Genomic DNA, 56,080 nt, shown 5'->3' with positions numbered 1-56,080 from the left:
GAGGTTGGCGGCCTGGAACTTCGCATAGGCGACGAGCCCGAGCATCCGATCGACCGCTGCCACGAGCAGGCCCATGATGACACCGAGGACGAGCGCCATGGCCAAGGAGATCGCCTGTGCGAACACGAGCACCGACAGGATCCCCGCCACGGCCGTGGACATGGCGATGGCCAACGGCGAGGTGTAGATCGCCGGCCACGGCAGCGCGGTCATACACTGCGCCACGATGAGCGAGGCGAGGCCGATGACGATGGCCTCCTTGTCACCGGGGACCGTGATCGCCGCAACCCAGGTGCTCGCGGACAGGACGATGACGAGACCGGAGACCTGCGCGGACACGTTCGCCACCGCATAGGAGGCACCGATTCCGCGGGTGAGGTTCTGCACGAAGGTCCACAGCAGACCGAGTCCCGCGAGCACGGGCAGCCAGTCGAGGTAGGGAGCCGTTGAGTCCTGCCAGGCGGCGTAGAGTCCACCCACGCCGAAGAGGGCGAGCATGATCGACGTCGCCCGCGGCTGCGGGGAGTCCGTCAGACGCGGCCAGCCATAGGCGACGCCGAAGACGATGAGCCCGGTCGCCAGCAGGAACAGCGTATAGCCCCAGTACACGGAGGCACTGAGGGCCAACACCAGCACCAGGGCGACGGCTACTCGAATCCATCTGATCACAGCACTATCGTGCCTTATCCGGCGACACCCGCGGTAACCACCGGCGGCAGCGCGTCGGAGCGGCCCCGGCCGGGGCCTCGCTATACTCTTCCTCAGACGACGGGCGCCGAGGAGGTGGATGCAGCACATGCGGATTCTGCACATCTGTCCCACGGCCAGGCTCGACGCCCCGCTCGCTCCCGAATCCCTGCAGTACCTCGGTCACCAGATCGACCGCTGCGCCGCCGAGGACCTGTCCAGCCGCCGGGCCGAATCCGCCGCGGTCGACGTCGTCATCGCCGACGCCTGCCTCGATCTGTCCCTGGCCCCGCGCATCTCCGACTTGCTCGCCGAGGCGCGGATCACCGCCCCCGTCATCGTCGTCCTTGGGGAGGGCGGACTGGCGACCGCCTCGGCGAGATGGAACGTGTCCGACCTCATCCTCACCACTGCCGGCCCCGCCGAGGTGGAAGCGCGGCTGCGCGTGGCCCGTGACCGTCACGCCGCATCCTCGTCAGCTCATTCCGGCAGCGGATTCCCCGGCGGATTGCATGCCGGGTCCGGCCGGCTCGGCGCGAAGGGCGACGCCGGGGGCCGGGGACCGGTTCGCACCGGACGCGGCCCCGTCGGCACCGCCCGAGGAGGCGGGCCCGGTTCGTCCGGCCGCCTCGGTGACACGGGCGAGGAAATGTGGAATGCCGATGGCGAACCGATGGTCGTCGTCACCGGGGACCTGCGCATCGACGAGACCGCGTTCACCGCCGAGCTCGGCGGACGCAGCCTCGACCTCACCTACCGCGAGTTCGCCCTGCTGAAGTTCTTCGCCATGCACCCCGAACGCGTCTTCACCCGCGACGACATCCTGCTCGCCGTGTGGGGCGACGACTACTTCGGCGGCACCCGCACCGTTGACGTGCATGTTCGCCGCCTCCGTGCGAAACTCGGCAAAGACCTTGAGAACGCCATCCACACCGTGCGCAACGTCGGCTACCGGTTCAGCGCCGACAGCGTCACAGACACAGATTCAGAGGACGTGACGGCATGAGAATCCAGGCCAGCGGAGCAATCACCTCCACCCCGATCGACACCCTCACCGAGGATGAGCTGAAGTTCCTCGATGACGTGGCGGCCACCGATGGCGCCCCCGAGATCTCTGGGGGACTCATGGCCGTCGCCACCGGTGAGGACACCGCCCACGAGGCGCAGACCGCCTCGAGCGTCTGGCGCGTATTTGCCGACGACGCAGACGGTTCCGGCCCCACCGATGCCGACCCCGCCGGCAATGACGCGACCGGCGAGCTCATCGGGTTCGGAATCCGCGCCCTGCAGGGGGATCGTCACGCGGCCGAATTCCTCATCGCCCCCGACCATCGTCGTCAGGGCCTCGGCGAACAGCTGCTGAGAACGATCCTCGACGAAGAGCCCGAAGCCTGGTGCTGGTCGCACGGCGACCACCCGGCCGCGGCCCACCTCGCCCAGAAGCACGGCCTCGGCCGCGATCGAGTGCTCTATCAGATGCGCACCGACACCGGTCTGCGCCTCGACGGCCTCCCCGAGACGCAGAGCCCCGACGGGGTCGAGATCCGCTCCTTCGCTCCCGGCGACGAGGACGGCTGGCTGACCGTGAACAACGCCGCCTTCGACTGGCATCCCGAACAGGGCGGCCAGACCCGCGCCGATATCGATGCCGTCGTCACCGCTGCGGACTTCGACCCGACCACCTTCATCATCGCCGCCCGCGATGGCGAGGTCATCGGATTCCACCAGACGAAGATCACGGACACGGATGATGAGGGCCGCCTCGGCGAGGTCTATGTCGTCGGAGTCGATCCGCGCATCCACGCCAAGGGCGTGGGCAAGGCGCTGACGGTCGAGGGAATGCGGCGGATGGTGACCGCCGGCGCCGAGACGATCGAACTCTACGTCGAATCGGACAACGCCCCGGCGCTAGGCTTGTACGAGCGACTGGGTTTCCATGTCGCGGTCGCGCACGTGGCCTATGCACCGGCCTCCGCAAAGGTCACCGGCACTGATTCTGCGAGCACGGCGTCGACGGACGAGAAGGAGTAGAGCGTTGTACGACATCGCGGCTTCGGGTAAGGAGCTGGGACTGCCCGACCCGGCTGATCGCTTCCTCGATCGTGAGCTCAGCTGGCTGGCCTTCAACGAACGCGTCCTCGATCTCGCCTCGGATCCGGAGATCCCGCTGCTCGAACGCGTCCGATTCCTCTCGATCTTCGCGACCAACCTCGACGAGTTCTTCATGGTCCGCGTCGCCGGTCTCAAACGCCGCATCAACACCGGTCTCGCCGTGCCCAGCGTCACCGGCCGCATGCCCGCGCAGGTCATGCACGATATCGGGGTGCGCGCATTCGAGCTGATGAGCCGGCATGCCGCCCTGCTCAAGGACGATATCGGTCCCCGCCTCGACGCGGAATCGATCACGAAGGTCCAGGTCGAGGACCTCACCGAGGATGAGCGGCACCGTGTCGACGAATTCTTCTTCGGCCACGTCTACCCCGTCCTCACCCCGCTGGCCGTCGATCCGGCCCACCCGTTCCCGTATATCTCGGGTCTCTCGCTCAACCTCGGCGTGCTCCTGCGGTCGCCGGAGACGGGCAAGGAGTTCTTCGCCCGCGTCAAGGTTCCCCCGCGCCTGCCGCGGTTCTTCAATGTCGCCGAGGCGACCGACCGCCCCGCCGGGCGCGACGTCCCGGCCCGCTTCGTCGCCCTCGAGGACATCATCGCCGAACACCTCGGGACCCTGTTCGACGGTATGGAGATCGTCCACCATTCGACCTTCCGCGTGACCCGCAATGAGGACCTCGAGGTCGAAGAGGACGATGCGGAGAACCTCCTCAAGGCTCTGGAGAAGGAGCTGCTGCGCAGGCGTTTCGGTCCGGCCGTGCGGATGGAGATCACAGAGAACATCCACCCCCGCGTCCTCGAGATGCTCAAGGACGAACTGGGCATCCACGACTCGGAGATCTACCACCTGCCGAGCCCGCTGGACCTGTCCGGCATGTCCGATATCGCCGATGTGCCACGCGATGACCTGCACTATCCGAAGATGGTTCCACAGATGAACAAGGACCTGTCGCTGCGGGAATCCAGCGACCAGGTCGACGTCTTCGACGCGGTGGCCAGCCGGGACATCCTCCTGCACCACCCCTACGATTCGTTCTCCACGAGCGTGCAGGCTTTCCTCGAACAGGCGGCGTCGGACAAGAACGTGCTCGCGATCAAGCAGACGCTCTACCGCACCTCCGGGGATTCGCCGATCATCGACGCCCTCGTCGATGCCGCACAGGCCGGCATCCAGGTGCTCGCCGTCGTCGAGATCAAGGCCCGGTTCGACGAGGAGGCCAACATCACCTGGGCCCGCAAGCTCGAGCGCGCCGGCGTCCATGTCGTCTACGGAATCGTCGGGCTCAAGACCCATGCGAAGCTCTCCCTCGTCGTCCGTCAGGAGGCTGACGGGCTGGCCCGGTACTGTCACGTCGGCACCGGCAACTACCACCCGAAGACCGCCCGCGGCTATGAGGACTTCGGGCTGCTGACACGTGATCGGGCCGTCGCCGATGATCTGACGAAGCTGTTCAACCAGCTCTCCGGCTATGCGCCGAAGTCCGAATATTCACGGTTCCTCGTCGCCCCCAGCAATGTGCGCACCGGACTCATCGACCTCATCGACTCCGAGATCGCGATCGCACAGTCCGGCGGAGCGGGGCAGGTGCGGATCAAGGTCAACTCGATCGTCGACGAAGCCATCATCGACGCCCTCTACCGGGCATCCCAGGCCGGGGTCGCCGTCGAAGTCTTCGTCCGCGGAATCTGCGCTCTGCGCCCGGGCATCGAAGGTCTGAGCGAGAACATCACCGTGCGTTCCGTGCTCGGACGCTTCCTCGAACACTCCCGCGCCTTCGTCTTCGGCAACAACGGCGACCCGATCGTCTACATCGGTTCGGCAGATATGATGCACCGCAACCTCGACCGTCGAGTCGAAGCGCTCGTGCAGATCGTCGATGACGGTCACCGGGCGGAGATCATCGAACTCTTCGATCTCGTCTTCGCCCCGACCACCTCGGCATTCGATCTGTCCGGTGACGGCAGATGGACCCGACGGACTCACGACGACGAGGGCAGCATCCTCGCCGACTATCAGACGGAGCTCATCCGTCGGCACCGGAAGCGTCGGCGAATCGGGGATGAGGCGTGAGCCGGTCCGAGGTCGCCTCGGCACAGGCGTCATCGCGCGTCACCGCCGATGTCCTTGCCGCCGGGGCGGTCTGCTGGAGATACGGTTCGAAAGGCCTCGAGGTGGTGCTCATCCACCGCCCGAAGTACAACGACTGGTCGTGGCCCAAGGGCAAGGTCGATCCGGGTGAGACCCTGCCGGAGGCTGCGATCCGCGAGGTCAAGGAGGAGACGGGGTTCGACATCCACCTCGGCATCCCCTTGCCGTCGGCCGAGTACACGGTCGGCAAGAACACGCTGAAGAAGGTCTTCTACTGGTCGGCCGAGGTCAAGGACGAAGCGGACTTCGCCCCGGTGAACAAGCGAGAGGTCGACACCGCCGGCTGGTTCCCTGTCGACAAGGCCCGGTCGAAGCTGACGTCGTTCTCGGACCGGGAACAGCTCGACGCGCTGGAGAAGTTCGCTGAGACGGACGCGCTGCGGGCGTGGCCGCTCATCCTCGTCCGCCACGGGAAGGCGTTCCCGCGGGCGAAGTGGTACGAAACCGAGCATGTACGGCCTCTGCTCAAGCTCGGCACCCGACAGGCCATGGCATTGACCGGTCTGCTGGGAGCCTGGGGCGTCCGCAAGCTCGTCTCGAGTCCGTGGAAGCGGTGCATGGCGACGCTGACTCCGCTGTCGGCGGCGACGGGCAAGTCGATCAAGAAGGTGTCGACGCTCAGCGAGAAGGCCACCGCTGCGAACCCGGAGAAGACCGCCCGCTATATCGAGAAGCTGCTGGCGAAGGGCAAACCCGTCATCTACTGCACGCACCGGCCGGTGCTGCCGACGATCTTCTCCGTCTACGCGGCCCATGCCCCGAAGCGTGTGGAAGCGAAGCTGCCGAAGGACGATCCGTACCTCAAGCCCGGTGAGGTCCTCATCGCCTATGTGCGACCCGGACCGGTGCCGCGCATCGTCGAGATCGAACGCGTCCGCCCCATCGACAGCTGACCGAGGCGCACGACCCACGAGCGAGCCGATTCTCAAGGTCGAGCATGCGCACTGGGTGGGCCGCCTCGACGGTCGAGCACACGCGTTGGCCGGGCCGCCCCGGCGAGGGAATGCCGGTCCCGAGAATGATCCTTTCATGAAACCGACGAAGTCTGTGATCGAGCACTCACAGCGGTTCCAACCCTTCTCCCCTCATTCACCTTCCATTCACGTTTCAACTCCTTGCACTTCACGCGTGATCCTTAGCGTGGATGACGAGCAATCGAGAACTCTCGAGCTGTGTCCACAAACATGAAAGGCATCTTCGTGAAGATGAAGCATCTCGCCCCCTCCGCTGCGATCCTCGCGGTCGGCGCCATCACCCTCTCGGCTTGCGGTGGCGGACAGTCCGCCACCGGCGAAGAGGCATCCGGCGGCAGCAGTGACCTGCAGGGCACCCTGACCGGCATCGGCGCCTCCTCGCAGAAGGCCGCGATGGATGCCTGGACAGCGGACTTCACCTCGCAGAACTCCGGCGTGACCGTCAACTACTCCCCCGACGGATCGGGTGCCGGCCGTGAACAGTTCCTCGCCGGCAACGCGCAGTTCGCCGGATCCGACGCCCACCTCGACGATGACGAGGTCAAGGCCGGAAAGGAAGCCTGCGGCGCCGACGGAGCCTACGAGTTCCCCGTCTACATCTCCCCCATCGCCGTGACCTTCAACGTCAAGGGCGTCGACGAGCTCAACCTCTCCCCCGAAACGATCGCGAAGATCTTCAAGGGCGACATCACCAACTGGAACGACAAGGCCATCAAGGCCGACAACCCGGATGCCGAGCTGCCGGACCTCAAGATCACCGCCGTTCACCGCGCCGATGACTCGGGCACCACCGAGAACTTCGCCGAGTACCTCAAGGCCACCGCCGAGAAGGACTGGGACGCCGAGGTCGACGGCAACTTCCCGAAGGAGTACGGCGGCGAGGCCGCTCAGGGTACCGACGGTGTCATCCAGACCGTCTCCGACACCGACGGAGCCATCGGCTACGCGGATGCCTCGGCCGTCGGTGAGCTCTCCACCGCCAAGGTCAAGGTCGGCGACGAGTTCGTCGAGCTCTCCCCGGAAGCCGCGACCAAGGTCGTCGACGCATCCGAGAAGGTCGAAGGCCGCAGCGAAGGCGACCTCGCCTTCGACCTGGCCCGCGACACCACCGAGTCCGGCGCCTACCCGATCGTGCTCGTCTCCTACCACCTCGTCTGCTCGTCCTATAAGGACCAGGAGACCGTGGACATGGTCAAGGCCTGGGAGAAGTTCGTGGTCTCGGAAGAGGGACAGAAGTCCGCTGCCGATTCCGCCGGGTCCGCACCGCTGTCGGACGACCTGCGCAAGCAGATCGAAGAAGTCATCGACTCGATCAAGGTCGAAGGCTGATTTCAGTCTCTGACCTGGAGATATAGCCAGTCGGGAGCGGCGCAGAAGCCCTGCGCCGCTTTTCCGCGCCTGTGGAACCACCCCGGTTTCACCACAAGTCACATGAGGAGTACTTGTGCCGATCAGCACACAGACCACTGAGTCAGGCCCCACAGGGCCCGGCTCCACGCCCGAGTCCGGGCAGAAGCCGCCGCAGAGTCCGGCAGCTCGGCAGCAGAAGGCCGTCGTCCGACCCGGCGACCGCATCTTCTCGGCCGCCACGCTCATCGCCGGCATCCTGATCCTGGTGATCCTCGCCGGAGTCGCCCTGTTCCTTCTCGCACAGTCGAAGGACACCATCACCGCGCAGATCAGCGACCCCTCCCAGATCACCGGCGGCAAGGGCTTCTTCTCCTACGTCTGGCCGCTGGTCATCGGCACGCTCATCTCCGCGGCCATCGCACTGATCGTCGCGACTCCCTTCTCGCTGGGCATCGCGCTGTTCACCACCCACATGGCCCCGCGCAAGCTCGCTCCGGTGCTCGGCTACGTCATCGACCTGCTCGCCGCCATCCCCTCGGTCGTCTACGGCCTGTGGGGCATCGCTCTGGCCGGCAACCTCACCGGCTTCTACCTGTGGCTGTCGAAGTGGTTCGGCTGGATTCCGATCTTCGCTCCGGCCGCCGACGGCTCCGTGTCGCAGACGGGCCGCACACTGCTCACCGCCTCGCTCGTGCTCTCGATCATGATCCTGCCGATCATCACCTCGCTGACCCGCGAGATCTTCCTCCAGACCCCGCGCCTGCAGGAAGAGGCGGCGCTGGCGCTCGGCGCCACCCGCTGGGAGATGATCCGCATGGCCGTGCTGCCGTTCGGCAAGTCGGGAATCGTCTCGGCCACGATGCTCGGCCTCGGCCGCGCCCTCGGTGAGACCATGGCCGTGGCCATGATCCTCTCGCCCGGCGTCCTCACCGCCTCGCTCGTCGTCAGCGGCAACCAGACCATCGCCTCCGAGATCGCGCAGAACTTCCCCGAGGCCGCGGGACTGCGCCTGTCCGAGCTCATCACCGTCGGCCTCGTGCTCTTCGTCATCACCCTGCTGGTGAACATGGGAGCCCGCGCCATCGTCGCCCGCACCTCGGTGAAGGGAAGTTGAGACCAATGACCACCATGAACACCACCACCGAGGCGGCCGTGTCGAAACCGGCGAAGCTCACCTCCAAACAGCTCCCGAAGGCCACCCCGTGGATCGTCGCCGTCGCCTCGATCCTCGTGGCGATCGTCATCAGCTTCATCGCCTTCGGCGGCTTCAACATCCCCGTCGTGGCCGTCCTCGCCGGCCTCATCAACGCGATCGCCGTGTTCGCGGTCTCCGCGTCCTACGAAGGCCGCCGCAAGGCCGTCGACCGGATCGCGACCACCATCGTCACCTCGACGTTCGTCCTCGCATGCGTTCCCCTCATCTCGCTGCTGTGGCTGACCGTGTCCAAGGGCGGGGCCGCCATCAGCGGTGACCTGCTCACCCGCACCATGCTCGGCATGAAGGGCGTCCTCGATCAGCAGTACGTCGCCGGTGAGGCCACTCTGGCCGGCGGCTTCTACCACGCCATCGTCGGCACCGTGCTCATCACACTCGCCGCCTGCGTGATCTCGATTCCGATCGGCGTCCTCACCGCCATCTACCTCGTCGAATACTCGAACAAGAACCGCCTGGGCAAGGCGATCACCTTCCTCGTCGACGTGATGACCGGTATTCCCTCGATCGTCGCCGGTCTCTTCGCCTTCGCACTGTTCTCCACGATTGCCAACGTGCTCCTGCCCGGCGCGGCCGGAATCGCGAAGACCGGCTTCACCGCGGCCGTGGCGCTGTCGGTGCTGATGATCCCGATCGTCGTGCGCAATACGGAGGAGATCCTCCGCTTGGTGCCGATGGACCTGCGCGAGGCTTCCTACGCACTCGGCGTGCCGAAGTGGAAGACGATCGTGAAGATCGTTCTGCCCACCTCGGTGTCGGGAATCCTCTCCGGTGTCACCATCGCCATCGCCCGCGTCATCGGTGAGACGGCACCCATCATGGTCACCGCCGGGTTCGCCAAGACGCTCAACTGGAACCTCTTCTCCGGTTGGATGTCGACGCTGCCGACGTTCATCTACGACTCGCAGCTGCGCCCGGTCTCGCCGGGAGCCGCCGCCCTGGCCAGCTCGGAACGCGCCTGGGCCGCAGCCCTTGTGCTCGTCGCCCTCGTCATGGTGCTCAACCTGCTCGCCCGCATCATCGCGAAGGTGCTCGCACCGAAGGCCGGACGCTGACCGGCGACTGCCCACAGACCTCCAGACTCACCCATTTCCACGGATAGGAAACACAATGTCCAAGCAGATCGACATCAAGGATCTCGACATCTTCTACGGCGACTTCCGCGCCGTCGACGGAGTGCAGATGCAGATCAAGCCGCGCTCCGTCACCGCCTTCATCGGGCCCTCCGGCTGCGGCAAGTCCACGGTGCTGCGCACGCTGAACCGCATGCACGAAGTCATCCCCGGCGCCAGCGTCTCCGGTGAGGTCCTCATGGACGGCAATGACATCTACGGCGCCGGCGTCGACCCGGTCAACGTCCGCCGCGAGGTGGGCATGGTCTTCCAGCGGGCGAACCCGTTCCCGACGATGAGCATCAAGGAGAACGTGCTCGCCGGTGTGCGCCTGAACAACAAGCGCCTGTCGAAGACCGAGGCCGACGATCTCACCGAACGTGCCCTGCGCGGCGCGAACCTCTGGAACGAGGTCAAGGACCGCCTCAACCTGCCCGGTTCGGGTCTCTCCGGCGGTCAGCAGCAGCGTCTGTGCATCGCCCGCGCAATCGCCGTCGAACCCGAGGTCCTGCTCATGGACGAGCCGTGCTCGGCTCTCGACCCGATTTCGACCCTGGCGATCGAGGACCTCATCAACGACCTCAAGGACAAGTACACGGTCGTCATCGTCACGCACAACATGCAGCAGGCCGCTCGTGTGTCCGACAAGACCGCGTTCTTCAACATCGCCGGCACCGGCAAGCCCGGAAAGCTCATCGAGTTCAACGAGACCTCGACGATCTTCTCGAACCCGGACAAGGAAGAGACCGAGAACTACATCTCCGGTCGCTTCGGATGATTTGAAGGCTCGCCCAAACGGCGGGCGCCCCTCGGGGCGGGTGCCGTCTCGGCGGCGCATGCCTCTATAATCGGCGGCGCATGCCTCTATAAGTGGTCGTTCTGGTCACGCTCTGCTCAGCGGAACGTGACCAGAACGACCACTTTGCGTTGGCAGGTCCGCCGGACGCGACTTCGGGCGGTAGGGCACTCGCGCAGAGTCGCCTCGGGGATCGCGCAGGGCGCTGGCAGGTCGGTCGTCACGTCACCCTGAACGCGCGCAGTGAGTTGCCTCCGCAGACGACCTCATGGTCTTCCCGACAACACATCGGCGATATATCGTTACATATCGTCAGGGCAGTGAACTTCGTGCAATCAGCGGGGTACTGCGGTGTCATCAGACCAGGGAGGTCATCATGAACGAGCCATTCACCCACGGAAGCTCCCATCACCGAGGCGGCGACCGGGGCAGCGCTAGCATCTGGGAGGCGTTCGAGCAGCTGCGCTCATCCTTCGCCCCCAAACAGCCTGCCCGCATGAACCGCGGTGACGTCCGTGCCGGAATCCTCTCGCTGCTGGCAGAGGCCCCGATGCACGGATACCAGATCATCCAGGAGATCGAGGAACGCAGCGGCGGCAGCTGGAAGCCCAGCCCCGGGTCGGTCTATCCGACGCTGCAGCTGCTCACGGACGAGGGTCTCATCAATGCGGAGCCGTCGAGCGGACGCAAGACCTATTCCCTCACCGAGGCGGGACGCGAGCACGTCGAGGCCGACTCCGATTCCGCCGCCCCGTGGGAATCGGTCGGCAGGAGAGAGACTCCGCGCGCGGCCACACTGGCCAAGGCCGGGGTCGAGTTGGCACAGGCCGCCGCTCAGGTCGGACGTTCGGGCAGCAAGGAGCAGGTCGCAGAGGCGGTCACCGAGCTGGAAGAGACCAAACGCAGGCTGTATTCGATCCTCGCTCGGGACTGAGCGATGTCGACGGGAGCCGAACAGAGAAACGTGAGTCCGGATGAGCTCGGCCGAGAAGCCGGTGAGCACAGCGGAGCAGACACTGTCGGCCCTGGCCAGGGTCTTCCCGACCGGAAGCGAGCGCTGCGGTCCCGGTCGTCCCGGATCCTGCGCTTTGCCGCGGCCCAGATGGCCATGGCCTGGTGGTTCGAGCTCGTCCTGCCTCGCATCGGTCTGGGTCGCCTGGCCGCCCGACGACGAGTGGAGCGCTGGCAGTCGACCGCCAGGAAGTTCAGGGCGCTGGCGATCGATCTCGGCGGGCTGATGATCAAGGTGGGCCAGTTCCTCTCCTCCCGCATGGATGTCCTCCCGCCCGAGGTCGCCGCAGAGCTGGCAGACCTGCAGGACGAAGTATCGCCGGTTCCCTTCGACGGGATCAGGCCCCTCGCCGAGGCGCAGCTGGGTATGCGACTCACCACCGCCTTCGCCACTTTCGACCCCCGACCGCTGGCCGCGGCATCACTGGGCCAGGCTCATTCGGCCACCCTGACTCCGGATGTGGCCGCCGAGCTCGGATTCACCGAGGTGGTCGTCAAGGTCCAGCGCCCCGGCATCGCCGACGTCGTCGAGGTGGATCTGCGAACACTGCGCCGGATCGCAGGGTGGCTCTCCCGCGTCGGGTTCATCGCCAGCCGGGTCGATATGCCGGGGCTGGTCGAGGAGTTCGCCCATGTCAGCCTCGAGGAGATCGACTACCTCCACGAGGCGGCGAATGCGGAACAGTTCACCACCGAAGCCGCACGCTTCGCGGACGATGCCGAGCGCTCGGCATCGGGTTCGCCCGGTCCGACGCAGGCCCCGCGAATCGTCTGGGGGCAGACCACGACCCAGGTTCTCACCATGGAGGATGTCTCGGCGATCAAGATCAACGATGTCGCGGCGCTGCGCCGGGCAGGGATCGATCCACGCGAGGTGGCTTCGGCGTTCGCGCACACGATGTTCGATCAGCTCTTCCGCGGCGGCTTCTTCCACGCCGATCCCCATCCCGGCAACATCTTCGTCACTCCCGACCGAACTGGAGCGGTCGAACGCTCGGGTGTCTCTCCGGCGTCCGAGCACATGGGTGGCTCACCGCCGACAGGGGAAACGCACACCTCGACCGGGCATCCCGCCTCGGCGGGGGTCGGCTGGCACCTGACCTTCGTCGACTTCGGAATGATGGGCCACGTTCCTGAGGATCTGCGCTCGGGGCTGCGTGAACTCATCATCGCCGTGGCCACCAGGGATTCCCACCGCCTGGTCACGAGCGTCGAACTCATCGGGGTGCTGCTCGACGGCGCGGACACCGCGGAGCTCGAACGCGCACTGACCGAGCTCTTCTCCCGGTTCGGCGGGATGGGATTCACTCAGCTGCGCGAGGTCGACGAGAAGGAGCTGCGGGCCTTCTCCAGGGACTTCGAATCGGTGGTCCGCGACCTTCCGGTCCAATTGCCGGAGAACCTCTTCCTCATCATCCGTGCGCTCGCCATGGTCTCTGGTCTGTGCAGCTCACTCGATCCCCGGTTCAACATCTGGGAGGTCGTCGAACCCTATGCACGCGGCCTCATCAGCGACTCACCGGGAGGAGTCGCCGGCTCGGCGACGAAGGAGGCGCTCAACCTCGTGCGTCTGACCCTGAGCCTGCCCGGACGCCTCGACGCACTGGTCACGAAGGTCGAAGACGGCGAGCTCACGGTGTCGACGCCGAAGCTCGATCGTCGGGTGGAAGGGCTCGAACAGCTGGCGCGCGGCGTGATCTCGGCCGTTCTATTCACCGGCTTCGTCATCGGCGGGTCGATCCTGCTGCCGGTGATGACGGTTGGCGGCGTTCTGCTGCTCATCGCCTCGGCACCCGCGCTTCTCCACGCCCTGGTCACTCTGCTGCGACACCGACGGGCAGACCGGCGGAACCGTCGTAGGTGAGGAGTCGGCGGAACCGTCGCAGACGAGGGAGCGGCGACAAGCTGTTCGAGGACGACGCGGCGTTGCCTCCTAGCCGGCCGCTGGTTCGTCGCGGGGAGCACGGAAGGCCGAGGCGAAATCGACCAGCAGGGATTCGTCGCCGTCGACCGTGATCGCCCCTTCCTCTCGTGCGGCTTCGGCTGCGCCATCGGCAAGCAGGTCGCGCAGCCCGGGACCTTCGATCCTCAGGTCAGCTTCTGCCTGGGCCCCTTCCGCAGCCTCCACACCGCGCTCGCTCACGGTCGCATGAGCCGTCGCGGGGCCGGCAGTGATTTCGACTGTGAAGGGTCGGACTCGGGCGTCGGTGCGCGCGGTCAGCAAAGCCGCGGCCAGAGAGGAGTCCGTCGGAACCTCGCCCTCGCGGGGCTCAGCCATCCGCCGTGCACCCCAGCGGCCGAGCTCAATGAGCACCGGACTAAGATCCGAACCGTAGTCGCTGAGGCGGTAGACGACGTTGCGTCCGTCGATGCCGCGCTCGATGATCTCGGCGGCCTCAAGTTCGCGCAACCGCGTGGTCAGCAGGTTCGAGGGGATGCCGGGATTTCCCTGTCGAAGCTCGTTGAAGCGCTTCGGACCGACGAGGAGGTCGCGGAGGATGATGAGCGACCACCGTTCCCCCAGCACCTCGGCTGCCCGAGCCAGACCGCAGAATTGTCCGTACGACTTCATGGTTGACAGCATAGCAATATCAGTTCACTATTGAAACCATAGTTCACTTTCTGAACTTTCTGGGCTGCGGAACCACAGCCCTCAGGAAACGCAACGGCCCGCACGACAACTCGATGAGGAGATCACCATGTCCCGCACTGTCATCGCCGCACTGTTCCAGTCACTCGACGGGATCGCATCCGATCCGTTCAACTTCCAATTCGATTCCTTCGACCAGGAGATGGGCGAGTGGATGACCACGGCCATCGGCGGCGTCGACGACTGCCTCCTCGGCCGTGTCACCTATCAGGAGTGGGAGGGCTACTGGCCGAACCACACAAAAGGCGAGGACGCACCGTTCGCCGACTTCATCAACTCGACTCCCAAGCACATCGCCTCGACAACGCTGTCGCAGGCCGATCTCAGCTGGGAGAACTCGACTCTCATCCAGGGCGAGCTCGTCGACTTCGTCCGCGAGCTCAAAGCCGGCGACGGCGGCAAGATCGCTGTCGAGGGATCGATGTCGATCGTCCGTCAGCTCGTCGAAGCGAACCTCGTCGACGAGCTGACGGTGGCCATCCACCCGGTCGTCGCCGGCAGCGGACGGTCCCTCTTCGAGGGTGGAACGACGACTCGCTTGGAGCTCAAGGACGTGCAGCGGACCAGCAAGGGCAACCTGCTGGCCACCTACGGGCCGTTCCCCGGCTGATCCAGCGGGTGGATCCACCTCGAGATCGTCCGCTTATTCGAGGTGGATCCGCCCGCAGGAGACATCGAAGATTCGAAAAGACAGCTCAGACATCGCCGGACGCACCCGCCTCGGCAGCCAGCCGACGTTCCCGGTAGGCGAAGGTCGCCCAGCCGAGCGCCACGGCCCAGAGCGGGAAGAGCAGCGTCGGCCCGATCGTCACCCACCAACTGTCGGCGAAGATTTCGGGGGTCCCCGAGAAGATTGTGCGCACCAGGCCGACTCCGCCGGTGAAGATCGCCAGCGACACGATCGTCGCGGGAATCGTCGCCAGAGTGATCGGCACTCGCTTTCCGCCCAGAGGACCAAGCCATGTTGGCAGCCGCTCTCCCCATCTCTGGATGAGACCGAGGGTGAGCAGGATTCCACCGATGGCGGCCAAGGCGAGCGCGAGTCCCGAATGCCAGAGTCCGACACGCTGGCCTTCGTCGTAGAGACCTTCACTCAGGCCGAAGGGAATCCCCACGGCCCAGAGGACCCGCGTCAGGGCATAGAAGCCCGGCACGATGACCGCCACGACGACGGCGATCTTCGCGCTTGCGGTGACCGACGTCGATCTCCCCACGCGTCCGGTACCGTCAACGTCTGCACGCCTGTGACCGGCGGCGGAATCCTCAACATGAACGGTCTCGGTCGAATGACGATGACTGTCCTCGTGAATCCGACGACTGGTCTTCTCCGCACCGGCCCACACGATGATCCACAACAGCGGACCAAGCAGCATGACTCCCTGCCAGATCACCGGAGCCGGGATTGGTGGGAACTGCAGGCTGAGCGCATAGCCGAGGTAGGCCAGCAGCAAGGTGTCGGTGAGCATGACCGTGACCACGGCGGCGAAGGCCAGAACGACAACCCCGAGAACGCGTGCCCCGCCTCTGTCGAAAAGCCGCTGCCGCAGGCGGGTCGCGGTGAGCAGGGCCGCCGAGCCGACAAAGCTGAGCAGGGAGACGGAGCCGATGATGAGACCCGCGAACGGTCCCGGGAGTGCGGCGATCATCGACGTGAACGTCCACTCCTCGGATCCGGCCAGGGGTGAGGCGACGATCCCCAACCCCCAGAGGACCGACATGACGAGAAGGAAGATCGACCACGCCGAGGCGGCGGCCAGTCCTGCGCGAACGGTGAGATCGGATTGTGGTGACGGATGGTTGACTATGTGAGTGAGCTGTTTCTGTGTCATGACTCCAGGCTCGTCCCCGAAGGCCCGCCGGGGGCTCCCCCACAAGGGTGAATCCGGTTCCCGAGAGGGTGAATGCACACTGGGCGGGTGAACGGCCCTCCCGCCTGCTCACTTTGGGGTCAGGTCTCGACGAACCCCGATTCGAAAGCCTTGATCACCGCTTGTGTCCTGTCACGGGCACCGAGCTTCGACAGCAGCGAACTGACATAGGTCTTCACCGTCTCCGCCCCGAGGAACATCTCCCCGGCGATCTCGGCGTTGCTCATTCCTCTCGACATGAGGGTGAGGACTTCCTGTTCCCGCCTGCTCAGCCCAGCAGAACTCACCACATCGACAGCTCGGTGAGACCGTGCTGCCATATCCCGGATCTTCTGCGGATAGAGCAGCGCATCTCCCCCGGCCACGGTATGCACCGCCCGGACGAGTTCGGACGGCTGAGCGCGTTTGAGGACGAAGCCGTCAGCGCCCACGCGCAGAGCTTCGAAGACGTAGTCATCGCTGTCGAAGGTCGTGAGGATGAGCACCCGAGGCGGCTCCTGCCTGCTCATAAGCAGCCGCGTTGCCTCCAATCCGTCGAGGTGGGGCATGTGCACATCCATCACCACGACATCAGGATCCAGCCGAGTCACCAGATCGAGTGCTTCCGTCCCGTCATCGCCCTCCCCGACGACCTCGAGTCCCGGGTCGGAGTCGATGATCGCGGCCAGACCCGCACGCACGAGAGGCTCGTCATCGATGAGGATCACCGAAATGGTCATGGCATCTGTCCCTCCGAATACGGCAGTCTCACCTGCAGAATCCATTGTCCGTTCTCGATTCCCCAGTCGGCGCTCCCACCGAACAGAGCAGCCCTCTCACCGATGCCGACGAGTCCGCGTGACTGCCTCGCCGAGGCGGCCGCCCCCTTCGCACCGGCAATCCCCTTCGCATCGCCCGCCGCTTTCGCGTCAGCCGCCGCCTTCCCCTCGGCCCGTCCCTTCTCCGATGAGCCGAGCACCGGGCCGGTGGCCGCGCCGGCATTGCGCGTGACCACTTGTACGCAGTCGGCGCCGATGTCGACGGCCACATCGAGGCCGGGCGTCGTTGCGTGCCGCAGCGAGTTCGTCACCGCCTCGCGCACGATCCGGTGGAGTTCGTGGACCACGGTCGGCGGCAGTCCGGTGGCATCCCCGCTGACCGTCAGTCGGGTGGGGTGCCCGATCGCACGGGCTTCCTCGGCCAATCGGGTGATATCGAGCATTGTTCGCCGAGGCGGCCCCGCACTTCCGCTGTCACCGTCCCCCGCGAGCTCTCCGCCCTCCACTGCTTCGCTCTCGGCGCCATCGAGGGCATCGGCACCATCGATGGCATCAGCAACGCCAAGGGCGTCGGCGTCGCCTGCGGTGCTTTCATCGCTGACTGCGCCGTCGGCCTCCGCACGCAGCAGGGCGAGGACATGGTCCAACTCGGCCACCGCCTCACGGCTGGTGCGAGCGATCTCGTCGACGGCCGCCTCGGCGAGTATCTGATCCTGGTGCAGGGCACGTTTGGCCACAGCTGCCTGCATCATCGTCACGGTCAGGGCATGACCGATCGAGTCGTGGACTTCGCGGGCGAGGACGGTGCGACGGAACCGACGGACTCGCTCGGCCCCGGCGAGCTCAGCCCGGTCAGCGGCCGAGGGGCCGAGCAGGATCTGTGCGTAGTGAGGCAGGAAGTAGCCTTCGGCGATGATCGTGGCCGTGAGGAGAAGCAGGATCACGGGTGCGAGGATCTGCACGAGCCCGGCGGACAGGACGACGACGGACTCGGCACCGGTGCCGGCCGACGGATCGGCATTTCCGGCCGGCGATCCAGCAGTCGCCCCGGCTGGGGAGCCCGCAATGCCGAGGAGTCCGTTCGACAGTTCCGAGGCCTGCTGTGGGTCCGCAACCATCAGGAGCACGGAAGGAAGGACCACGACGACCGTGATCAGGAGCAGGGCACCGGCGAAGGCGTGGCCGAAGTAGAACAGGGCACCGCGGAGGCGATCGGACCAGGTCGGCCGCCTCGGCGGGATGGGGATGGACAGTTCGAGGAGCTGCTCGGCCAGGGTCCGTTCGAGTGCGCGGATGACGGCAAGGAACGCGGGTATGCACAACAGCACGAAGACGACGGCGCTGAAGGCGAGCATGCTGAACGCCAGAGACCGGTCGCTGACCTCGTTCCACGCGGAGACGGCCCAGATGATGACCGCAATATAGGGCACGGCGATGACCCCGCCGATCAGAAGGACCAGCAGTCTGCGCCACAGCTTCGCCGCCCAAGCTCCCATTGCCACCAGACTACAGCGGCGGGCCGACATGAGACGGCGGCCGGAAAGTTTCGCCCGTCGGCCATCCGAATCGGCATCTGCTCCGAATCACCGATACCAGCTATCTTTGGGAAAGGATCGTCATGAATATCTCGATGTCGTCACAGTCGCCCGCCGCTGCACGCGGCGCGCGTTCGCAGGTGCAGATGGTCTCCGGGCTCTTCGGCGCAGTGTTCCTGCTCGTGGGGATCCTCGGCTTCGTCCCGGGCATCACCGCGAATCTCGGCTCGATCAGCTTCGCCGGACACCACACCGACGCTGCACTGCTCGGCCTCTTCCAGGTCACGGTGCTCCACAACATCGTCCACCTGCTCTTCGGAGTCGTCGGGATGCTCGGACTCCGCTCACGTGCGCTGGCGAAGAACTACCTCGTCGTCGGCGGAATCATCTATGCGGTGCTGTGGATCTACGGAATGGTGATTCCGATGGAGTCGATGGGCAACTTCGTCGGGCTCAACACCGCCGACAACTGGCTGCACTTTGTCCTCGCCGCGGCCATGATCACCACCGGCTTCGTATTCGGGCGGAAGCCTCGGGGCTGATTGGTCGGCACCGATGTCAGCGATTTCGTCAGAGCCGAGCCCGGGCGCCTCGCGCTCCCGGGCTCGGCTCCGGCGTCAGCGAACAGCAGGAACCGGGTGGCCTGTCAGAGCCCGACGGAGGCCTTGACGATCCACCCGAGCACCACGGCCAACAGCGCGGCGGCCGGGATCGTCAGGAGCCAGACGGCGAACATCGGCACGAAGTACCGGGCTCTGGCGTGGCCCTTGCGCCCGGCGTATTGGGTGCCGAGGATCGATGAGCCGAGGACGAAGGTCAGCGACACCGGAACCCGCATGATCAGAGCTGCGGTGTACATGAGGATCGTGGCCGCGCCATCGGCGATGGAGGATTTGAGGGGATCGAGGCGGACCATGCGCACGGAAAGTGTCTGGACCACTCGCCACCCGCTCAATCCGGTGCCCAGAGCCAGAGCCGCGGCGATGAGGAGGCGCACCGGCCAAGAGATGTCGACCACGGAGAGGACATCGTGCTGCTGCGTGTCGACGGCGAGAATGGCGACCATGACGAGGGCCGCGATCTTCTGCGCGTCCTGGACCCCGTGGACAAGCGACAGGGCCGCCGTGAGCACGGAGTCGACCATGCGCGCACCCCGGAAAAGCGGCTTGGGCGGAGTGGAGGCGAGCGACTTCGACAGGATGAGCGTGAGCACCCACGCGAGAATGAACCCGAGGATCGGTGAGAGCACCAGCGGCCACACCACTGAGTCCATCGCTTCACCGGTGTTGACGGAGAAGCCGAACACGATTCCCGCGCCGAGCAGACCGCCGATGAGACAGTGGGTCGACGACACAGGCAGCGCGAGATAGTAGGTGAACAGGCTCCACGTCGTCGCTGCGACGAAGGCGATCAGCAAGGTGGTCAGGATGAGGTCTGTCGAACCGGAGAAGAGCACGATCTGGTTGGCCACGACGATGGCGATTCCCTCACCGAGGAGCGCACCGATGAAGTTGAAGATGACGGCCAGGCTGAGCGCCCAGCCGGGTCGCATCGCTCGCCCGACGACCGCGTTGCCGACGGTCAGTGCGGCATCGTGGAATCCGTTCGAGCCGGCGAAGATCACCGCGGCGATGACGACTGCCGCCAAGAGCAGCTCCACGGACTACGACTCCTTGATCGCGATGGCTGCGACGACCTTGCCGAGTTCGGTGAACCCGTGGGCGGCCCGGACGAAGGCCTGCCCGAGTTGGGACACGGCCGCCATATACGTCAGTCCCCGTTTGGAGTTCGGCACCGCGTCCGACATCCGCCACTGCAGGCTCTCGACTTGGTAGGTCAGTCGGTTGATCGCGTCGACGTAGTCCCACTGGTCGAGCTTGCCCGGCAGTCGGGTGATCATCCGCGAGGTGTGGTCCGTCTGATTCGACAGCACGGCCAGGGTCTCGGGGACGCCGGAGGGCAGCGGGTCGAAGGCTCCGGAGGCGAGTACGTAGCCGACTCCGTGCAGCCGGTGGCAGATATCGCGCATGTGGTGGCTGAGCAGGTAGAGGTCGTTGCGGTCGAACGGGGTGATGTAGTTCTCGCGCAGTGCGCGGAGCATCGCGCCCATGTCCTCATCGGCCCTGTCCCCGATCTCGCGGAGGCGGTCGGCGACGTCGCGGCGTTCGCTGATTTCGATTCCGGAGAGTTCGGCGAGCACCAGGTTGCACTGCCGCATCTGTGAGACGAGATCGGACAGCCGCTCATAGAACACCTTGTCCTGCGGTACCCGCTTGAGCCGCATGCGCTCCTCCTGCCCGGGGCCCGGACAAGCCGGACGAATATGCATGATGCCTCAATGATATGTGCCGGACGCTGAACCGAGAGCGCCTCTCGGCGGAAGGCCGCTCGAAGCGGCTGAATTTGGAGCCCGGGGCTTCAGCGATCCAGCGTCCGGTGGCCCGAAGGCCACCCCCTACGATACTCGTTCATGCTCATGAATCCACCGCCGAGGCGGCTCTTCGTCCGTTGAGAATCTCACAGTCGATGTCGTGGTCGGGCGGGAATATCCGGTCCCTACGGGGACCACGCTCATTCGGTCGGGCGGGGCCGCCTCGGCGAGGGGATTGCCGGCGAGCTGAGGATCAGTCGAGGCCGCCTCGGCGATGGGCGACCGCGGCGTCGGACAGGTCTTGGGAGAGCTGGCGCAGGCGGACGGCGGTGTCGTGGTCGTCGGCGCCTGCCGCGCAGATGCCGACGAAGGCGGAGGCGCGCAGCAGCGCAATGACGACGTCACCGCGGAAGGCGCCGACGAGGATCTCGTCGATGGCGTGGGCCACTTCGTCGGGTCCGGCGGGCAGTTCGACGCCGGCGAGGATCTCGTCGTAGCCGATGCCCTCGGTGACGCGGCGTTGGCCGTCGGAGAACATCTCGGCGAGTTCGCGAGGTGCGGACTTGATCCATTGGCGCAGGGCGTAGAGGCGCCACAATGCGCCGGGTGCGGAGACGGCGGGAGCGGCTGACCACATCTCGGCGATGATCTCGAAGCCGATGTCATCGGCGAGTTCGACGAAGCGCCTGGTGGCAGCCTCGTCGCGGTTTCCCTCTGCATCGCCGAGCAGCAGTGCCGCGGTGGCGTGCGAGGTCTCCGAACGGGCGACGGGATCGTCGACGGCACCGACGGAGTCGAGGTCGGCCAGGGGAACGGGACGGTGGAATGCGCGCTGTGACATGGTCAGGGCAGTTTAGTCCCTGTCAGGGTGCGCGGACTAGGACGTGGAGCACATTCGGGCTTTCGCCGCACGGTCAGGTTCTGCTCCCGGGACTCACAACGGACGCTATTAAACTTGGGTCTGATTCGTGACTGCGACCGGCAGTCGCGAGTGACCGAAACGAGGAGGAACTCTCGTGGCAAAATCATCAGTGGCGAAGAAGGGTCTCGACAAGGCTGCGAAGTTGGCAGTCAATGACGATGGGACCCTCAATCCCCGCGCCCAGTCGATGTTGTCGCGTCTGCTGTCCGTGCAGCGGCCCGTCGCCCTGGCTTATGTGCGCAGTCTGCGCCGCCGGCATCCGGACGCGACCCCCGAAGAGCTCATCAAGATCATTCGCCGGCACTATCTGACCCTGACGACCTCGGGCGGAGCCGCGGTCGGTGCGACCGCCGCCGTTCCGGGGTTGGGCACGACGGCCGCGCTGGGTGTCGCCAGCGTCGAGACCGCTGGCTTCCTGGAAGGCACTGCACTGTTTGCGCAGGCCATCGCAGAGATCCACGGACTGCCGGTGGCCGATGCCAAGCGGGCGAACGCCCTGGTGCTCGGCCTCATGCTGGGCAAGGACGGGAAGAACCTCATCCAGAAGTTCGGCAAGCAGAACGGCGGCGTGGAGTCGATGTTCGGCAGCTGGGGCGCCACCGTGACCAAGCAGCTGCCGGCCCCGCTGGTCGATCTGCTCGTGCGCAAGCTGCGCAAGACATTCATCCGCAAGTTCGCCGCCCGTGCCGGCGGATCACTTGTCGGTCGGCTGCTGCCCTTCGGCGTCGGCGCTGTCATCGGTGCCGTGGTGAATGCGCAGATGGCGCGGAAGGTCGCCGGGGAATCGAAGGAGGCCTTCGGTGCTGCGCCGACGGTCTTCCCCATCGAGACCGACCCCGAGTACGTTGCGCCGAAGAAGGATCATAAGCTCCTGTCGAACCTCAAGCACGTGTCGGCTCTGCTCGGGAAGGTCAAGAAGAACAGGTCCGTCGAATCCTCCGTCATCGAACCCACGGATCCCGAGGAGCTCGAGGCTCCGGACGGTCTGCCTCGCACCTACACCGCTGAGGATCAGCGCGGCCTGGAGAAGTGAGGCACGCGCCTTCGTCGGGAGGGAGTCGACGGACTCCCTCCCGACGGCGGGTTCTGGTTTGAGTAATTCGGGCGCGAACCTCTACTATTGGTTCGTCTCCATCATGCGTCAGCAGGTCTGTGTACTGCGCTTGTGATGGGGCGGGGCCTCTAGCTCAGTTGGTAGAGCAGCGGACTTTTAATCCGCGGGTCGTGGGTTCGATCCCCACGGGGCCCACCTAGCCTGACCAGGCATGATACATAGCACCCCCGAAGCTGCGAGCTTCGGGGGTGCATCATTTTCAGCAGATTTTCAGCAGACGATTCAGTTCTCCCACCGACCGCGGACGGTCGAGAAGGGTTGTACCGGAACTGGCACAGGATGTTGCCTGACGAACACCCTCTGCGGGCCGACAACCGCATAGAGTCGGAGTCATCGACCGGTCAGCAGCGAGAAGGATACGCACAATGAGTTCGAACTACCGCGCCCAAGCTGGGCTTGCCGTCAACGGCCCTGGTCCTTGGCGCAGCCGCAGTCCGCTGACCCCGGCACCATTGGTTCGGCGCTGGTGGGCGAGGGTCCTCGACGCGATCTTCGTCCTCTTCTGCACCGGTACGGTCGTCGGTGTCGCCATTGCCCTCGCCGGGATCAAAGTCATCTCGCTCGATGCTGCTACTGGAGTTGCTCTCGCCAGCTATCCATTGATGGCACTGGTGTTCGGAGCCCTCTACGGCTGCACCGTCTCCCCCGGCCAGGCGCTGTGCGGAGTCGTCACGCTCAAGCACAGCGGCAGACGCGTCGGATTCTGGAGGGGCACGACGCGCTATCTGGCGATCGCGTTCTTCCCGATCACGGTCGTTCTCCTCATCTGGACGATCTTCGACGCACCGACGCTGGACCTGGATCCGATCGACGTCTATTACCGCAGGGCTCCACAAGTCTGGTAGATCCGGCTCTCGGGTACGGATCACCGTCGTCGCGCGATGATGAGTCCGCGGAACGCTCCTTGGTTGGCAGCGACCTCGGCATTGGGCATTGACGTCGCAGCACCTGACCTGCGTGCGGCGATGAGCGCGTCGTCTTCACCGACGAGAGTGTCAGTGAAGTACCTGTCGACCGCCTGCCACTCGTCGGCGGCCGGGTAGCGGTTAGCCGGTGCGGAGGGCTCGCTTTCGCTCATGCCTTCATTCTTGCGCATCGGTCGGCAGTGCTCCCCGCGAGTGCTGACTCGGTCCGCACCTCACCCCGAGGCCAGAGTCTGTGTCCCGACGACGCCGAGCAGCTCCAAACGACCCGCTGTCTCGGTGCCTTCGAGAGGCAAGAAGACAAGCAGCGAGATGTCATCGTCGGGAGTGAGAAGCACTTCGCACCGGAAATCGAGTCGACCGACGTCCTTGTGGGCGATCGCTTTGATGTCGGAATGGCGAACCGCGACGTCGTGCCGCTCCCACAGTCCGGCGAACTCCTCGCTGATGTCGATGAGGTCGGCGATGAACTCCCGCACGCGCCGGTCACCCGACCGCTTGGCGTATGTCGCCCGCAGATCGCTCACATGTGTCGCCGAGATCCTGTCCCAGTCCTCTTCGGGCATCGGCCGTGACTCCGGGTCCTCGAACCACTTCCAGATCAGATTCCTCTCACGTCCCGGCTCCTCCGGCAGATCGCCGAACAGAGCACGACCTATCGGGTTCCGCCAGACGACCTCGCCGAGGTCGGTGACAATGACGGCCGGCACATCGACGAGCCGATTCGCCACGGCGATGAGCCCGGGCCGGATATGCCCGTCCGAACTGCGCGGCGGGACCGGGTGTCCTGCGAGATGCAGCAGGTGATCGCGCTGGTCCCGGTCGCACTGCAGCGCACGGGCGACGGCGCTGACGACTCCGGCCGACGGCGTCGCTCCTCTGCCCTGTTCGAGGCGGGAGTAGTAGTCGACGGAGACGCCCGCGAGCATCGCCACTTCCTCACGTCTGAGTCCCGGCGTGCGCCGGCGAACCGTGGTGCCCACACCGACGTCTTCGGGTCGCAGGCTCTCGCGGCGACGGCGGAGGAAATCGGCGAGGCCCGAACGATCAGTCATCGCCCCATTATCTGCCTGCTGCCCGACAGTAGCCAGGGACAACTTGTCCCTGGATCGACAGAGCATTCTCACCGGCGCTCAATGCGAGCAGGCTCATTGACATGACTATTGAAAACAACTCGCAGACCATCGACCATCGCCGACTGGGCACCGCAGGACCCATCGCCACATCGCCCGGCCTCGGCGCAATGAGTATGTCCGGTGCCTACGGCCCGACCTCTGACGCTGAGGGAATCGCCGCCATCCACACCTACCTCGACGCCGGAGGCACCCTCATCGACACCGGCGATTTCTACGGAGCAGGCCACAACGAGATGCTCATCGGCCGTGCGCTGAGCCAGCGCAGCCGTGACGACGTCATCCTCTCGGTCAAGTTCGGGGCCGTGCTCTCACCTGACGGATCCTTCATCGGCTTCGACTCGCGCCCCGATGCAATCCGAAACTCCCTTGCCTACTCGCTGCGACGTCTCGGCGCAGATCATGTCGACGTCTACCGGCCGGCACGCCTTGACCCGAATATCCCTATCGAAGAGACCGTGGGGGCTATCGCCGAACTCGTCGAGGCCGGGTACGTCCGGTCGATCGGATTGAGCGAGGTCAGTGCGGAGACGATCCGCAGGGCGGCAACGGTCGCTCCGATCAGCGACCTGCAGATCGAGTACTCGCTGCTCACCCGTTCCATCGAGTCCAATGGGATCCTGGCCGCCTGCCGCGAGCTCGGAATCGGCATCACTGCTTACGGGGCGCTGGCGAAGGGACTGTTCGCGGGCAAGACCGGCGGGAATCGAGCGATGTTCCCCCGCTTCCAAGGGGAGAACCTCGAACACAACGAAACGATCATATCGGCATTGGGTTCGGTCGCCTCGGCGAAGGGGATCACGCTGCCCCAGCTGGCGATCGCCTGGGTCGCAGCACAGGGTGAGGACATCGTCCCCGTCGTCGGTTCGCGCACCGTCCAGCAGGTACGGGCGACACTGAGCAGCACCGAGGTGGAGCTGAGTTCAGTTGATCTCGCAGAGATCGACGAGGTCCTCTCCAGAACCGAGGTACGTGGCGATCGCTACCCGAGTGCGCTTATGGCGCAGCTGGACAGCGAACGCTGATCAGCTCAGGCGTGTCACTCGATCGAGCGACCGCCGAAGACCTGCTGCAGCGGGATCGAATTGTCCTGCCACGGAGTGAGGATCCACGCGACGAGGTAAGCGCCGATTCCGAGTACGGGGAGGAGGAACGAGGCGAGGACGATGAGCCGCATGATCCAGACGTTGATGCCGGTTACCTCGGCGAGGCCCCCGGCAATACCGCCGAGGATGCGGTCGGGACCGCGACGGAAACCGATTCTGCGGATGGAGTCGAATAGTGAGTTCATGTCGTCGACTCTACGGATCTGCCGTTACCGCGGCACTAGTGCTGACCGTCGAGGCCGATTGAGGAAAACCGGAATCCGCGCCGATCCAATAACGCCGCTTCGGCGGTCCGTCACTGTTTTCGCGCACGTCTTCGAGGACTCCCCCGCACCGTTCGATCACGCTTGCCGAGGCGATGTTCGTGTCATCGCACGTGACGAGCACGCTCTCGACTCCGGCCGATCGCAGACGTTCGACCGAGCGGGACAGGATCTGCTGGGCGTATCCTCGGCGACGGAATTCCGGGGCGACTGCATATCCGACGTGCCCGCCGAGATCGAACAGGAAGTCGTTGAGTTCGTATCGGATGGAGGTGCGACCCACGGGCCGCCCGTCCACCTCGGCGACGAGGAATTCCGCGCGCACTCGTCCCGGTGGGAGATCGATTCCGCGGGCCTCGCGCTTGTGGGTGGCGATGATGTCGTCCCATGTGCCCTCGGCTTGGAGGAATGCGAAGTCGTCGGCCCGCAGCTGCTCATGGAAGTCCCTCATCACCGTTTCATCGGCGGGATTCAAGGGTCGCAGTTGGAGGATCTGGCTCATCGTGCTCCTTCGAATGCCGGTTCCTCGCGTCGTGCGAAATCCGGGGCGTGTTCGGCAGTGACGCCGACGCCGAGGATGCGCGCCGGGATGCGGGTGAGTGCGGGGAAGGTCCTCAGCAGCCATTCCAACGGCGCCGGCGGGCGGATGGGCCGGTGCCCGTGAACGGCGGGTTCGACCATCCGATGGATGCCCGCCTGCAGGAGTTCGACGGCACGAGTGGTCGGGAGTCGTCTCAGCTGCAGTCGCCGCAGCTCGGCGGTCCCCACCGACCCGGCACGCAGCGGCTCGGCGAGAATCCGGGCGACGGCGATTCCGTCCTGCACCGCGAGGTTGACTCCGACCCCGCCGAGCGGACTCATCGCGTGTGCGGAATCGCCGATGCACAGCAGGCCGTCGACGAACCACTGCTCGGCCTCATTGCGGCGGACGTCGAGAAGCTTCACGTCATCGAAGTCGATCCGGCCGACGTCCGCGGCGAGTTGCGGATAGGTCTCCGCGACGGCATCACGCAACTCATCGATTCCCTCGGCGCGCAATCGCGCGTCCGCGCCTTTCGGGATGAGGCGGGCGATCTGCACGTGCCCGTCGCGCGGAATGGCGACGAAGACCTTTCCGTTCCCACCTCGTGGGGCCACGGAATCGGGCAGCACCGCCTCGGTGTCGATGCGGAACCACCACACATCGATCGTCGACGGCAGTTCCCTCACGGACAACCCTGCCTCGGCGCGCGCCTTCGACCATCTGCCGTCGGCGGCGATGACAAGTGGTGCGCGGAGTTCGAGGGTGGCCGGGGTGGGAACGTCGGTGGCGGGTTCAGCACGTTTCCCGTGGGGAACGTCGGTATCTTCGGACTGTGGGGCCGCCTCGGCGACGGTCGAATTCCGGGCACGGAGACCGACCACACGGTCTCCGTCCCAGATCAACGAGGCGGCCTCGACGCCCATCCGCAGGTCGAAGTTCGAGTCGTTCTCGCCCGCTTTTGCGAGCAGGTTGAGGAAGTCCCACTGGGGCGCGATCGTCATGAACGGATGGGGCAGGTTGAGCCGCGTGAAATCGGCGAGCAGAATGTCCTGGCCGCCTCGCCCGGTCAGGGTCACTCCTTCTACGCGGCGATGAGCAATGCGGGCGAACTCGTGGTAAAGGCCGAGTTCGTCAAGCAGTCGCAGAGTGGACGGGTGGATGGTGTCGCCGCGGAAGTCGCGGAAGAAGTCCTCGTGCTTCTCGAGCACCACGACCTTCACTCCGCCACGGGCGAGCAGCAGGCCGGCCACGATTCCGGCAGGCCCGCCTCCGCCGATGATGCAGTCGAAATGCTCGATGTCGTGTCGGGCGGTGTGCGTGCTGTCGGTGTCGGTGTCGGCCATGACACTCTCCTCGGCTGGGCGGCACCGCGGCTCCGGGAACCGGCGGCACCGTTGACTCTGTGAACGCTGGGGCTCAGTTCCCAGCGTAGACCTCGCACCGGGCGACGGAAATAGGGTATGCGCTCCGGCCAGCCGACCGACCGCCTCGGCGACGGAGGTGACAACTGGTTCAAAGTGCAGGAGAGGAGCCTGAAATCCGGGCACTCACACTTTGAACCAGTTGATTTGCCGGCACCTGGTCAGTTGGAGCGTCCGCCGGCCATCTTCTCGGTGACGTCGAAGCGTTCGCGGTAGCGGCCGGTGAGCAGGCACCACTGCGAGTACAGCGCGGTCGAGGAATTGAATACGAGCAGCGTGAGCGGATAGAGCAGCCACTGCAGCCACATCGTCACGCGGCGTTCGCGCGGGACGTGGATCGGCCGAGGGGGCAGCAGCGCGTTGAACACGATGATGGAGACGATGAGTCCGATCATGCCGATCTGCTGAATGATGCCCACGGTCATCGGCATGCGCTCGACCAACGAGGAGGCCTGCCCCGTCTGCGTGGCCACGACGAAGGGGATCCACCCGCCGATGGCGATGATGATCGAGAGCGAGGCGAGACTGACGTGCCCTTCGAGCAGGGAGAAGAAGCGGATGGCTCCGGGCCAGAACGGTGCGCGGGCTCCGGGAGCGAAGACGCGCACCCCGACATAGGGAACGTCGGAGGCGCCGTACGACCAGCGGCTGAGCTGTTTGAACTGAGCGACCATGGTCGTCCTGAACGTCCCTGCCTGCACCGCGTCTTGGAAGATCGGGACGTGGATGGGTACGACCCGGTAGTCCCCGTCGAAGTGGAACCAGCTGCGCCAGTACTGGTGGCCGTCCTCGACGATGGTCCGCTTCGACCAGAAGCCCATGTCGACCAGAGCAGTCAGCGGCTGCGCGTGGGAGGCGAAGTTGCGCAGGGCGAGCCGCCGGACCGTGGTGGTGAGATTCCAGAAGCAGTTCGCACTGGCGACCACTCGCGATGGTGCGGGCACGTCCCAGATGTTCGTGATGTAGAGACTGATCGGCTGGAACGACAGACGCTCCCGGTCCGGCGCGGTCGCATATTCGTAGGCAACACAGTCGAAGTAGGACTCGTGCGGAATGTTGTCGCAGTCGAGGCTCGTGACGATCACCCGACGCGGGTCGATGGCCTCGTCACGGACCCATTCGGCCAGGTGGTGACCGGCGTACGTGATGTTCGCTCCCTTGCCGGCGATCTCGTCGGGCAATCCGGCTGGATGTTCGACGAGGACGAAGGCCCCGAAGCGGTGGCCGTACTCGGCTTCGAGCCGCCGAGCCGTTTCGGCCATGGCAGGTCCGCCGCGTTCCTCATGAGCGAAGAAGACGAGGAGCTGTTCGGGCTTCGTCGAGGTGTGCAGCAGGGTGCGGATGGTGTCGGCGATGACTGGGTAGGGCTCGTTGTACGCGGCCACGACGACCGCGTGGCGCAGGGTCGATGGACGCATGATCGAGGTCGGATCGGCGCTGACTTTCGCGACGAGGGCGGCGTGGTCGGCAGCACGGAATCCACCCCGAGGATGCGCCAGGGAAGGGCGACCGTCCAGGGCCCGCTCGAGGTCGGTCAGGCGTGCCGCCCAGTCGACGCGAGCGCTGCGTCGGTAGCGAAGGAACCCGCGGGCGACGTCGATCGCCCCGAGCATCGCCCGGACGAACATCAGCCCGACGATCGAGAGCACATAGACCGCTCCGAGCATCGCGTCGACGAACGGGAGGACGAACACGAGCCCGACCGCGGTGAAGCTGATCGCCGCCGGCAGGGCTTCGAAGCATCGGTACAGCCGGGTACGCGGGCCCATCGGCAGCTCGAGGCCGGAGGGCGGTGGTGCTGCCACCGGCTCGAATGCGACGGCTCCCCCGCCGGAGCTCCGAGGACCGGGTGGTGACGGCCGGAGCGGTTGAGGAAGTGGGTGGCCGGAGGTTGGCGATTCGACGGAGGTGACTGGTTCGCGGTTCGCTCTCACTCTCTCGATCCTGGTTGCCCCGGCTGGACAGCTGTTTGTCGGCAGATGCAGGTCAGGTGAATATTTCGTGCCGGGGACCGGAGCTCCAGCTTGTGTTGTGAATGGTCGTAGGCCCGGCGAACGATCGGCACCCGGGGGTAGAGTCGGTTCATGACACTTGAAGTCCGCCCCGCAGTCATTGCCGACGTCGCCGGAATGGCGCGCGTCCACGTCGACACCTGGAGTGAGACCTACCGCGGGATCATGCCCGACGAACTCCTCGATGCTCCCGACCTCATCGACCGTCGCCGGCAGATGTGGACGTCGGCACTCGATGAGGCACATCAGAGAACTCACTCCTGCGCCGTTGCCGAACAGAGTGGCCGGATCGTCGGCATCGCAATGTCCGGGCCTTCTCGCGACACCGACCGACCCGATGAACGGGAACTCTTCGTTCTCTACACCTACAAAGCCGTGCAGGGCTCCGGCGTCGGGCAACAACTCCTCGACGCGGTCGTCGGCCCAGGCACCACCTGCCATCTGTGGGTGGCCGACCCGAATCCCCGCGCGCAGGCGTTCTATTCGAAGAACGGGTTCGTCCCCGACGGCACGGTCAAGACCGACGAGTACGACGGGGTGCGCGAGGTGCGGATGGTGCGGCAGGTCAGGGGCGACTGACGCCCAATCAGGTCCAGAGGACCTTGTCCTGTGCGCCCAGTGTCCCACCGGCACCGAGGTGACCGAGCATGAGTGCCCCATCCAATGGTCCGCCTGCGGGATCGACGATGGTGATGGTCGGATCCAGTCGTGCGGCTTCGGCGCGGAATCCCTCGACGAGGTGATCGCCGGCGGCCGCGACTCCCCCGGTGAGAGCGATGCGGGTCGCGGAGTTGGAAGTGGGAAAGGCCTCGGTGGCTACCGTTGACGAGTCAGTGTCAGTTCGCACGGAACGAGCTGCGGCGAGCGCGCTGCGGGCCGCTTCCTGACCAGCTTCACGGAGCAGGTCGGCAGATGCTGTGTCGCCGGCCCGGGCACAATCAGCGACGTCGACGGCGAATTCGGCGAGGAGTCCGGCCCGGTCGCTGCGGGTATAGAACTGTGCCGGCCACGAGGCGGGCGGGCCGAAGCGTCGGGTGGCTGCCTCGAGCAAAGCACGGCCGTGTTCGTCGATTCCGTCTTGAGTGCGCAAAGCGAGTTCGAGACCATGACGTCCCAGCCACGCTCCTCCCCCGCGATCGCCGAAGAGGTGTCCCCAGCCATCGGCTCGTGACCAGTCTGCTGTCCATTTGCCGTCAGCGTCCGGACCCGGATGGGCGATGGCGATCGCCCCGGTGCCGAGCACACTGATCGCCCCACCGGCCCCACCGAGAGCACCGAGGTGGGCGGTCACGGCATCGATCGCGGCGACTGCGGGCACCCCGACCTCGCCGGAGATCTCGGCGAGAACGTCGGACGGATCCTCAGCGAGGGAGGCGATGCCGGTCGCACCGATTCCGATGCTGCTGACCTCGGGGAAACGTTCGGGCCAGGTCTCCGCGGCCGTTCTCACGAGTTCGCGGACGACGTGAAGGACGTTGCTGCCGCTCGGCCCGATCTCGATCCGCGGGCCGGTGAGTTGGTCGATGATGCGTGGGACGAAGCCCCCGCCGTCAGCGATGCCCGGTCTGCTAACGGCATTGCCACGATGGTCAGTTGCATCGCCAACGTCACCGAGCGCGGCTCGGCTGCCGGTGCCGCCGATGTCGATGCCGAGGATCAGGGTCATGCGCCCACGGTACCCGGGCCGGAACCTTCCGAGTCCGTACCGTCGTCCGAGCCGACCGGTTTCTTCGTCCCGACAAGCTCGGCGATCGCGGCCCTGACCGAACCATCATGGGACTCCAGAGTCGACGCTGCCAGGGCGGGGGCCGCCTCGGTGAAGGAGACGACGATAGCGGTCTTGAGATCGCCATCGCAGCTCTCGAGCAGAGCTCGCGCGTCGGCGTCTCCCAGGTCGGCGGCCTCGCGGAGGATGCGCACAGTGCGCTCGCGCAGCTTCGCGTTCGTCGCGACGACGGAGACCATGAGGTTGTCCCAGGTCCGGCCGAGAGCGACCATGAGCGCGGTCGAGAATCCGTTGAGGGTGAGCTTCTGGGCGGTGCCGGCCTTGAGCCTGGTCGATCCGGTGATCACCTCGGGGCCGGTGTCGAGCACGATGTGGTCATCGGCTTTGTCGGCCAGAGAGGCGTGCGGGTTGTTCGAGATGAGCACAGCGTGGGCACCGTTGGCTCGCGCCGCGTCGAGCGCCCCGCCGACATACGGGGTCGACCCGCTCGCGGCGATGCCGATAGCCACATCGTCGGGTCCGAGCTCGGCACCGGCTGCGGATCCATCGGCCCCGGAGTCCTCGGCGTTCTCCACCGCATTGACCAAAGCAGCCTGACCACCGGCGATATGACCGATGACTCGGCCCGGTTCGAGATTGAACGTCGGCAGGAGCTCGCTCGCATCGAGGACGCCCAACCTCCCCGAGGTACCTGCGCCGAAGTAGTGGACGCGGCCGCCTCGGCGCATGCGGTCAGCGGCAATGTCGACGAGTTCAGCCAGCTGCGGCAGGGCCGCGGCGACCGCATCGATGACGGCATGGTCTTCGGCGTTGAGGACCCGCAAGACCCCGAGCGTGTCAAGGCTGTCGAGTCCGGAGCTCGCCGGATTGCGCTGCTCGGTCGGGGACAGCGGCCGGCCGGCCGCCGGCGGTGCCGTTTCAGACGTCGGCGGGTTCGGTTCCGACGTCGGCGAGGTCGGGCGGGCTGAGCCCGGCTGGGAGGAAGTCATGGACGGGGGCTCCCTTCCACCTCGGCGATGGTGGGCTCTTCGACTGTGGTCTTGTGGCGCAGACCGAGCAGGCCGCCGACGATGAAGGTGACGATGACGCCGAGCAGCGGGTACCACTGCCACGCCACCCACACCTCGCCGGTGACGTACTTCTCCATGACGAAGAAGAACGCGTTGACGGCCACGGCCAGGGCGAAGGCGATGTTCGCGTCGACGGCACGGGCTCGTTTGTTGACGATGCCGAAGACGAACGCGCCAAGCAGACCGCCGTACGTGATGCCGGCGATGCCGAGAGCCAGGATGACGATGTTGCCGGAGTCGGATTCGAAGACAGTGGCGGGCAGGATGAACGCGATGCCCCAGCCGATCGTCGCCCAGCGGCCGACCTTGAATCCCTGTTCGTCGGTCATCGGGGTGCGCTTGAGCTTCGCGTAGACGTCGTTGACCGTCGAGGACGACAGGGCCGACAGCGACGACGACAGCGTCGACATCGCGGCAGCGAGGATACCGGCCAGCAGCAGACCGGAGATTCCCGTGGGCAGTCCTTCGATGATGAACAGCGGGAAGATCTCGTCGTCGCGAGTCAGGCCGAGGTCCGCAGGCAGTGCGTGATCGTAGTAGGCCCACAGCGCCAGACCGACGGCGAGGAAGATCGCAAACTGGACGACCACGACGAATCCGGAGGTGATGAGAGCCTTCTGCGCCTCGAGCTTCGACCGGCACGACAGCAGGCGCTGAACGATGAGCTGATCGGAACCGTGGGAGGCCATCGCGAACACGGCGCCGCCGAGCACCGACGGGATGAACGAGGTGTCCGCAGAGATCGGGTTGCCCTCGAATACGAAGATGTTCGTCTTTCCGGCCTCGACCGCCTCGGCGAGCCATCCGCCGCCGATCGATACGGAGATGATGATGATGGCGAGGATCCCGCCGAGGACGTAGAGGATCATCTGCGCGACATCGACCCAGACGACGGCCTTGATGCCGCCGATGAACGTGTACACGATCGTCACAAGCGAGAGGACGACGATGATGACGAAGTAGTTCGTGTGGATGCCGAGTCCGTCGAGGATGACCTTGAGCGGGATGGCCGCGGCGAGCACGCGGATGCCGTCGGCGAGCAGTCGGGTGAAGAGGAAGGTCACGCCGGCCGTGGTCTGCGTCGACTGGCCGAAGCGTTTGCCCAGGTAGGCGTACGCGGTGATCATCTCACCGTCGTAGTAGCGCGGCAGCATGAAGTAGGCGACGATGACGCGGCCGAGGATGTAGCCGAGTCCGAGCTGCAGGTAGTTGAGGTCGCCGAGGTAGCTCATGACGGGGATGCCGATGACGGTGAGCGCGCTCGTCTCGGTGGCGACGACGGACAGGCAGACTGCCCACCACGGCAGGTCGCGCCCGCCGAGGAAGTAGCCCTTGAGGCTGCTCTGCTTGCCGCTCAGTGCCAGTCCCAGCCACGCCGTTGCGACGAGATAGGCGATGATCACCAGGAGGTCGATGATCTGCATTGGTCTCTCCTTGTTGGGGTGTGGAGTGTGTCGGGTGGTCGGTGGTCAGGAGGTGCGTTCGTTTGTGTGGCCGGGCGGGCGTTACCGGTGGCGGCCGCGGTTCAGTCGGCCAGTCTCAGTCGGCCAGTCTCAGTCGGGTGGGTCGTCGGTGGAGGGGTTCGGGCAGACGGAGCGGCTCGTTACCGGGAGTGAACCGGCCCGCGATGCGCGGTCCGATCGCCCCGGTCAGACTGGGCTGCGTGCCGTCGAGTCCGTGCCAGCTCAGCCACCCGAGGAGCGCCATGAGCAGCGCTTCCTTGCTGCCTTCCGGCAGCCCGAAGGCCTCATCCGTGCTCGTGAGGACGATGCCCTCGCCCAGTTCCTCGCCGAGGCGGCGCATCAGCTCCGGATTCCTCGTCCCACCTCCCGAGGCGATGACGGTGGTGACATTGTGCTCCCGGACCGCCTCGGCGATGGTGCGCGCGGTCAGCGCGGTGACCGTGGCGATCTGATCATGCTCGCCGAGGTGGGGGTGGGATTCGAGGTATGAGTCGAGGTAGGCGGCGTGGAAGAGTTCCTTGCCCGTCGATTTCGGGGCGGGGCGCGTGTAGAAGGGTTCAGTGAGGAGCGCGGTGAGCAGGTCCTCGTCGACGGTGCCGGCTGCTCCGAGCGCGCCGTCGCTGTCGTAGCTCTGCCGACCGTCGGTGATGCGGCGGGCGAGGATGTCGATGAGGGCGTTGGCCGGGCCGGTGTCGAAAGCGATGGGATCGTGGCCTGGTTCGATGACGGTGATGTTCGCGATTCCGCCGAGGTTGAGCACCGCGGTCGGCGCCTCGGCGTCGGAGAGCAGGAGGGAGTCGAGCAGCCCGACGAGTGGTGCGCCCTGTCCCCCTGCAGCGACATCGCGGGAGCGGACATCGGAGAGCACGGGAACACCGAGTCGTTCTGCGATGAAGGCCGGCTGTCCCAGCTGGAGGGTCGAAGTGACCTGGCCGTCGGTGATGTCGTGGCGGACGGTCTGTCCGTGGGAGACGACGAGGTCAGGGGTCAAGCCGTGGTCGGCGCAGAGATCGGACAGGGCGTCGGCGCAGAATCGGCCGAGCCGGGCGTCGACGCTGCTGACCAGTGACAACGGCAGATCTGCCGGCTCGAGGAGGCGAAGGATGTCGGCGGAGAGTCGGTCGTCGAACGGGGTTTCGCGTTCGGCGAGGATCCGCACGGTCAGGGTGGTGGGGTCGGCGCCGACGAGGTCGAAGCTGGGGGTGGGTTCCGTGTCGCTGATGGGGTCGGGTCGGAACTCGGCGATGACGAGGTCGAGGCCGTCGGCGGAGGTTCCGGTCATGAGGCCGGCGATGATCATGGCTGCACTCCTCCTGTGTGGTCGGTGACGGTGGCGGGAGCGGTGCCGGTGGGGGCGGCCCCGGATGCGGCCGGGGCGGGGACGGTGAGTTCGGTGCGGACCTTGTAACGGTCGCCTCGGTAGACGGAGCGGACGAACTCGAAGGGGCGGTCATCGGCACCGCGGGAGATGCGTTCGAACAGCAGGGCGGGTGAGAGTTCTTCGACGCCGAGGTGTTGAGCTTCGCCGGCGTCGAGGAGGGTGGGCTCGATCGTCTGCACACTGTGGTTGAGGCGGATGCCGAAGTTCCGGCTCAGCAGATCGTAGAAGGACTGGTCCTCGAGGTCACCTGGACTCAGCCCCGGGACGAGAGCCGAGGGGACGTGGAGTTCTTCGAGAGCGATCGGTTCGTCATCGGCCAGGCGCAGACGCAGGATCGCGATGACGTCATCGTCTTCGGCAATATGGAGTCGACGAGCGATGTGCGCGCCCGCCTCGGCGACGTCGAAGCTGAGGATATGAGACCCGGGACGCATTCCGCGGGCGAGCATATCCTCGGTGAAGGAGCTCGCGGCCAGCGGTTGGTCGAGTTTCGGCCCGAGTGCGAAGACACCCGTGCCGTGCCGCCTGCGGACCATGCCCTTGGCGACGAGTTCGTCGATGGCGCGGCGCAGGGTCATCCGCGAGATGCCGAGCGTCTCGGCGAGCTGCCGTTCCGGAGGGAACTGCTCACCGGCGGCCATGTCCTCGAGACGGTCGAGGAGCTGGTCACGGATGGCATGGAATTTCGTCACACCACCATTGAGGCACAGGACACACTGCGAAATCAAGACCACTGGTCTATTTTGTGATGGTTGGACCCTCGAACAGAGTGATCCCCGTGCCCTCGATCAGCGTTTCTCTCGCGCCTTCGATCAAGCGCTCTCTCACTTTCTCAAGCGCTTCCTCCCCTCGATCAAGCGGCGCCGCGAATATGGCGTCGTCGACCACGACATATCTGCGCCCCGGCTTGAACGGCGCGTCCTGGGCCGGCGGAGGTCGGGCGAGCAGAGGGCAGTCGGACGGAGGGCAGGCGGTCAGTGGCCGGGCTGGCGGTCGGAGGCCGGGTGGGCGGAGGCCCGTCAGACGAAGAGCAGTGAGAGCAGGAAGGCGAAGATCAGCCCGAAGACGCTGACGAGGGTCTGGACCATCATGTGAGTCTTCGTCGCCTGACCGATCGTCATGCCGAAGCTCTCCTTGACGAACCAGAATCCCGCATGGTTGACCCAGTTCAGACCGATCGATCCCGAGCCGATCGCAATGACGACCAGAGACACGTATGCCCCGGAGTGATCACCGATGAGAGGGGCGACGATGCCGGTGGCCGAGGTGATTCCGACGGTCGCCGATCCGGTGGCGAACGACAGCAGGATGCCGATGAACCAGCCGAGCAGGATGAGGTTCATCTCCAGATGAGAGGTCGCGCCGACGACGGCGTCGCCGATGCCCGAGTCCTTGAGCACCTCGTTGAAGGCACCACCGCCGCCGATGATGAGGATGACTCCGGCGATCGACTTGAGGCTGTCGCCGAAGGAGCTGCGGATCCGCTCGCCGCCCATTCCCGAGGTCCATCCGAGTGCGATGGCGGCGAAGACGACTCCGGCCAGCATGGCGATGATCGGGTTGCCGATCACCTCGGCGATGGGTTCGAACGAGGACTCCGGCGCCACGAGCTGAACGACGGTGTGCACGAGCATGAGCACGACGGGGACGAGGACGGTGACGAAGGCGAGCCAGACCGGAATCGTTCGCAGTTCCTTCTGGTCCACCTCGGCGCGGGCTCCGGTGTACTGGTCGATGAGGTCGGCGGTCGGTTCGAGTTTGACCCGTGGGGCGATCCAGCGGGCGTAGACCGGGCCGGCGAGGATGACAGTGGGAATCGCGCAGACGAGCCCGAGGCCGATGGTCATTCCGACGTTCGCGTCGAGTCCGGATACAGCGATGAGCGGACCCGGATGGGGCGGAACCATTCCGTGGAGGCAGGCGAGCGCGGCGATCGCGGGGACGAGGATGCGCAGGTACCACAGCTTCTTCTGCCCGGTCTTCTTCTCCAGCTGCGAGGCGACCGCGTAGATGACCGGGATGAGAACGACGAGGCCGACCTCGAAGAACATCGGGATGCCGATGATGAAGGCGACACCCGTCATGATCCACGGAGCGGCCTTCGGCGAGGAGTGCTCGATGACGAGGTTCGCGATCCGTTGGATGGCGCCGCTGTCGGCCAGAAGCCGTCCGAGCATCGCTCCGAGGGCGACGACGACACCGGTCTCGCCGAGGGTATCGCCGGCTCCGGCGGCGATCGTCTCCGGAATCTTGGCGATCTCTTCACCGGCGGCCAGTGCCGTCACGGCGGAGGTGATGAGGAGAGCGAGGAACGGATGCAGCTTCGTCTTCCAGTTGATGAGGAGGATGAGAAGCGCGATCGACGCGAAGAGAAGCGTCACGAGGTATGCGGTTGAGCCAATCACTGGGGCAACGTTACGCCCCTGACTGCTGGATCCGGGAACGAGGGGTTCGCACGCGAGGGGTTCACGCGGGAGGGAGAAGTCCCTAGCATGAAATCATGACTGCATATACCGGACAGAAGCTGCTCGACGCACTCGACTCCCACGGGCTCGGTGATTGGCAGGGGCTGCCGGACTGCATCGGCGCCCGGTTCCTCACCGGCGACTTCGCCACCGGACTCGATCTCGTGGCCGAGATCGGGTCCCTCGCCGAGGCGGCCGGCCACCATCCGGATGTCACCCTGACGTTCCCGAACGTCGACATCCGCCTGACCAGCCACGACACCGGTGCCGTAACCGAACGCGATCTCAACCTCGCGGGACAGATCAGCGAGGCGGCCGCCTCGGCGGGGGTGAAGGCGGACCCGACCATCCCGGCACTGCTCGAGCTCGGCCTCGATACCGCAAATCAGGACGCCATCGCTCCGTTCTGGGCGGCGCTCCTGACCGGGGATGCGAGCAACGTCTCCGGACCCGATGTCGTCGACCCCTCCGGCCAGATGCCGCTGCTGTGGTTCCAGGACTGCGAAGAACACGAGGTTCCGCACCAGCGTCTGCATGTCGACGTCTCCGTGCCGGCGGCGGTCGCGCCGGAGCGGATCAGGGCCGCGGTCGACGCCGGAGGCACGATCGTCGACGAGTCTCAGGCGCCGTCATTCACCGTCCTCGCCGACGCCGACGGCAATCGCGCCTGCGTGTGCACGCTGGCCGCTCGCCCGTAAGCTGGGATACGACCTCTTCCACCCAGTTCAGGGAGTCCGTGTGTACCTAGCCGCCGAGAACCGCTACGACTCGATGACCTTTCGCCCCGTCGGTCGATCCGGGCTCGTCCTGCCTGCGTTGTCACTGGGGCTGTGGCACAACTTCGGCGACGATGTCGCCTTCCAGAACCAGCGCGATATCGTCCGTCGCGCCTTCGACATGGGCATCACGCACTTCGACCTGGCGAACAACTACGGTCCTCCCCCGGGCTCGGCGGAGACGAATTTCGGACGGTTGCTGCGCGAAGACCTCCGCCCCTACCGCGATGAGCTCATCATCTCGACGAAGGCCGGTTGGAACATGCATCCCGGCCCATATGGAGGTCCCGGCGGCAGCCGCAAATACCTTCTGGCCAGCCTCGATGCGTCACTGCGCCGACTCGGCCTCGACTATGTCGACATCTTCTACTCCCATCGTCCCGATGCTTCGACGCCTCTCGAGGAGACCATCGGCGCACTCGACACCGCCGTGCGCTCCGGTCGCGCGCTCTACGCCGGGATCTCCTCATACTCCGCCGCCGATACGGCCCGGGCCTCGCAGATCGCCCGCGATCTCGGCACTCCCCTGCTCATCCACCAGCCTTCGTACTCGATGATCAACCGGTGGATCGAAGATGATGAGCTCCTCGACACAACCGCTGACGAAGGGCTCGGTGTCATCTGCTTCTCCCCGCTGGCGCAGGGCCTGCTCACGGACAAGTACCTCGACGGAGTGCCCGAAGATTCGCGAGCGGGCAAGGCGAAGCCATCGTTCAAGGACGGGTTCCTAAGCGCCGACAACCTCGCCCGGATCCGCGGGCTCAACGACATCGCGGCCGCTCGCGGTCAGTCGTTGGCACAGCTCGCCCTGTCCTGGGCACTGCGGGATGGCCGAGTGTCCTCGCTGGTCATCGGGGCCAGCCGTGTCGAACAGCTCGAGCACAATGTCGCGGCTCTCGACGCGGCACCGTTGAGCGACGAAGAGCTCACGGCAATCGACGAATTCGCCATCGATTCCGGTGTCGATATCTGGGGAGACGCGCGACGCAGCACTGCCGAGTGAAGTCAGCGGCCCTCCGCAAGGCTCAAGTGTCGCAGTCTCACATCGCCTGCGCCGCCTCGAGCAGCCACCCGATCCGGTCGCTCCAAGCGGGCCGGAAAGCGTAGACGCAGGCGAGCCGAATGAGGGTGGCCCTCTCGTACACGCTCACCCTAGCGGGGTCGAACCCTCCCGCCGATGCGACCCGGGCGATCTCATCGATGACCACGGCCGCCTCGGCGGGGGTCCACAGACCCTGCTCGGTGCGCCACCGGGCATGCGCGCGGAGGTTTCCGAGGTCGAGCGCCCGTTCACCCCGGCACGCCGTATCCACGTCGAGCAGCCCCGGTCCGGAGATCGGATCCCACATGATCTGTTTGTCGTGCAGGTCCCGGTGGATGAGCCCGATCGATCCGTCCCTCGCCGAGGCGGCCCCGTCGTCGAGTTCGACCGTGACCTCTGCGATGAGTTCGTCCACGTCGGCGAGCAGAGTCTCCCCTCGCACAGTCCGCGTGGTCTCCAGCAGAGGACGGGCGCGCTCACGCCATAAGTGGAGCACTTCGACCTCGTCCGCAGCCCCATGAAACGGCATCGCGGTCGGCAGTTTCGGCGCAGCCGCTGGCACGGTATTGGTCGGATGTGCCTTTGCCTGAGCCCAGGCGTCGAGGGACTCGGCCCAGGCGCGTGACCACTCCTCGCCGAGCTCGGCTGGATCGTGGAGTTCGACCCCGGGCACCACGCTGAGCACAACGGTCGAAGAATCCGAACTGAACACCTGCGGGAGGGCGAAACCGGGAAGGAACCCAACCGCTCGGCGCTGTCCCGCGATGACGTCGGAGGCCTTTCCGTCGCGCACGCATTTGGCGAAGCTGCCGTCGCGCAGGCGGACGACGGCGCGTCTGCCCGGCCGATGGGAGACCAACCTGCCTCCGTCCTCGAGCAGCCTGGCGAGACCCGGCAGCTTCGGGTCACGGTCAGCGTCTAGGACCGTCACGCCGCGTTCGTCGAGATAGCCGACCCGGATCCCCTGGCCAGGAAGAGAAGCCTCCCACGCGATTCGGCTGTCTCCTGCGGGCCAGGCTCGACGCACTTTCCAGTCCTGTCCGTCGATTGTCACTGCGTCGGGGATCTGCAGTGCCGCGCCCCACTTCGTCGCAGCCTGTTCCGTCACGGTCTGCTTCGTCACGGTCATGATCCGACCTCCGTCGTCGGGGCGTTCTCTTCCAGAGCGGTGCCCGCGAGGTCGATGATTCGCATCGTCTCGTCCCTCCAGCTCTCGGAGCAGTTTCGCCAGGGTTCGAGTCCGGCCACAAGCATCGCCCACGCCGTCCAGGCGCCGAGGTCGGTCTCCTCTCCGCCGGCGGATCGGTAGCCGTCGATGAAGGGTCGCTCGAGCTCGTGCAACCGGGAATCGACGCGGCAGGCCGCGATCCACCGCCCCAGATCCATCCCGATCGGCCCGTACCCGGACCGGTCGAGGTCGATGATCCGGCACTCGGAATCCCCCAGAAGCACCTGGTCGGGGCTGAGGTCCCCATGGATCTCCCGCAGTTCCCGGCTCGGTCCGAGGCCTCGATTCGGTCCGCTTCCCCGCTTCGGTCCGAGGCGTCGGCTCAGTTCGGAGAGCAGTCCGGAGATGTCAGTCTCTCGTTCCGGGAGCAGTCGAACCAGCGACCGGCTGGTGGTCTCGAGTTGGTCGAGCGGAGAGCCGCCCGCGCCGTCCTCTTCCCCTGCCGAAGCGCCTACTGTGTCTGCCTGCACGCCCGCGGATTCTCCCGGATCGCCTTCGTCGTCCGGCAGTGCACGTGTATCAGACACACCGCCTCTGTGCAGTTCGGCGATGATCACGCCGACCTCCTCGGCGACATTCGGATCCGGTCGATCGTGCAGGTCACCGGTCCCCCACCACGGCGAACGCGTGGCGGTGTCACGTCCGCCGACGAACGCGACCGGCAGGCTCGGCAGCTGCGCGCGCTGCCAACGGTCGGCTGCCTCGGCGAGGTGGATCTGGGAGTCGGCGGCGATCCGCACGAATTCCGGCGCCCCATCGGCCGGGGTGTGTTTGAGCAGCAGCCGCCTGGCGGGGTTGTATCCGATGATCCGCAGATCCCCGCCGAGGTGGTCGAGCGTCCGTGCGACATGCTTGCCGATCCTGGGGTCGGCAAGCACGTCGCCGCTGACCAGCACCGCACCGGTCGCACCTGCCGAGCGCGGGTCGGCGGCCTCGTGGACGATCAGCTCCTGCCCGTGCCGGGCGGCCCGCCGCCGAGCGTTGGCGAGCTTGTCCGGGCTCGTCATCACCGCGGTGAATCCCCAAGCATCGAATTCGCCGAGGCGGCTGGGTTCCTCTCGCTGCCATGCGACGATGGCGCTCTTCCCCGGTTTGACGCGGACACGGCGAGGACGAACCGCGAAGCCGAGGCGTCGGGAGAGCTCGTCTGCCGATCGCAGTTCGTCGATATAGGGCAACAGGGCGAATCTCGTGTCCACGAAGTCGTTCACCGGGTCGGAAATCGATGCGGTCATGATGAGGCTCCTGCATAGGTGGGGGCGCTGCCGACGGTGGGCGGTTCGGACGGACGTGGTCCCGCGACCGTGGACGGCTCCGCCCCCATCGTTCGCCCCGGCACACTGTCGGCTTCGTCGGCCTGCGAACGGATCCACCGGGAGAAGCGCGAGTCCGCAGCCGCAGCCAGCTCGCTCGGTGTTCCGTCCTCGACGATCCGCCCGTCCTCGAGCCACACCACACGGTCGAGTCCGCGGATCATCGCCACGTCGTGGCTGATGACGATGCTCGTGCGGCCCTGTGTCAGCGCGGACACTGAGTCGGCCACTTCGGCGCGGGTCTGCGGATCGAGCCCTGTCGTCGCTTCGTCGAAGACGACGACCGTGGCGTCGCGGACGAGGGCGCGGGCGATGGCCAGCCGCTGCCGCTGCCCGCCGGAGAGAGTGTCCCCTCGGTTGCCGAGCTCGGTGTCGTAGCCGTCGGGAAGAGAGCGGATGAACGCATCGGCACGGGCCGCACGGGCGGCGGCGACCACCTCGGCGTCGGTGGCGTCGAGCCGACCGTAGCGAATGTTCTCGCGCACGCTCGCGGCGAAGAGCACGGACTCCTGGAGAAGGACCGACACGTTCTGCCGCAGGGAGGCGCGGGTGACGTTGTGGGTGTCGTAGCCGTCGAGGTAGATCGATCCGGAGTCCGGCTGTGACAACCGGAGCAGGTAGCTCATGAGGGTCGATTTTCCGGCTCCGGAGGCACCGAGGATGCCGACCTTCTGTCCTGCCGGAATGAGCAGGTCGAGTTCGTCGAACAGCGGCTTGCCATGCCCGTCGGTCGAGGTGATGCGGTTGAAGACGACGTCACCGCAGACCGGGCCCATGGACACGGCGTCGGGGGCGTCGGCGATCTCGACGGGTTCGTCGAGGAGGTCGGCGATCCTCTCCCCCGAGGCGGCCGCGCGGGCGATCCGGCCGGTGTATTTGGCCATGTCCCGCAGCGGCTTCATCGCGATCTTGAGGTAGAGGAGGAAGAGGACGAGGTCGCCCGGGGACATCGCCCCGCGCAGCACCTGCCAGCCGCCGAAGGCGAGAACGAGTGCCTGCGAGATGCCGACGAGAACATCCGTGGAGCGCTCGAGCCCGGCCGCCAGACGGCGTGCCCGCACCCCGGCCCTGAGTGCGCGTTCGTTGCCGTCGGCGAAGTCGCGGGCCACGGTCTTCTCGAGTCCGTAGGCCTGGACGACGCGGATGGCACCGAGCGCCTCGGCGGCGGATCCGACCAGTCGGCCCTCACCCTTGCGCGTGGACCGGGAGGCCTTCGTGATCTTCGGGGTCGCCACCTTCGACAGCAGGCCGTAGACCGCCGCCGTGACGAGCACGATGGCGCTGAGCACGGGGTCGAGGACGACCATGACGACGAGTAGGACGGCGAGCGTGATGACATTGCCGACCAGGGGCAGCCCGGCGGTGACGGCGACTTCCTGCAGCCGTCCGATGTCGCCGACGAGTCGCTGTGAGGTGTCTCCGATCGAGGCCTTCGAGTGGTAGCGCAGCGACAGGGACTGGACGTGATCGAACACCCGTGAGCGCAGCTGGGTGGCGACACGGGCGCCGACGAGAGCGAAGCAGATCGTCGAGGCGTAGTTCGCCGCGGCCCGTCCGCCGACGATGACGGCCAGGCCGATGGCCACGACTGCAAGGGTCGTACCCACTCCGGCGTCGAGGCCGAACGTCGGGGCGATCTGGGCGCCCAGGGCCGCGGTGACGGCGTCGACGGCGATCTTGATCGGCCAGGGTTCGAGGATGCGGAAGACGACGTCGGCCAGCAGTGCGGCCATCCCGCCGATGATCAGCCACGTGTGCCGACGCAGGTGCGGGCGGATGATCCGCAGGGTCCGCCGCAGCGCGGACGCCGTGAGCTTCTTGCCGCTCATGAGATCACCGCCGAGGCGGGGCGCCATACCGATACGGACGTTTCCTCGCAGATAGGTGCGGCATCGGTTTCTCCGGCGGCTGTGTCGCCGGCGGTTCCCGTCACCGGTGCGAGGATCTGCTGACACCGGCGCATCCAGGAATGGCTGGTCAGGGCCTCTGCGCGAGCGCGTGCTCCCATCGTCGTGCGCAGTTCGGGGTCGTCGATGAGTCTCTGCAGTGCGCGGGTGAGGTCCGTGGTGTCGGTCGGGTCGGTGAGGATCGCGGCTCCGGTTCCTTCGAGCACGCCGGGGATCGCGCCGACCCTCGATGCAACGACGGGCAGACCGGCGGCCAAGTATTCGTAGACCTTCAAAGGGGAGAAGTAGTTCTCCCCTGCCGGGTACGGGGCGACAGCGATATCGAATTCGCGCAGCGCCTCCGGCACGGCTTCGGGTGCCAGAGCACCGTGGAAACGCACACGCCCATCCAACCCGAGCGTACGCACCTGATTCTCCAGCGCCACGGATTCGGGGCCGTGGCCGACGATGTCGACGCGGAAGTCCCCGACCAGTCCGGCGCACGCGGCGATGAGCCGATCCGTGCCGTGCCAGGGTTTGAGCGTGCCGACGAACCCGATCCGCACCGGACCGTGAACACTCGGAGGTCCCCCGCCGGGGCGGTCCTCACGTATCGTGTCACCGCTGGGTGTCCCGATTCTTTGTCCGCCGAGGCGGCCGTGATCTGGCCGTGGGGTGATCCGTTCTGTGTTGACTCCGTTCGGGACGACGCTGACGTCATCGAGGCCGGGATAGTCGGTGCGGACCCAGTCGGCGACGAGTTCGCTCACGCACACGATGCGCTCGGCCCCGGCAAAACTCGCCGCCGTGGCACGGGCGGCGTGTTCGGCGTGGACGAGTCCTCGGTGGGTCCGCTGCTCTTCGAGCAGGGGCGCGTTGACCTCCATGATCAACGGCACGTCGAGGCGCTGGCTGATCCGAGCACCGGCCGTGGAGAACAGAGAATACCGTTCGTAGACGAGGTCGAACCCCTGCCCCGAGGCGGCCACCGTGTCCGTGACCAGGTCGGCGAGCATATCGGAGAGTCGCAGCAGAGCGATCTCACGCTGGGAGCGGTCGAGACCACGGGGCACCTCGAGTCGGGTGACATCGAGGTCGGCGAGGTCGGAGGGCACGTCGTCATCGGTGCGGGTGCAGAAGACACTGACTTCGTGACCGAGTGCTCGGAAGGTGCGCACCACTTCCTGGACGTGGACGCTGGCACCTTTCGTGCCGAAGACTCCGATGCCGGGGTCGAGAAGGACATAGGCGATTCTCATGACACTGACTCCATTTCACGGACTGTCGGAACGGCAGGGGCTGCCCCAGGCACCGCCGCAGCGTCGGCCAGGCTCGCGAGCTGCCCGGCCTGGACGGCCGAGTCGTGCAGGCGGCACACCCGGTCACGGGCGGCATCGGTGACGGCACGGATACCGGCGGGATCCGTGCGGAGGGCGGCGGCCACCTCGGCGATGGTGGAGGCGATGTTCGCCTCATCGGTGCCGTCGACGAGCCACCCGGTCCGGCCGTGGTCGATGACCTCGGGCACGGCGGTGACGGCCCCGGCGATGCAGGGAATTCCTGTGGCCATGCCCTCGAGCAGCACGGTGGGCAGGCCGTCGGCGTTGCCGTCGGAGCCGATGACGAACGGGGAGACGAGGATGTCATGGTCGGTGAGCATGTCGCGGACCTCGGCCTGGGTCAGCGCTCCGTGGAAGGTGACGAGGTCGTCGAGTCCGAGTGTGTGGGACCGGGTCCGCAGCTCCTCCTCGAGGGGGCCGGTGCCCACGAGGTCGAGACGGCAGCTCGTGCCGTCGGCCCGGAGGCGGGCGAGCGCATTGAGGAGGTGAGCGAATCCCTTCTTCTCGACGAGGCGGCCGACGGCCAGCAGCGAGGGCACCTCGCCCGTCGCGCCCTGCTTGGGCCGATACGGGAAGCGATCGATCTCGAGTCCGTTGCGCACGACGACGACCCGGTCGGCCAACTCGGGGCCGAGCACCCGCGACAGGTAGCGGCGATTGAAATCGCTGATCGCGATCACGTGGTCGGCGTCCGCGGTCTTGCGGGCCAGATCGGTGAGCACGACATCCTCGTGGAAGATGTCCTTCGCATGCGTGGTGAAGGAGTACGGGATCCCCGTCAGCGCCGAGGCGGCCCGAGCCACGGTCGTCGACACCGACGCGAAGTGCGCGTGCAGGTGGGTGACCTCGTGGTCGAGGGCCAACCTGGCGAGGGTGAGAGCTTGGATCGCATCATCGTGGCCCAGTTCCATGAGCTCGCCGAGGTGGCCCGGCACTGCCGCGGCCACACGCGGTTCCGCTGCCGCCTCGGCGAAGGTCTGCCAGAAGCTGCGGGCACTCGAGGGCCGGTCGATGTGGATGACCTCGGCGCGGACGCGGGCGAGTTCGGGGTGGAAGCGGGTGTCCGTGCTCGGGCGCAGGGAGAAGATCACAAGGTCCTCTCCGGCTGCTTCGCGGGCGAGGATCTCGGAGACGATGAAGGTCTCGGAGAACCGCGGGTACATCTTGAGCACGTAGGCGCGGCGGCCGGGATGACTTTCCGGTGGAGCGGTCGGGGCTGCCGGTGGACGCGGTGCCGGTGTTGAAAGGTTTGGTGTCTGTTCAGACAGCATGGCTGGTCTCCTCCAGGGTGATGGGCAGACGGGCGGACGGTGCTGTGTCGGCGGCCGCGGTCGCCGTCGCCGATGTTGTCGCCGGTGCGGTTGTCGCCGGTGCGGTTGTCGGCGTCGGTGCGGTTTCGGATCCGAGTGCCGTTGCCTCGGCGCGGGCATCAGCGATGAGTTCGGCTGCCAGGCGGGGAACGGTGATCAATCCGGTGAGATCGATATGGGAGCGGTCTATGGGTCGCCCGACCCGGCCGGCGAACCATTCGCTGAGAACATCGGCGTCGAGGTTGTCGATCGTCAGAGCGTCGACCGCTCCGGCCGCGGCGAGGGCGAATGCCCGCCTGGGCTGCTCGGCCCGGTGCCCCTTGCGGGGGACGACGAGCGCGGGGGTATCGGTGGCCAAGATTTCGGCCAGAGTGTTGTAGCCGCCCATGCACACGACAGCGTCGGCAGCGGCGACGAGTCCTGGGATGTCGTCGCAGTGACGGATGACTGTGGTGGCCGCACCGGCACGGGCACGCAGTCGTTCGAACTCCTCGGTGTCCATCTGCGGACCGGTGACGACGAGGTGACGGTGGCCATCGGGCGGTTCGGCGTCCACAGCGATCGAGGCGAGGCTGCCTCCATCGGAGCCTCCGCCGAGGCAGGTGAGGACGAAACTCTCTGCCCCGCCCCCTGCCGTCTCGATGTCTGCCGTCCCGACACCCGCAGCCACGGTGCCTGCCGGCAGAACACCGCCGTCATCGGGGCGGTCCTGTGACAGGTAGCCGATGGTCACGGCCTTGGCCGCAAGCGGAGCTGGCACTTCCCCGGTGGACCGGGGATCGTAGACGTCCGGGTCACCGTAGATCCAAACTTCGTCGAAGGATTCGGCCACACGTGCGGGCCCTCCGACCTTCTCCCATTCGGCAGCGATGACGGACGGGGTGTCGAGGACTTCGCGCAGCCCGAGGACCGTACGGCAGCCGTAATCGCGGACCTGGTCGATGGCGTCGGCGAGCTCGCCGCCGATGCCGAAGGGGTGCCGGTCGACGATGAAGAGCTCAGGTCGCTGCTGGTCGAGGATCGCCGAGATCGCCGCCGCTCGCAGTGCCCGCAGGCCCTGCATCGAGGAGGCGAGTGCCCGTGGGACGTAACCGCCGGGGGCGGGGGTGACTCCGGGCAGGATCACCCAGTCCCACCCATCCGGCAGGTCGAATCGCGTGGCCTCAGGACTGCTGGCGATGAGCAGACCGGAGACCTCCCGGCCGGTCAGTGCCGGCAGGTCTCGGGCCAGAGCGAAGGCCAGCGCCCTGTTGCGGCGGATGTGGCCCAGTCCCAGCGAGTCGTGGGAGAACAGTGCGATTCTCAATCGTCGTCTCATACATCTCAGCTTGTCGGCTGTGATTAAGATGAGATTAAGACGCGGATGAGAAAGATCTTAGGTTCAGTCCACGCGGTATCCGAAGCCGCGCACCGTGGTGACGAAATCAGAGCCGAGCTTCTTGCGCAGGTACCCTATGTAGACGTCGACGACGTTCGAGCCGGGGTCGAAGTCGAATCCCCACACATGGGAGAGCAGCTGTTCGCGGGAGAGGACGTTGCCTCTGTTGCGCAGCAGGATCTCGGCCAGGGACAGTTCCCGAGCCGAGAGGTCGACGAGACGGTCTCTGACCCACACCTGCCTCTTGAGCAGATCGATGCGCACCTCATCGCGAATGAGCTCCGTGACCTCCTGCTCCTGCGGGCTCTCCTTGAGCCGCAGACGAACGCGAGCCAGCAGCTCCGCGAATCGGAAGGGCTTGATCATATAGTCGACCGCCCCGGACTCGAGAGCGTAGATCGTGTCGTCCGGGTTGTCCCGGGCGGTGAGCACGAGCACCGGCAGTTCGGGTCGCCGTTCACGCAGCTGCCCGAGCACGGTGAAACCGTCGAGGACGGGCAGACCGATGTCGAGGATGACGAGCGCGAAGTCGCCCGTCATTGCCAGGTCTCGCCCGGTGAGGCCGTCGGCGGCGGTCTGCGGACTGAACCCGGCGGCGGTCAGGCCCTTCGAGATGAAGGCGGAGATCCGCGCCTCGTCCTCGATCACGAGAATGCTCTTCACTTCTGTCCTTTCGGCAGGATCATGCGGAACTGTGCACCGATGGCGGTCCGGTCGAGCACGACCGTGCCTCCGTGCGCCTCGGCGATGGCGGAGATGATCGACAGGCCCAACCCGAACCCGGCTCCGTCGGTCGACCCACGGCAGAAACGGTCGAAGATGTCATCAGCGATCTCGTCGGGCACCCCTTTGCCTTCGTCGCGGACCCAGATGTGCACGGATTCGGAGTCGTCCCGGGCACCGAAGACGATCTTCTGACCGTCCTCGGTGTGCTCGACGGCATTGGACGCCAGCTGCAGAAGCGCCTGCGTCAGGCGCTGTCGATCCCCGCGGAAACTCAGCGATTCGGGCGCCTCGAGGCCCCATTCCCGGTGGCCCAGTCCTTTGGCCTTCGCCAGGGAATCGGACACGACCCCGCTGAGGTCCACCTCGGCGAAACGCACGAAATCAGGGCGGCGGGCACGAGCCAGCAGGAGCAGCTCCTCGACGAGGCGACCCATCCGATCCGTCTCATCGAGCAGCATCGCCCGGGTCTCCTCCACATCGCCGACGTCCTCTGCATTCATCGTCTCGAGGTGACCGCCGAGGATGGTCAGTGGCGTGCGCAGCTCGTGCCCGACGTCGTCGAGGAAGCGCCGCTGAGCTTCGAAAGCCGCCTCGAGGCGATCGAGCATCTCGTTGAAGGTGTGCCCGAGTTCGGCAATGTCGTCATGGCCCTTCGTCTCCAGACGACTGCTGAGATCACCGCCGGAGATCGACTGCGCGGTCTGCCTCAGCTCGGTCACCGGTGACAGCAGCCGGCGCGCCAGAAGTGAGGAGAGTCCGGCGATGAGCAGAGTGGCGGCGAGCGCGACGACGACATAGATCTGCATGATCTGCACGAGGTCGGCATGGCTGGCCGAGACGTTGTGGACGACGACGAAGGCTCCCGCCCCGTTCGTCGCGGCCGCTCCGCCCGCCACCTCGCCGACGCCCTTCGTCCGGGACGTCGAATCGGTGGGCGCGGTCTGGGTGTCCGTGGCCGTGCCCGCTCCCGCCTCGGTGCCGGCGATGGGCAGGACGAAGCCTTCGTATTCGACGTCACCGACGGTCAGGCGGATCTCCCCGCCTTTCTCGGCCGCCCCGGCTACGGCTTTCTCGAAGTCGCTCGACCTGCCGAGGAGGTCCTTCGGTTCACCCTGATAGAGCACGCGGCCGTCGGTGAGGAACGCGAACAGCACCTCGTCCTCGTCCGGCCTGTTCTGGGCGAGGAAATTGCTGAGGATCTCATCGACGGAGGCGAATGGTCTGCCGGTCTGCGGATCGATCCCGTTCTCGGAGAACGTCCGCATCTCGTCGACCTCTTGGGACATCGAGGCGGTGGTCCGGCTGGAGACGTTGTTCGACTCCACGGTGTAGAGGATGAGGCCGACGATGGAGAGGGTGAGCACGGACAGTGCGGCAACGGTGATGGTCAACCGGTTCTGAACGGTCAGCCCGACGCGCCGTTCAGTCGTCATCGTCGTCCCCGTCATCGTCATCGTCGTCGTCCCGGTCATCATCGTCACCGTCGTCGTCCCCGTCATCATCGTCGTCGGGGACTTCACGAGGCGGGTTGGGCACCGGTTCGTAGGAGTGCTCGATCTCATCAGGTTCTCGCGAATCCTCGCCTCCGGAGTCCGCGGCATCTGAGTCCTCGGCAGCGGAGGCACCGGTGTCGGAGGCGCCGGTGTCGGAGGCACCAGTCGAGTCTTCGTCGGCAGAGCTGTCGGCGTCTGCATCTGACGTCTTGGAGGTCTCCGTCGGTTCGGGGGTGACTTCCACCGGGCTGAGATCCGGCGGGTCCGCTTGGGTGGTGTTGCGAACGATGAGCACGGTCAGCAGTGCGAGCATGACAACGAGACCGGCCACAATCCAGCCGATGATCTTCGATCGTCCACCCATACCGTCCACATTGCCCAAGGCCTGCCGCAAAGTCGAGCCGGAGGCGATGAGAGTCTTCTTAGGTGGAGTGTTCGGGCGCCTGTGATACCGTAAGCGCCGACCGCCACGACGACCCGCAGGAGCCCACCGATGAGCGACGATCGCGCGGACCGCGACCAGGCTGAGCCCGTATCCGCAGACTCCTCATCGCCGATGCCCGAGTCCCCCGAGCCGGATGTCAGCTCCGAAGCCGAGTCCAAGGAGAATCCGTGGGCGGCGATCAAACCCTGGCAGGGCAAGGCCCAAGGCCTCGACAAGCTGCTGCTGTTCATCATCATCGGCGTCCCGCTCATCTACCTCGGCCTCATGCCGCTGCGACCGTGGATGCTCGTCAATGCCCCGGTCGTCCAGGAATTCATCAACGGCGCGAAGACCTCGATCGTCGCTGCCGCCGCCTATGCCCGCGTCGGTGAGATCCCGCTGTGGCTGGTCATCGTCGCCGGTTTCGTCGGCATGGCCAAACTCGATTGGGCGTTCTGGCTGGCCGGGCGCCGGTGGGGCGACGGTGTGCTGCGGCTCTTCGCACAGAACGAACGCCAGCTCAAACGCATCAACCAGCTGAAGAAGATCCCGAACTGGGCGCTGTTCCTCATGACGCTGATCTCGCGCTGCCCGGGAATACCGGGCACCCTCGTCTACCTCGTCGCTGGGTGGACGCGGATGCGCCTGTCGCTGTTCCTCGTCGCCGACCTCCTCGGCTGCCTCATCTTCACGCTCATCTGGACAATCCTGGGCTACCAGCTCGGAGAAGCCGCGGTCGACATCCTCAAGGTCATCGACAAGTACGCCCTGTGGCTGACCCTGGCCCTGATCGTCGGCATCTTCGCCATCAGCTTCTTCAAGGAATACCGCAAGCAGAAGAAGGCCGAAGCCGCAGGCGGCACCTCCGAGAACTGACCATTCCCGCCGAACCGGGAGCCGCTTCGGATCCTGGTCAGGTGTCTCGGATCAGGAACCGAAGGACAGGAAGGTCTCACGCATGCGCTGCGGGTCGGCCTTCTGGCCGCTGAAGAGTTCGAACGCGTCGATGGCCTGATTGACCGCCATCCCCGATCCGTCGAGCGTGCGGCAGCCCTTCGCTCTGGCTTCGGCGAGCAGCTGCGTCTCGAGTGGGAAGTACACGACGTCGGCCACCCAGGTATCCGACCCGAACACGGAAGTGTCGACCGGAGTTCCCGGGTACGCCTTCATCCCCACCGGGGTGGCGTTGACGATCCCCTGCGCCGAGGCGGCCGCCCCTTCCAGCTCATCGAGCCCGATCGCTCGCGCCCGAGTTCCGACCGATGACGTTTCTACGATGTCCGTGGCGAGTCCTTCGGCACGCTGCACATCGGTGTCGGCGATGATGAGGTCGCCGATTCCGAGTTCCGCAAGGGCGAACCCGACCGCACGGCCGGCTCCGCCCGCACCGATCTGCACGACCGCCTCGGTGGCGGCGCCGTGCAGTCCGGCACGGAATCCGGCAGCGAAACCGGTGACATCGGTGTTGTATCCCGTCGTCCGTCCGGTGCTGTCGATGACGACGGTGTTGACCGAATTGATGCGCGCGGCCACGGGATCGACCTCATCGAGGAGGCCGATGACCTGCTGCTTGAACGGATGGGTGATGTTGAGCCCGTCGAAGCCGAGGCGGATCGCCGCGGTGAGCAGCTCCGTCAGTGTCGCCTCGGCGAGGTGGGGGCTGCTGATGTCGATGGTGCGGTAGATCGTGGGGATGGAGTGCGCGGCACCTTCGTTCTCGTGCATCCGCGGGGTGCGGGAGGCGGAGATGCCATCGCCGATGAGGCCGAGGAGGAGGGATGAGGTCATAGTCTCGCTTTCGCGTTCGTGAGGTGGTCGATAAGGATCTCGACCGCGTGGACGTAGCCCTTCGCGCCGGCTCCGGCGATGACGGCGGCGGCCACGGGCGAGAGGTAGGAGTGGTGGCGCACAGCTTCCCGCGCATGCGGGTTGCTCAGGTGCACCTCGATGATCGGGTGGTCATAGGATTTCAGCGCATCGTGCAGGGCCAGGGAAGTGTGCGTGTACGCTCCGGCGTTGATGATCGCACCGACCGTGGAGCGCCGGGCTGCATGGACGGCATCGATGAGCCCACCCTCATGGTTGCTCTGGATGCAGCGAACGCTCAGCCCCGCCTCGGCGGCGGTGTCGGCACACATGGCCTCGATATCGGCCAAGGTGGTGCGGCCGTAGATCTCCGGTTCGCGCTCCCCGAGGAGGTTGAGATTGGGTCCGTTGAGGACGAGGATTTCGGGCATGGTCACCTCGGGAATCGGGCGGCGATCAATGCCGCGGTTTCGTTCAGTCGGGGGACGAATTCGATGAGCTCGTCGAGGCTGCGGCGGAAGACCGGAGCGGCGAGCGCGAGCGAGGCCAGCAAGGTGCCGTCGAGGTCAAAGACGGGCACGGCCAGGGCATTCATGCCGATGTCGTTCTCTTCGGACTGTCCCGCCCAGCCGTCGGCGCGTATCTGTTCGAGACGTGTGCGCATCTTCGCCGTATCGGTGATCGAGTTCGGGGTGCGAGCGACGAGGTCGAGCGCGTCGACGGTGGCGTCGGCCTGTGGATCATGGGCGAGCAGAGCCTGACCGATCGCCGAGGTATGCAGCGGAGATTCGTCGCCGGGGTCGGTGGTCGTGCGGAACTGCGGGCCGTCGACGGTGAGCACAGTCAGTGCGGCATTGCCGCGACGGACGGCGAGGATACTCGATTCGCCGGTGGACTTCGTCAGTTCCTGCAGCAGATCCTTCGTCGCTCCGGACAGCCCCTGCCGGTGCGCGACCTTCTGCGCGAGGCGGAAGACCTCCATCCCGAGGGTGTAGATCTTCGTGCGCGCATCAAAGCTGGCATACCCGGATTCGACGAGCCCGCCGAGGAGGCGGTAGGCGGTCGAGAAGGGATAGCCGGTCGTCTCGGCGGCCTGGGCGGCGCTGATCCCCTCGGGTGATTCGCCGAGGAGTTCGAGCATCTCGAAGGTCTTCGTCACCGAGTTCGAGCCCTTGGGCGGCATGCTTCGCCTCCTTGCGTTGCTGTGGCAGTTCGGTGGTGCTGGGGCAGTATGTGCAGGTGGTTCGTGAGTCCGGAAAGCAGAATTCCCTCGTTCCACGTTGACAGGCTATGTCATCTCAATCACACTGTAAACCACAATGTAACAATTATTGCCACACTATGGCAATGCAGTATCGGTCCGATGAACGCTCGACAGCGCCGAGGCCGTCGATAAGTCCTGAGAGTGAGAAATGCGAGGAAGCATGAGCAACGCGATCGAGGAAGCTCGCCCCACGAAGAAGACACCGCTGCGCGCGGCCTTGTCGAGTTGGACGGGTTCGGCCCTGGAGTACTACGACTTCGCGGTCTACGGGACCGCGGCGGCGCTGGTGCTCAACACTCTGTTCTTCCCCGAGACCACCGCACCGGGGATCGCCATTCTGCTGGCGATGGGTACGGTCGGGGTCGCCTATGTCGTGCGTCCGCTGGGTGCGCTCATCATGGGACCGCTCGGTGACCGCTTCGGTCGCAAGTTCGTCCTCATGCTCACTCTGTTCATGATGGGCGTGTCGACCTTCGTCGTCGGCTGCCTGCCGACCTATGACCAGGTCGGAATCCTCGCTCCGATCCTGCTCGTGCTCTGCCGCATCATCCAGGGCCTGTCGGCTTCGGGTGAACAGGCGAGCGCAATCTCAGTCTCCCTCGAACATTCGGACGAGGAGAAACGGTCGTGGACGACGAGCTGGACCTTGCACGGCACTCAGGCCGGCACCCTGCTGGCCACAGCCGTGTTCATTCCCTTCACTGCCTTCCTGCCTGACGAAGCACTCTTCAGCTGGGGTTGGCGTGTACCGTTCTGGCTGTCGGCACTCGTCGTGCTCACAGCCTGGCTCATCCGTCGCGGGCTCGAGGAGCCGCCGGCATTCAAGGAGTCGCGGGTTGAGAACCCACCGCTCATGCAGGTCTTCCGGTGGCACAAGGCCGCGGTCGTCCGCGTGGCCGTGTGCGCCATGGTCAACACCGTGAATATGGTCTTCACCGTCTGGTCGCTGTCGTTCGCCACGTCGATCGTCGGCCTCGAGCGTTCGACCATGCTGCTTGTCTCGGTCATCGCCAACGGTGTCGCCCTCTTCGCGATCCCGGCGGCCGCACTGCTCTCCGACCGATTCGGCCGGAAGCCGGTCTTCATCACCGGTGCCGTCGGCTCGGGTCTGATGATGTTCCCGTACCTGGGTGCGGTCTCGGCCGGGAACTGGCCGCTCATCTTCGTCTTCGGCGCCATCATGTCCGGCTGTGCGTACTCGCTGGCCAATTCCATCTGGCCCTCGTTCTACGCCGAGATGTTCCCGACGACGGCACGAGTGACAGGTCTGGCACTGGGCACACAGGTCGGATTCGCGGTCTCCGGCGGTCTGGCTCCGGTCCTCGCTTCCGCTGTCGCCGGCGCCGGAGGAGAGAATTGGGTCTCGGTCGCCGCGTTCACCGCGGGCGTCTGCATCGTCGTCGGCCTGGTCGCCATGACGGCGAAGGAGACGAAGGGACTGAGCCTGGAAGAGATCGATGTCGTCCATGAGGAAAGGTCACGATGAGAACTTCGATTGCCACGGTGTGCCTGTCGGGCACGCTCGAGGAGAAGCTGCAGGCTGCCGCAACGGCAGGATTCGACGGGGTCGAGATCTTCGAACAGGATCTCATCGTCTCGCCCAACTCGCCCGAGAAGATTGCCGAACTGGCCGCAGAGCTCGGACTGAGTCTTGACCTCTATCAGCCCTTCCGCGATTTCGAAGGAGTCGAGGAGGAGCAGTTCGCCGCCAATCTGGCCCGGGCCGAGGCCAAGTTCCAGCTGATGAAGCGAATGGGCATGACCACGATCCTGCTGTGCTCGAACGTCGCCACCGCAACCGTCGACAACGATGAGGTCGTCGTCGATCAGCTGCGCCGCCTCGGCGATCTGGCAGAGAGATACGGCATCAATGTCGCCTACGAGGCGCTGGCCTGGGGTCGATTCGTCTCCGAATACGATCGCGCCTGGGACCTCGTCAAGGCCGCCGACCATCCGCGCATCGGCACCTGCCTCGACAGCTTCCACATC

At 66.0% G+C, this 56,080-nt stretch carries 53 protein-coding genes and 1 tRNA gene (2 of these 54 running past the window's edge); 22 read left to right on the top strand and 32 right to left on the bottom strand.

The features are described 5' to 3' along the window. Window positions 1-669: the 5' portion of an ammonia permease gene (locus KTJ89_RS08365; RefSeq protein ID WP_229663971.1), read on the bottom strand. 135 nt of this gene lie to the left of the window's left edge; only the first 669 of its 804 coding nucleotides appear in the window; its start codon is at window positions 667-669; its stop codon lies beyond the left edge, outside the window. Between the two features lie 118 nt (window positions 670-787). Here KTJ89_RS08365 and KTJ89_RS19245 point away from each other — a divergent pair, with 118 nt between their 5' ends. The 10 genes from KTJ89_RS19245 (at window position 788) to KTJ89_RS08315 (ending at window position 13,265) form a co-directional block, all read left to right on the top strand. Next, window positions 788-1,693 (top strand): winged helix-turn-helix domain-containing protein, encoded by a 906-nt coding sequence (locus tag KTJ89_RS19245; protein WP_310650279.1) that lies wholly within the window; start codon window positions 788-790, stop codon window positions 1,691-1,693. After that, window positions 1,690-2,718, top strand: a complete 1,029-nt coding sequence (mshD, locus tag KTJ89_RS08355) for a mycothiol synthase (protein ID WP_259357371.1) — start codon at window positions 1,690-1,692, stop codon at window positions 2,716-2,718. The genes KTJ89_RS19245 and mshD overlap by 4 nt, the downstream gene beginning before the upstream one ends. Window positions 2,719-2,722: 4 nt before the next feature. Beyond that, on the top strand, window positions 2,723-4,867 hold the full coding sequence (locus KTJ89_RS08350; RefSeq protein WP_229663969.1) for an RNA degradosome polyphosphate kinase: 2,145 nt from the start codon (window positions 2,723-2,725) through the stop codon (window positions 4,865-4,867). Beyond that, a complete protein-coding gene (locus tag KTJ89_RS08345) occupies window positions 4,864-5,838 on the top strand; it encodes an NUDIX hydrolase (RefSeq protein ID WP_259357370.1) in 975 nt (324 codons plus the stop codon). Before KTJ89_RS08350 ends, KTJ89_RS08345 begins: the two co-directional genes overlap by 4 nt. 306 nt (window positions 5,839-6,144) lie before the next feature. Continuing rightward, window positions 6,145-7,248, top strand: a complete 1,104-nt coding sequence (gene pstS, locus KTJ89_RS08340; RefSeq protein WP_139468277.1) for a phosphate ABC transporter substrate-binding protein PstS — start codon at window positions 6,145-6,147, stop codon at window positions 7,246-7,248. A gap of 244 nt (window positions 7,249-7,492) precedes the next feature. After that, complete coding sequence (pstC, locus tag KTJ89_RS08335; RefSeq protein WP_101544086.1) at window positions 7,493-8,383, top strand: phosphate ABC transporter permease subunit PstC; 891 nt, start codon at window positions 7,493-7,495, stop codon at window positions 8,381-8,383. 14 nt (window positions 8,384-8,397) lie between these two features. Next, complete coding sequence (gene pstA / locus KTJ89_RS08330) at window positions 8,398-9,537, top strand: phosphate ABC transporter permease PstA (RefSeq protein ID WP_139468090.1); 1,140 nt, start codon at window positions 8,398-8,400, stop codon at window positions 9,535-9,537. Between the two features lie 55 nt (window positions 9,538-9,592). Beyond that, window positions 9,593-10,372: a phosphate ABC transporter ATP-binding protein PstB gene (gene pstB, locus KTJ89_RS08325; RefSeq protein WP_101543804.1), complete on the top strand. Its 780-nt coding sequence runs from the start codon at window positions 9,593-9,595 to the stop codon at window positions 10,370-10,372. Window positions 10,373-10,766: 394 nt separating this feature from the next. Further along, entirely contained in the window at window positions 10,767-11,324 is a 558-nt protein-coding gene (locus tag KTJ89_RS08320; protein ID WP_139468088.1) for a PadR family transcriptional regulator, read from the top strand. A gap of 168 nt (window positions 11,325-11,492) precedes the next feature. Continuing rightward, a complete protein-coding gene (locus KTJ89_RS08315; protein WP_259357603.1) occupies window positions 11,493-13,265 on the top strand; it encodes an ABC1 kinase family protein in 1,773 nt (590 codons plus the stop codon). A gap of 69 nt (window positions 13,266-13,334) precedes the next feature. Here KTJ89_RS08315 and KTJ89_RS08310 read toward each other — a convergent pair whose 3' ends face one another. Beyond that, window positions 13,335-13,973, bottom strand: a complete 639-nt coding sequence (locus tag KTJ89_RS08310) for a winged helix-turn-helix transcriptional regulator (protein ID WP_139468086.1) — start codon at window positions 13,971-13,973, stop codon at window positions 13,335-13,337. A gap of 127 nt (window positions 13,974-14,100) precedes the next feature. On the opposite strand from KTJ89_RS08310, the gene KTJ89_RS08305 reads away from it, so the two are divergent. Then, window positions 14,101-14,661 (top strand): dihydrofolate reductase family protein, encoded by a 561-nt coding sequence (locus KTJ89_RS08305; RefSeq protein ID WP_139468085.1) that lies wholly within the window; start codon window positions 14,101-14,103, stop codon window positions 14,659-14,661. Between the two features lie 85 nt (window positions 14,662-14,746). On the opposite strand, the gene KTJ89_RS08300 is transcribed toward KTJ89_RS08305, so the two are convergent. The 3 genes from KTJ89_RS08300 to KTJ89_RS08290 form a co-directional block, all read right to left on the bottom strand. Then, window positions 14,747-15,880, bottom strand: coding sequence for a hypothetical protein (locus KTJ89_RS08300; protein ID WP_259357369.1), 1,134 nt, complete (start codon window positions 15,878-15,880; stop codon window positions 14,747-14,749). A 119-nt stretch (window positions 15,881-15,999) separates the two neighbouring features. After that, window positions 16,000-16,638: a response regulator transcription factor gene (locus tag KTJ89_RS08295; RefSeq protein ID WP_139468083.1), complete on the bottom strand. Its 639-nt coding sequence runs from the start codon at window positions 16,636-16,638 to the stop codon at window positions 16,000-16,002. Continuing rightward, the gene (locus tag KTJ89_RS08290; protein ID WP_259357368.1) at window positions 16,635-18,173 is read right to left on the bottom strand and encodes a sensor histidine kinase; all 1,539 of its coding nucleotides are present in this window, start codon (window positions 18,171-18,173) and stop codon (window positions 16,635-16,637) included. The genes KTJ89_RS08295 and KTJ89_RS08290 overlap by 4 nt, the downstream gene beginning before the upstream one ends. A gap of 122 nt (window positions 18,174-18,295) precedes the next feature. Between KTJ89_RS08290 and KTJ89_RS08285 the strand changes: the two genes are divergently transcribed. Continuing rightward, window positions 18,296-18,754, top strand: a complete 459-nt coding sequence (locus KTJ89_RS08285; protein ID WP_229663967.1) for a DUF4383 domain-containing protein — start codon at window positions 18,296-18,298, stop codon at window positions 18,752-18,754. Between the two features lie 104 nt (window positions 18,755-18,858). Here KTJ89_RS08285 and KTJ89_RS08280 read toward each other — a convergent pair whose 3' ends face one another. From KTJ89_RS08280 to KTJ89_RS08270, 3 genes are all read right to left on the bottom strand, one after another. Continuing rightward, window positions 18,859-19,872 (bottom strand): inorganic phosphate transporter, encoded by a 1,014-nt coding sequence (locus tag KTJ89_RS08280; protein WP_181270785.1) that lies wholly within the window; start codon window positions 19,870-19,872, stop codon window positions 18,859-18,861. Between the two features lie 3 nt (window positions 19,873-19,875). Continuing rightward, window positions 19,876-20,496, bottom strand: coding sequence for a DUF47 domain-containing protein (locus tag KTJ89_RS08275; protein WP_101543807.1), 621 nt, complete (start codon window positions 20,494-20,496; stop codon window positions 19,876-19,878). A gap of 340 nt (window positions 20,497-20,836) precedes the next feature. After that, window positions 20,837-21,424: a hypothetical protein gene (locus KTJ89_RS08270; protein WP_229663966.1), complete on the bottom strand. Its 588-nt coding sequence runs from the start codon at window positions 21,422-21,424 to the stop codon at window positions 20,837-20,839. Between the two features lie 175 nt (window positions 21,425-21,599). Here KTJ89_RS08270 and KTJ89_RS08265 point away from each other — a divergent pair, with 175 nt between their 5' ends. The 3 genes from KTJ89_RS08265 to KTJ89_RS08255 all read left to right on the top strand — a co-directional run bounded on the left by KTJ89_RS08265 (window position 21,600) and on the right by KTJ89_RS08255 (window position 23,464). Further along, on the top strand, window positions 21,600-22,538 hold the full coding sequence (locus KTJ89_RS08265) for a hypothetical protein (RefSeq protein ID WP_259357367.1): 939 nt from the start codon (window positions 21,600-21,602) through the stop codon (window positions 22,536-22,538). A gap of 143 nt (window positions 22,539-22,681) precedes the next feature. Then, window positions 22,682-22,754, top strand: a tRNA-Lys gene (locus tag KTJ89_RS08260). Window positions 22,755-22,984: 230 nt separating this feature from the next. Beyond that, the gene (locus tag KTJ89_RS08255) at window positions 22,985-23,464 is read left to right on the top strand and encodes an RDD family protein (RefSeq protein ID WP_259357366.1); all 480 of its coding nucleotides are present in this window, start codon (window positions 22,985-22,987) and stop codon (window positions 23,462-23,464) included. A gap of 20 nt (window positions 23,465-23,484) precedes the next feature. Here KTJ89_RS08255 and KTJ89_RS08250 read toward each other — a convergent pair whose 3' ends face one another. Then, a complete protein-coding gene (locus tag KTJ89_RS08250) occupies window positions 23,485-23,697 on the bottom strand; it encodes a hypothetical protein (RefSeq protein WP_181270787.1) in 213 nt (70 codons plus the stop codon). 60 nt (window positions 23,698-23,757) lie between these two features. Continuing rightward, window positions 23,758-24,597 (bottom strand): helix-turn-helix transcriptional regulator, encoded by an 840-nt coding sequence (locus KTJ89_RS08245; RefSeq protein ID WP_181270788.1) that lies wholly within the window; start codon window positions 24,595-24,597, stop codon window positions 23,758-23,760. Window positions 24,598-24,698: 101 nt separating this feature from the next. Here KTJ89_RS08245 and KTJ89_RS08240 point away from each other — a divergent pair, with 101 nt between their 5' ends. Then, a complete protein-coding gene (locus tag KTJ89_RS08240) occupies window positions 24,699-25,700 on the top strand; it encodes an aldo/keto reductase (protein ID WP_259357365.1) in 1,002 nt (333 codons plus the stop codon). A gap of 14 nt (window positions 25,701-25,714) precedes the next feature. Here KTJ89_RS08240 and KTJ89_RS08235 read toward each other — a convergent pair whose 3' ends face one another. The 4 genes from KTJ89_RS08235 to KTJ89_RS08220 form a co-directional block, all read right to left on the bottom strand. Then, window positions 25,715-25,966, bottom strand: coding sequence for a PspC domain-containing protein (locus KTJ89_RS08235; protein WP_139468021.1), 252 nt, complete (start codon window positions 25,964-25,966; stop codon window positions 25,715-25,717). A gap of 10 nt (window positions 25,967-25,976) precedes the next feature. Further along, window positions 25,977-26,546: a GNAT family N-acetyltransferase gene (locus KTJ89_RS08230; RefSeq protein WP_259357364.1), complete on the bottom strand. Its 570-nt coding sequence runs from the start codon at window positions 26,544-26,546 to the stop codon at window positions 25,977-25,979. Continuing rightward, window positions 26,543-27,910, bottom strand: coding sequence for an FAD-dependent oxidoreductase (locus KTJ89_RS08225; RefSeq protein WP_259357363.1), 1,368 nt, complete (start codon window positions 27,908-27,910; stop codon window positions 26,543-26,545). The genes KTJ89_RS08230 and KTJ89_RS08225 overlap by 4 nt, the downstream gene beginning before the upstream one ends. A 239-nt stretch (window positions 27,911-28,149) precedes the next feature. Beyond that, complete coding sequence (locus KTJ89_RS08220) at window positions 28,150-29,793, bottom strand: glycosyltransferase family 2 protein (protein ID WP_259357362.1); 1,644 nt, start codon at window positions 29,791-29,793, stop codon at window positions 28,150-28,152. A 279-nt stretch (window positions 29,794-30,072) separates the two neighbouring features. On the opposite strand from KTJ89_RS08220, the gene KTJ89_RS08215 reads away from it, so the two are divergent. Further along, on the top strand, window positions 30,073-30,579 hold the full coding sequence (locus KTJ89_RS08215) for a GNAT family N-acetyltransferase (protein WP_259357361.1): 507 nt from the start codon (window positions 30,073-30,075) through the stop codon (window positions 30,577-30,579). Between the two features lie 7 nt (window positions 30,580-30,586). Here the strand turns inward: KTJ89_RS08215 and KTJ89_RS08210 are convergent, their stop codons facing one another. The 6 genes from KTJ89_RS08210 to KTJ89_RS08185 all read right to left on the bottom strand — a co-directional run bounded on the left by KTJ89_RS08210 (window position 30,587) and on the right by KTJ89_RS08185 (window position 38,045). Next, on the bottom strand, window positions 30,587-31,666 hold the full coding sequence (locus tag KTJ89_RS08210) for an N-acetylglucosamine kinase (RefSeq protein WP_259357360.1): 1,080 nt from the start codon (window positions 31,664-31,666) through the stop codon (window positions 30,587-30,589). Continuing rightward, window positions 31,663-32,715: an N-acetylmuramic acid 6-phosphate etherase gene (gene murQ, locus KTJ89_RS08205; protein ID WP_259357359.1), complete on the bottom strand. Its 1,053-nt coding sequence runs from the start codon at window positions 32,713-32,715 to the stop codon at window positions 31,663-31,665. The genes KTJ89_RS08210 and murQ overlap by 4 nt, the downstream gene beginning before the upstream one ends. Then, window positions 32,712-34,220 carry a sodium:solute symporter gene (locus KTJ89_RS08200; protein ID WP_259357358.1) on the bottom strand — a complete coding sequence of 503 codons (1,509 nt, stop codon included), beginning with the start codon at window positions 34,218-34,220 and terminating at the stop codon, window positions 32,712-32,714. Before KTJ89_RS08200 ends, murQ begins: the two co-directional genes overlap by 4 nt. A 115-nt stretch (window positions 34,221-34,335) precedes the next feature. Next, entirely contained in the window at window positions 34,336-35,559 is a 1,224-nt protein-coding gene (locus KTJ89_RS08195) for an anhydro-N-acetylmuramic acid kinase (RefSeq protein ID WP_259357357.1), read from the bottom strand. Continuing rightward, entirely contained in the window at window positions 35,556-36,332 is a 777-nt protein-coding gene (locus tag KTJ89_RS08190; protein WP_259357356.1) for a GntR family transcriptional regulator, read from the bottom strand. The genes KTJ89_RS08195 and KTJ89_RS08190 overlap by 4 nt, the downstream gene beginning before the upstream one ends. A gap of 327 nt (window positions 36,333-36,659) precedes the next feature. Next, window positions 36,660-38,045 carry a GntP family permease gene (locus KTJ89_RS08185; RefSeq protein ID WP_229663965.1) on the bottom strand — a complete coding sequence of 462 codons (1,386 nt, stop codon included), beginning with the start codon at window positions 38,043-38,045 and terminating at the stop codon, window positions 36,660-36,662. Window positions 38,046-38,140: 95 nt separating this feature from the next. On the opposite strand from KTJ89_RS08185, the gene KTJ89_RS08180 reads away from it, so the two are divergent. Together KTJ89_RS08180 and mgrA are read left to right on the top strand one after the other, a co-directional pair. After that, entirely contained in the window at window positions 38,141-38,803 is a 663-nt protein-coding gene (locus KTJ89_RS08180; protein WP_259357355.1) for a 4a-hydroxytetrahydrobiopterin dehydratase, read from the top strand. A gap of 40 nt (window positions 38,804-38,843) precedes the next feature. Then, window positions 38,844-39,884, top strand: coding sequence for an L-glyceraldehyde 3-phosphate reductase (gene mgrA, locus KTJ89_RS08175; protein WP_259357354.1), 1,041 nt, complete (start codon window positions 38,844-38,846; stop codon window positions 39,882-39,884). A 37-nt stretch (window positions 39,885-39,921) separates the two neighbouring features. Here mgrA and KTJ89_RS08170 read toward each other — a convergent pair whose 3' ends face one another. From KTJ89_RS08170 to KTJ89_RS08130, 9 genes are all read right to left on the bottom strand, one after another. Then, window positions 39,922-41,052, bottom strand: coding sequence for a phosphotransferase family protein (locus tag KTJ89_RS08170; protein WP_259357353.1), 1,131 nt, complete (start codon window positions 41,050-41,052; stop codon window positions 39,922-39,924). After that, window positions 41,049-42,386 carry a phosphotransferase family protein gene (locus KTJ89_RS08165; protein WP_259357352.1) on the bottom strand — a complete coding sequence of 446 codons (1,338 nt, stop codon included), beginning with the start codon at window positions 42,384-42,386 and terminating at the stop codon, window positions 41,049-41,051. The genes KTJ89_RS08170 and KTJ89_RS08165 overlap by 4 nt, the downstream gene beginning before the upstream one ends. After that, on the bottom strand, window positions 42,383-44,293 hold the full coding sequence (locus KTJ89_RS08160; RefSeq protein ID WP_259357351.1) for an ABC transporter ATP-binding protein: 1,911 nt from the start codon (window positions 44,291-44,293) through the stop codon (window positions 42,383-42,385). Before KTJ89_RS08160 ends, KTJ89_RS08165 begins: the two co-directional genes overlap by 4 nt. After that, window positions 44,290-45,609, bottom strand: coding sequence for a glycosyltransferase family 4 protein (locus KTJ89_RS08155; RefSeq protein WP_259357350.1), 1,320 nt, complete (start codon window positions 45,607-45,609; stop codon window positions 44,290-44,292). Before KTJ89_RS08155 ends, KTJ89_RS08160 begins: the two co-directional genes overlap by 4 nt. Continuing rightward, window positions 45,606-46,853, bottom strand: coding sequence for a glycosyltransferase family 4 protein (locus KTJ89_RS08150; RefSeq protein ID WP_445607645.1), 1,248 nt, complete (start codon window positions 46,851-46,853; stop codon window positions 45,606-45,608). The genes KTJ89_RS08155 and KTJ89_RS08150 overlap by 4 nt, the downstream gene beginning before the upstream one ends. A 97-nt stretch (window positions 46,854-46,950) precedes the next feature. After that, entirely contained in the window at window positions 46,951-48,306 is a 1,356-nt protein-coding gene (locus tag KTJ89_RS08145) for a glycosyltransferase family protein (protein ID WP_259357348.1), read from the bottom strand. Window positions 48,307-48,381: 75 nt separating this feature from the next. Then, a complete protein-coding gene (locus KTJ89_RS08140; protein ID WP_139909133.1) occupies window positions 48,382-49,041 on the bottom strand; it encodes a response regulator transcription factor in 660 nt (219 codons plus the stop codon). After that, the gene (locus KTJ89_RS08135) at window positions 49,038-50,579 is read right to left on the bottom strand and encodes a sensor histidine kinase (protein WP_259357602.1); all 1,542 of its coding nucleotides are present in this window, start codon (window positions 50,577-50,579) and stop codon (window positions 49,038-49,040) included. The genes KTJ89_RS08140 and KTJ89_RS08135 overlap by 4 nt, the downstream gene beginning before the upstream one ends. After that, window positions 50,527-50,961, bottom strand: coding sequence for a hypothetical protein (locus tag KTJ89_RS08130; protein ID WP_259357347.1), 435 nt, complete (start codon window positions 50,959-50,961; stop codon window positions 50,527-50,529). The genes KTJ89_RS08135 and KTJ89_RS08130 overlap by 53 nt, the downstream gene beginning before the upstream one ends. A gap of 129 nt (window positions 50,962-51,090) precedes the next feature. Between KTJ89_RS08130 and KTJ89_RS08125 the strand changes: the two genes are divergently transcribed. Beyond that, the gene (locus KTJ89_RS08125; protein WP_259357346.1) at window positions 51,091-51,897 is read left to right on the top strand and encodes a DedA family protein; all 807 of its coding nucleotides are present in this window, start codon (window positions 51,091-51,093) and stop codon (window positions 51,895-51,897) included. A 51-nt stretch (window positions 51,898-51,948) separates the two neighbouring features. Here the strand turns inward: KTJ89_RS08125 and KTJ89_RS08120 are convergent, their stop codons facing one another. The 3 genes from KTJ89_RS08120 to KTJ89_RS08110 are packed head-to-tail and all read right to left on the bottom strand — an operon-like array spanning window position 51,949 to window position 54,010. Beyond that, window positions 51,949-52,809, bottom strand: a complete 861-nt coding sequence (locus KTJ89_RS08120; RefSeq protein WP_259357345.1) for a shikimate dehydrogenase — start codon at window positions 52,807-52,809, stop codon at window positions 51,949-51,951. Next, window positions 52,806-53,258, bottom strand: coding sequence for a type II 3-dehydroquinate dehydratase (aroQ, locus tag KTJ89_RS08115; RefSeq protein WP_139467998.1), 453 nt, complete (start codon window positions 53,256-53,258; stop codon window positions 52,806-52,808). Before aroQ ends, KTJ89_RS08120 begins: the two co-directional genes overlap by 4 nt. 2 nt (window positions 53,259-53,260) lie before the next feature. After that, window positions 53,261-54,010 carry an IclR family transcriptional regulator gene (locus KTJ89_RS08110; RefSeq protein WP_139467997.1) on the bottom strand — a complete coding sequence of 250 codons (750 nt, stop codon included), beginning with the start codon at window positions 54,008-54,010 and terminating at the stop codon, window positions 53,261-53,263. A gap of 241 nt (window positions 54,011-54,251) precedes the next feature. Here KTJ89_RS08110 and KTJ89_RS08105 point away from each other — a divergent pair, with 241 nt between their 5' ends. Together KTJ89_RS08105 and KTJ89_RS08100 are read left to right on the top strand one after the other, a co-directional pair. After that, the gene (locus KTJ89_RS08105; RefSeq protein WP_259357344.1) at window positions 54,252-55,577 is read left to right on the top strand and encodes an MFS transporter; all 1,326 of its coding nucleotides are present in this window, start codon (window positions 54,252-54,254) and stop codon (window positions 55,575-55,577) included. Next, window positions 55,574-56,080, top strand: the start of a protein-coding gene (locus KTJ89_RS08100) for a bifunctional sugar phosphate isomerase/epimerase/4-hydroxyphenylpyruvate dioxygenase family protein (RefSeq protein ID WP_259357343.1). The gene runs 1,395 nt beyond the window's last position; the window shows 507 of its 1,902 coding nt (coding positions 1-507); it begins with the start codon at window positions 55,574-55,576; its stop codon lies off the right edge, out of view. The genes KTJ89_RS08105 and KTJ89_RS08100 overlap by 4 nt, the downstream gene beginning before the upstream one ends.

Origin of the sequence: Brevibacterium sediminis, from assembly GCF_024895295.1 — a bacterium.
In the GTDB taxonomy this organism is placed as follows: domain Bacteria; phylum Actinomycetota; class Actinomycetes; order Actinomycetales; family Brevibacteriaceae; genus Brevibacterium; species Brevibacterium sediminis.
Note: the sequence above shows the minus strand (reverse complement) of the source record. Positions and strands in the feature narration are given on the sequence as shown.

What these genes read in the sequence shown, in the direction of transcription:
- KTJ89_RS08245 (WP_181270788.1), bottom strand. Translation starts at nt 24,597, where the DNA reads ATGACTGATCGTTCGGGCCTCGCCGATTTCCTCCGCCGTCGCCGCGAG.
- KTJ89_RS08130 (WP_259357347.1), bottom strand. Translation starts at nt 50,961, where the DNA reads ATGGGTGGACGATCGAAGATCATCGGCTGGATTGTGGCCGGTCTCGTT.
- KTJ89_RS08210 (WP_259357360.1), bottom strand. Translation starts at nt 31,666, where the DNA reads ATGACCCTGATCCTCGGCATCGACATCGGCGGCACCGGCAGCCGAGCC.
- KTJ89_RS08160 (WP_259357351.1), bottom strand. Translation starts at nt 44,293, where the DNA reads ATGAGCGGCAAGAAGCTCACGGCGTCCGCGCTGCGGCGGACCCTGCGG.
- KTJ89_RS08200 (WP_259357358.1), bottom strand. Translation starts at nt 34,220, where the DNA reads ATGCAGATCATCGACCTCCTGGTGATCATCGCCTATCTCGTCGCAACG.
- pstA (WP_139468090.1), top strand. Translation starts at nt 8,398, where the DNA reads ATGAACACCACCACCGAGGCGGCCGTGTCGAAACCGGCGAAGCTCACC.
- mshD (WP_259357371.1), top strand. Translation starts at nt 1,690, where the DNA reads ATGAGAATCCAGGCCAGCGGAGCAATCACCTCCACCCCGATCGACACC.
- KTJ89_RS08170 (WP_259357353.1), bottom strand. Translation starts at nt 41,052, where the DNA reads ATGACCGTGACGAAGCAGACCGTGACGGAACAGGCTGCGACGAAGTGG.
- KTJ89_RS08310 (WP_139468086.1), bottom strand. Translation starts at nt 13,973, where the DNA reads ATGAAGTCGTACGGACAATTCTGCGGTCTGGCTCGGGCAGCCGAGGTG.
- KTJ89_RS08215 (WP_259357361.1), top strand. Translation starts at nt 30,073, where the DNA reads ATGACACTTGAAGTCCGCCCCGCAGTCATTGCCGACGTCGCCGGAATG.
- KTJ89_RS08165 (WP_259357352.1), bottom strand. Translation starts at nt 42,386, where the DNA reads ATGACCGCATCGATTTCCGACCCGGTGAACGACTTCGTGGACACGAGA.
- KTJ89_RS08225 (WP_259357363.1), bottom strand. Translation starts at nt 27,910, where the DNA reads ATGGCCGACACCGACACCGACAGCACGCACACCGCCCGACACGACATC.
- KTJ89_RS08110 (WP_139467997.1), bottom strand. Translation starts at nt 54,010, where the DNA reads ATGCCGCCCAAGGGCTCGAACTCGGTGACGAAGACCTTCGAGATGCTC.
- KTJ89_RS08250 (WP_181270787.1), bottom strand. Translation starts at nt 23,697, where the DNA reads ATGAGCGAAAGCGAGCCCTCCGCACCGGCTAACCGCTACCCGGCCGCC.
- KTJ89_RS08135 (WP_259357602.1), bottom strand. Translation starts at nt 50,579, where the DNA reads ATGATGACCGGGACGACGACGATGACGATGACGGGGACGACGATGACG.
- KTJ89_RS08195 (WP_259357357.1), bottom strand. Translation starts at nt 35,559, where the DNA reads ATGATCATCGCCGGCCTCATGACCGGAACCTCCGCCGACGGCCTCGAC.
- KTJ89_RS08125 (WP_259357346.1), top strand. Translation starts at nt 51,091, where the DNA reads ATGAGCGACGATCGCGCGGACCGCGACCAGGCTGAGCCCGTATCCGCA.
- KTJ89_RS08155 (WP_259357350.1), bottom strand. Translation starts at nt 45,609, where the DNA reads ATGAGAATCGCCTATGTCCTTCTCGACCCCGGCATCGGAGTCTTCGGC.
- KTJ89_RS08180 (WP_259357355.1), top strand. Translation starts at nt 38,141, where the DNA reads ATGACTGCATATACCGGACAGAAGCTGCTCGACGCACTCGACTCCCAC.
- KTJ89_RS08255 (WP_259357366.1), top strand. Translation starts at nt 22,985, where the DNA reads ATGAGTTCGAACTACCGCGCCCAAGCTGGGCTTGCCGTCAACGGCCCT.
- KTJ89_RS08315 (WP_259357603.1), top strand. Translation starts at nt 11,493, where the DNA reads ATGGCCATGGCCTGGTGGTTCGAGCTCGTCCTGCCTCGCATCGGTCTG.
- KTJ89_RS08305 (WP_139468085.1), top strand. Translation starts at nt 14,101, where the DNA reads ATGTCCCGCACTGTCATCGCCGCACTGTTCCAGTCACTCGACGGGATC.
- pstB (WP_101543804.1), top strand. Translation starts at nt 9,593, where the DNA reads ATGTCCAAGCAGATCGACATCAAGGATCTCGACATCTTCTACGGCGAC.
- murQ (WP_259357359.1), bottom strand. Translation starts at nt 32,715, where the DNA reads ATGACTTCCTCCCAGCCGGGCTCAGCCCGCCCGACCTCGCCGACGTCG.
- KTJ89_RS08105 (WP_259357344.1), top strand. Translation starts at nt 54,252, where the DNA reads ATGAGCAACGCGATCGAGGAAGCTCGCCCCACGAAGAAGACACCGCTG.
- KTJ89_RS08230 (WP_259357364.1), bottom strand. Translation starts at nt 26,546, where the DNA reads ATGAGCCAGATCCTCCAACTGCGACCCTTGAATCCCGCCGATGAAACG.
- KTJ89_RS08295 (WP_139468083.1), bottom strand. Translation starts at nt 16,638, where the DNA reads ATGACCATTTCGGTGATCCTCATCGATGACGAGCCTCTCGTGCGTGCG.
- KTJ89_RS08275 (WP_101543807.1), bottom strand. Translation starts at nt 20,496, where the DNA reads ATGCGGCTCAAGCGGGTACCGCAGGACAAGGTGTTCTATGAGCGGCTG.
- KTJ89_RS19245 (WP_310650279.1), top strand. Translation starts at nt 788, where the DNA reads ATGCAGCACATGCGGATTCTGCACATCTGTCCCACGGCCAGGCTCGAC.
- KTJ89_RS08150 (WP_445607645.1), bottom strand. Translation starts at nt 46,853, where the DNA reads ATGTACCCGCGGTTCTCCGAGACCTTCATCGTCTCCGAGATCCTCGCC.
- KTJ89_RS08320 (WP_139468088.1), top strand. Translation starts at nt 10,767, where the DNA reads ATGAACGAGCCATTCACCCACGGAAGCTCCCATCACCGAGGCGGCGAC.
- KTJ89_RS08120 (WP_259357345.1), bottom strand. Translation starts at nt 52,809, where the DNA reads ATGACCTCATCCCTCCTCCTCGGCCTCATCGGCGATGGCATCTCCGCC.
- KTJ89_RS08300 (WP_259357369.1), bottom strand. Translation starts at nt 15,880, where the DNA reads ATGACACAGAAACAGCTCACTCACATAGTCAACCATCCGTCACCACAA.
- KTJ89_RS08235 (WP_139468021.1), bottom strand. Translation starts at nt 25,966, where the DNA reads ATGAACTCACTATTCGACTCCATCCGCAGAATCGGTTTCCGTCGCGGT.
- KTJ89_RS08270 (WP_229663966.1), bottom strand. Translation starts at nt 21,424, where the DNA reads ATGTCACAGCGCGCATTCCACCGTCCCGTTCCCCTGGCCGACCTCGAC.
- KTJ89_RS08285 (WP_229663967.1), top strand. Translation starts at nt 18,296, where the DNA reads ATGAATATCTCGATGTCGTCACAGTCGCCCGCCGCTGCACGCGGCGCG.
- KTJ89_RS08240 (WP_259357365.1), top strand. Translation starts at nt 24,699, where the DNA reads ATGACTATTGAAAACAACTCGCAGACCATCGACCATCGCCGACTGGGC.
- KTJ89_RS08290 (WP_259357368.1), bottom strand. Translation starts at nt 18,173, where the DNA reads ATGGGAGCTTGGGCGGCGAAGCTGTGGCGCAGACTGCTGGTCCTTCTG.
- aroQ (WP_139467998.1), bottom strand. Translation starts at nt 53,258, where the DNA reads ATGCCCGAAATCCTCGTCCTCAACGGACCCAATCTCAACCTCCTCGGG.